The organism is Pseudomonas sp. NPDC087803 (assembly GCF_044742995.1).
GTDB lineage: Bacteria > Pseudomonadota > Gammaproteobacteria > Pseudomonadales > Pseudomonadaceae > Aquipseudomonas.
Genome location: NZ_JBIUVO010000008.1, coordinates 1 through 55,320, shown reverse-complemented (window position 1 = coordinate 55,320; position 55,320 = coordinate 1). Strand labels below are relative to the sequence as shown.

57 protein-coding genes (1 of these 57 only partly in view) are annotated in these 55,320 nt (G+C 60.4%); 29 read left to right on the top strand and 28 right to left on the bottom strand.

Annotated features, from left to right (window positions below; all coding sequences use genetic code 11):
- Both ACIOUG_RS08020 and ACIOUG_RS08015 read right to left on the bottom strand, forming a co-directional pair.
- A protein-coding gene (locus tag ACIOUG_RS08020; protein ID WP_401064129.1) for an MOSC domain-containing protein crosses the window boundary here: on the bottom strand, positions 1-43 show its 5' end (the start). It extends 764 nt beyond the left edge of the window; the window shows 43 of its 807 coding nt (coding positions 1-43); the start codon lies at positions 41-43; its stop codon lies beyond the left edge, outside the window.
- Between the two features lie 192 nt (positions 44-235).
- Positions 236-1,171 carry a chemotaxis protein CheV gene (locus ACIOUG_RS08015; protein WP_025113180.1) on the bottom strand — a complete coding sequence of 312 codons (936 nt, stop codon included), beginning with the start codon at positions 1,169-1,171 and terminating at the stop codon, positions 236-238.
- A gap of 456 nt (positions 1,172-1,627) precedes the next feature.
- Here ACIOUG_RS08015 and ACIOUG_RS08010 point away from each other — a divergent pair, with 456 nt between their 5' ends.
- The 3 genes from ACIOUG_RS08010 (at position 1,628) to ACIOUG_RS08000 (ending at position 4,140) form a co-directional block, all read left to right on the top strand.
- On the top strand, positions 1,628-2,098 hold the full coding sequence (locus ACIOUG_RS08010; protein ID WP_401064126.1) for a hypothetical protein: 471 nt from the start codon (positions 1,628-1,630) through the stop codon (positions 2,096-2,098).
- Positions 2,099-2,590: 492 nt separating this feature from the next.
- Complete coding sequence (locus ACIOUG_RS08005) at positions 2,591-3,484, top strand: sensor histidine kinase (RefSeq protein WP_401064220.1); 894 nt, start codon at positions 2,591-2,593, stop codon at positions 3,482-3,484.
- Entirely contained in the window at positions 3,481-4,140 is a 660-nt protein-coding gene (locus ACIOUG_RS08000) for a response regulator (RefSeq protein WP_401064124.1), read from the top strand. Before ACIOUG_RS08005 ends, ACIOUG_RS08000 begins: the two co-directional genes overlap by 4 nt.
- Here the strand turns inward: ACIOUG_RS08000 and yegS are convergent.
- Positions 4,124-5,041: a lipid kinase YegS gene (gene yegS / locus ACIOUG_RS07995; RefSeq protein ID WP_401064122.1), complete on the bottom strand. Its 918-nt coding sequence runs from the start codon at positions 5,039-5,041 to the stop codon at positions 4,124-4,126. The two genes, ACIOUG_RS08000 and yegS, sit on opposite strands and share 17 nt — an antisense overlap.
- Positions 5,042-5,358: 317 nt before the next feature.
- Between yegS and ACIOUG_RS07990 the strand changes: the two genes are divergently transcribed.
- Positions 5,359-5,667, top strand: coding sequence for a hypothetical protein (locus tag ACIOUG_RS07990; RefSeq protein ID WP_401064119.1), 309 nt, complete (start codon positions 5,359-5,361; stop codon positions 5,665-5,667).
- A 55-nt stretch (positions 5,668-5,722) separates the two neighbouring features.
- Here the strand turns inward: ACIOUG_RS07990 and glp are convergent, their stop codons facing one another.
- A complete protein-coding gene (gene glp / locus ACIOUG_RS07985; protein WP_401064218.1) occupies positions 5,723-6,910 on the bottom strand; it encodes a gephyrin-like molybdotransferase Glp in 1,188 nt (395 codons plus the stop codon).
- A 22-nt stretch (positions 6,911-6,932) separates the two neighbouring features.
- Positions 6,933-7,472, bottom strand: coding sequence for a molybdenum cofactor biosynthesis protein B (moaB, locus tag ACIOUG_RS07980; protein WP_047599869.1), 540 nt, complete (start codon positions 7,470-7,472; stop codon positions 6,933-6,935).
- Between the two features lie 82 nt (positions 7,473-7,554).
- Between moaB and mobA the strand changes: the two genes are divergently transcribed.
- Together mobA and ACIOUG_RS07970 are read left to right on the top strand one after the other, a co-directional pair.
- Positions 7,555-8,157: a molybdenum cofactor guanylyltransferase MobA gene (gene mobA, locus ACIOUG_RS07975; RefSeq protein ID WP_401064116.1), complete on the top strand. Its 603-nt coding sequence runs from the start codon at positions 7,555-7,557 to the stop codon at positions 8,155-8,157.
- A 78-nt stretch (positions 8,158-8,235) separates the two neighbouring features.
- Complete coding sequence (locus ACIOUG_RS07970) at positions 8,236-8,457, top strand: YgdI/YgdR family lipoprotein (RefSeq protein ID WP_064588511.1); 222 nt, start codon at positions 8,236-8,238, stop codon at positions 8,455-8,457.
- A gap of 76 nt (positions 8,458-8,533) precedes the next feature.
- Here ACIOUG_RS07970 and ACIOUG_RS07965 read toward each other — a convergent pair whose 3' ends face one another.
- The 3 genes from ACIOUG_RS07965 to ACIOUG_RS07955 form a co-directional block, all read right to left on the bottom strand.
- Positions 8,534-9,424, bottom strand: a complete 891-nt coding sequence (locus ACIOUG_RS07965) for a pseudouridine synthase (protein ID WP_401064112.1) — start codon at positions 9,422-9,424, stop codon at positions 8,534-8,536.
- 80 nt (positions 9,425-9,504) lie between these two features.
- Complete coding sequence (locus ACIOUG_RS07960) at positions 9,505-9,822, bottom strand: transcriptional regulator (RefSeq protein WP_003226726.1); 318 nt, start codon at positions 9,820-9,822, stop codon at positions 9,505-9,507.
- A gap of 145 nt (positions 9,823-9,967) precedes the next feature.
- Positions 9,968-10,204 (bottom strand): glutaredoxin family protein, encoded by a 237-nt coding sequence (locus ACIOUG_RS07955; RefSeq protein ID WP_401064109.1) that lies wholly within the window; start codon positions 10,202-10,204, stop codon positions 9,968-9,970.
- Between the two features lie 201 nt (positions 10,205-10,405).
- Between ACIOUG_RS07955 and ACIOUG_RS07950 the strand changes: the two genes are divergently transcribed.
- Positions 10,406-12,118 carry a cation:proton antiporter gene (locus ACIOUG_RS07950; protein ID WP_401064106.1) on the top strand — a complete coding sequence of 571 codons (1,713 nt, stop codon included), beginning with the start codon at positions 10,406-10,408 and terminating at the stop codon, positions 12,116-12,118.
- On the opposite strand, the gene ACIOUG_RS07945 is transcribed toward ACIOUG_RS07950, so the two are convergent.
- Complete coding sequence (locus tag ACIOUG_RS07945) at positions 12,115-13,323, bottom strand: ammonium transporter (protein WP_108592434.1); 1,209 nt, start codon at positions 13,321-13,323, stop codon at positions 12,115-12,117. The genes ACIOUG_RS07950 and ACIOUG_RS07945 overlap by 4 nt on opposite strands.
- Before the next feature lie 305 nt (positions 13,324-13,628).
- On the opposite strand from ACIOUG_RS07945, the gene ACIOUG_RS07940 reads away from it, so the two are divergent.
- The 8 genes from ACIOUG_RS07940 to ACIOUG_RS07905 all read left to right on the top strand — a co-directional run bounded on the left by ACIOUG_RS07940 (position 13,629) and on the right by ACIOUG_RS07905 (position 24,980).
- Positions 13,629-13,943 (top strand): YqjD family protein, encoded by a 315-nt coding sequence (locus ACIOUG_RS07940; RefSeq protein ID WP_401064103.1) that lies wholly within the window; start codon positions 13,629-13,631, stop codon positions 13,941-13,943.
- A 2-nt stretch (positions 13,944-13,945) separates the two neighbouring features.
- Positions 13,946-14,332: a phage holin family protein gene (locus tag ACIOUG_RS07935; RefSeq protein ID WP_401064100.1), complete on the top strand. Its 387-nt coding sequence runs from the start codon at positions 13,946-13,948 to the stop codon at positions 14,330-14,332.
- Entirely contained in the window at positions 14,329-14,667 is a 339-nt protein-coding gene (locus ACIOUG_RS07930) for a hypothetical protein (RefSeq protein WP_401064097.1), read from the top strand. The genes ACIOUG_RS07935 and ACIOUG_RS07930 overlap by 4 nt, the downstream gene beginning before the upstream one ends.
- 123 nt (positions 14,668-14,790) lie before the next feature.
- The gene (locus ACIOUG_RS07925; RefSeq protein ID WP_401064094.1) at positions 14,791-15,954 is read left to right on the top strand and encodes an EAL domain-containing protein; all 1,164 of its coding nucleotides are present in this window, start codon (positions 14,791-14,793) and stop codon (positions 15,952-15,954) included.
- A gap of 76 nt (positions 15,955-16,030) precedes the next feature.
- Complete coding sequence (locus tag ACIOUG_RS07920) at positions 16,031-17,359, top strand: deoxyguanosinetriphosphate triphosphohydrolase (protein WP_401064091.1); 1,329 nt, start codon at positions 16,031-16,033, stop codon at positions 17,357-17,359.
- A 347-nt stretch (positions 17,360-17,706) separates the two neighbouring features.
- Positions 17,707-18,333, top strand: a complete 627-nt coding sequence (locus tag ACIOUG_RS07915; protein ID WP_401064088.1) for a response regulator — start codon at positions 17,707-17,709, stop codon at positions 18,331-18,333.
- 8 nt (positions 18,334-18,341) lie between these two features.
- On the top strand, positions 18,342-21,986 hold the full coding sequence (locus ACIOUG_RS07910) for a transporter substrate-binding domain-containing protein (RefSeq protein ID WP_401064086.1): 3,645 nt from the start codon (positions 18,342-18,344) through the stop codon (positions 21,984-21,986).
- 48 nt (positions 21,987-22,034) lie between these two features.
- Positions 22,035-24,980, top strand: a complete 2,946-nt coding sequence (locus tag ACIOUG_RS07905; protein WP_401064084.1) for an HD domain-containing phosphohydrolase — start codon at positions 22,035-22,037, stop codon at positions 24,978-24,980.
- Here the strand turns inward: ACIOUG_RS07905 and ACIOUG_RS07900 are convergent, their stop codons facing one another.
- Both ACIOUG_RS07900 and ACIOUG_RS07895 read right to left on the bottom strand, forming a co-directional pair.
- Complete coding sequence (locus ACIOUG_RS07900; RefSeq protein ID WP_401064082.1) at positions 24,981-25,463, bottom strand: GAF domain-containing protein; 483 nt, start codon at positions 25,461-25,463, stop codon at positions 24,981-24,983.
- Positions 25,460-26,350, bottom strand: a complete 891-nt coding sequence (locus tag ACIOUG_RS07895; RefSeq protein WP_401064080.1) for an ATP-binding protein — start codon at positions 26,348-26,350, stop codon at positions 25,460-25,462. The genes ACIOUG_RS07900 and ACIOUG_RS07895 overlap by 4 nt, the downstream gene beginning before the upstream one ends.
- Positions 26,351-26,516: 166 nt before the next feature.
- Between ACIOUG_RS07895 and ACIOUG_RS07890 the strand changes: the two genes are divergently transcribed.
- Positions 26,517-28,838 carry a response regulator gene (locus ACIOUG_RS07890; protein WP_401064078.1) on the top strand — a complete coding sequence of 774 codons (2,322 nt, stop codon included), beginning with the start codon at positions 26,517-26,519 and terminating at the stop codon, positions 28,836-28,838.
- Here ACIOUG_RS07890 and ACIOUG_RS07885 read toward each other — a convergent pair.
- From ACIOUG_RS07885 to msrB, 3 genes are all read right to left on the bottom strand, one after another.
- Positions 28,822-29,283 (bottom strand): MarR family winged helix-turn-helix transcriptional regulator, encoded by a 462-nt coding sequence (locus ACIOUG_RS07885; protein ID WP_401064075.1) that lies wholly within the window; start codon positions 29,281-29,283, stop codon positions 28,822-28,824. The genes ACIOUG_RS07890 and ACIOUG_RS07885 overlap by 17 nt on opposite strands.
- Complete coding sequence (locus tag ACIOUG_RS07880) at positions 29,280-29,765, bottom strand: glutathione peroxidase (protein ID WP_003226757.1); 486 nt, start codon at positions 29,763-29,765, stop codon at positions 29,280-29,282. Before ACIOUG_RS07880 ends, ACIOUG_RS07885 begins: the two co-directional genes overlap by 4 nt.
- A 188-nt stretch (positions 29,766-29,953) precedes the next feature.
- Positions 29,954-30,349, bottom strand: a complete 396-nt coding sequence (msrB, locus tag ACIOUG_RS07875; protein WP_401064071.1) for a peptide-methionine (R)-S-oxide reductase MsrB — start codon at positions 30,347-30,349, stop codon at positions 29,954-29,956.
- A 223-nt stretch (positions 30,350-30,572) separates the two neighbouring features.
- On the opposite strand from msrB, the gene ACIOUG_RS07870 reads away from it, so the two are divergent.
- Both ACIOUG_RS07870 and htpX read left to right on the top strand, forming a co-directional pair.
- On the top strand, positions 30,573-31,784 hold the full coding sequence (locus tag ACIOUG_RS07870) for a pyridoxal phosphate-dependent aminotransferase (protein WP_003226761.1): 1,212 nt from the start codon (positions 30,573-30,575) through the stop codon (positions 31,782-31,784).
- A 303-nt stretch (positions 31,785-32,087) separates the two neighbouring features.
- Positions 32,088-32,975: a protease HtpX gene (gene htpX / locus ACIOUG_RS07865; RefSeq protein ID WP_007964827.1), complete on the top strand. Its 888-nt coding sequence runs from the start codon at positions 32,088-32,090 to the stop codon at positions 32,973-32,975.
- Between the two features lie 199 nt (positions 32,976-33,174).
- Here the strand turns inward: htpX and ACIOUG_RS07860 are convergent, their stop codons facing one another.
- Positions 33,175-33,831 carry a thiopurine S-methyltransferase gene (locus ACIOUG_RS07860; protein ID WP_401064068.1) on the bottom strand — a complete coding sequence of 219 codons (657 nt, stop codon included), beginning with the start codon at positions 33,829-33,831 and terminating at the stop codon, positions 33,175-33,177.
- 104 nt (positions 33,832-33,935) lie between these two features.
- On the opposite strand from ACIOUG_RS07860, the gene ACIOUG_RS07855 reads away from it, so the two are divergent.
- A complete protein-coding gene (locus ACIOUG_RS07855; protein ID WP_401064065.1) occupies positions 33,936-34,703 on the top strand; it encodes a DODA-type extradiol aromatic ring-opening family dioxygenase in 768 nt (255 codons plus the stop codon).
- Positions 34,704-34,885: 182 nt separating this feature from the next.
- Here ACIOUG_RS07855 and ACIOUG_RS07850 read toward each other — a convergent pair whose 3' ends face one another.
- Positions 34,886-36,559: a DEAD/DEAH box helicase gene (locus tag ACIOUG_RS07850; RefSeq protein ID WP_401064063.1), complete on the bottom strand. Its 1,674-nt coding sequence runs from the start codon at positions 36,557-36,559 to the stop codon at positions 34,886-34,888.
- Between the two features lie 423 nt (positions 36,560-36,982).
- On the opposite strand from ACIOUG_RS07850, the gene ACIOUG_RS07845 reads away from it, so the two are divergent.
- Positions 36,983-37,774, top strand: coding sequence for a crotonase/enoyl-CoA hydratase family protein (locus ACIOUG_RS07845; RefSeq protein WP_134787011.1), 792 nt, complete (start codon positions 36,983-36,985; stop codon positions 37,772-37,774).
- Positions 37,775-37,886: 112 nt separating this feature from the next.
- Here the strand turns inward: ACIOUG_RS07845 and ACIOUG_RS07840 are convergent, their stop codons facing one another.
- On the bottom strand, positions 37,887-38,642 hold the full coding sequence (locus ACIOUG_RS07840) for a spermidine synthase (RefSeq protein WP_401064060.1): 756 nt from the start codon (positions 38,640-38,642) through the stop codon (positions 37,887-37,889).
- Between the two features lie 152 nt (positions 38,643-38,794).
- Between ACIOUG_RS07840 and ACIOUG_RS07835 the strand changes: the two genes are divergently transcribed.
- Positions 38,795-40,141, top strand: a complete 1,347-nt coding sequence (locus tag ACIOUG_RS07835; RefSeq protein ID WP_007964815.1) for a class II 3-deoxy-7-phosphoheptulonate synthase — start codon at positions 38,795-38,797, stop codon at positions 40,139-40,141.
- 117 nt (positions 40,142-40,258) lie between these two features.
- Here the strand turns inward: ACIOUG_RS07835 and ACIOUG_RS07830 are convergent, their stop codons facing one another.
- Complete coding sequence (locus ACIOUG_RS07830) at positions 40,259-41,485, bottom strand: winged helix-turn-helix domain-containing protein (RefSeq protein WP_401064057.1); 1,227 nt, start codon at positions 41,483-41,485, stop codon at positions 40,259-40,261.
- Between the two features lie 64 nt (positions 41,486-41,549).
- Complete coding sequence (locus ACIOUG_RS07825) at positions 41,550-41,765, bottom strand: DUF1127 domain-containing protein (RefSeq protein ID WP_401064055.1); 216 nt, start codon at positions 41,763-41,765, stop codon at positions 41,550-41,552.
- Positions 41,766-41,862: 97 nt separating this feature from the next.
- Between ACIOUG_RS07825 and ACIOUG_RS07820 the strand changes: the two genes are divergently transcribed.
- Entirely contained in the window at positions 41,863-42,717 is an 855-nt protein-coding gene (locus ACIOUG_RS07820) for a LysR substrate-binding domain-containing protein (RefSeq protein ID WP_401064215.1), read from the top strand.
- On the opposite strand, the gene ACIOUG_RS07815 is transcribed toward ACIOUG_RS07820, so the two are convergent.
- Positions 42,707-43,456, bottom strand: coding sequence for a sulfite exporter TauE/SafE family protein (locus ACIOUG_RS07815; protein ID WP_401064214.1), 750 nt, complete (start codon positions 43,454-43,456; stop codon positions 42,707-42,709). The genes ACIOUG_RS07820 and ACIOUG_RS07815 overlap by 11 nt on opposite strands.
- 109 nt (positions 43,457-43,565) lie before the next feature.
- On the opposite strand from ACIOUG_RS07815, the gene ACIOUG_RS07810 reads away from it, so the two are divergent.
- From ACIOUG_RS07810 to ACIOUG_RS07800, 3 genes are all read left to right on the top strand, one after another.
- Complete coding sequence (locus ACIOUG_RS07810; protein WP_401064053.1) at positions 43,566-44,522, top strand: LysR family transcriptional regulator; 957 nt, start codon at positions 43,566-43,568, stop codon at positions 44,520-44,522.
- A gap of 73 nt (positions 44,523-44,595) precedes the next feature.
- Positions 44,596-45,063, top strand: coding sequence for a MarR family winged helix-turn-helix transcriptional regulator (locus ACIOUG_RS07805; protein ID WP_401064051.1), 468 nt, complete (start codon positions 44,596-44,598; stop codon positions 45,061-45,063).
- 328 nt (positions 45,064-45,391) lie between these two features.
- Positions 45,392-45,811: an organic hydroperoxide resistance protein gene (locus ACIOUG_RS07800; RefSeq protein WP_007964807.1), complete on the top strand. Its 420-nt coding sequence runs from the start codon at positions 45,392-45,394 to the stop codon at positions 45,809-45,811.
- 144 nt (positions 45,812-45,955) lie between these two features.
- On the opposite strand, the gene ACIOUG_RS07795 is transcribed toward ACIOUG_RS07800, so the two are convergent.
- Both ACIOUG_RS07795 and earP read right to left on the bottom strand, forming a co-directional pair.
- Positions 45,956-46,525: an elongation factor P gene (locus tag ACIOUG_RS07795; protein ID WP_003226785.1), complete on the bottom strand. Its 570-nt coding sequence runs from the start codon at positions 46,523-46,525 to the stop codon at positions 45,956-45,958.
- 48 nt (positions 46,526-46,573) lie between these two features.
- Positions 46,574-47,716, bottom strand: coding sequence for an elongation factor P maturation arginine rhamnosyltransferase EarP (earP, locus tag ACIOUG_RS07790; RefSeq protein WP_401064049.1), 1,143 nt, complete (start codon positions 47,714-47,716; stop codon positions 46,574-46,576).
- A 124-nt stretch (positions 47,717-47,840) separates the two neighbouring features.
- Here earP and ACIOUG_RS07785 point away from each other — a divergent pair, with 124 nt between their 5' ends.
- Both ACIOUG_RS07785 and ACIOUG_RS07780 read left to right on the top strand, forming a co-directional pair.
- A complete protein-coding gene (locus ACIOUG_RS07785; RefSeq protein ID WP_401064046.1) occupies positions 47,841-48,251 on the top strand; it encodes a hypothetical protein in 411 nt (136 codons plus the stop codon).
- A 2-nt stretch (positions 48,252-48,253) separates the two neighbouring features.
- On the top strand, positions 48,254-48,736 hold the full coding sequence (locus ACIOUG_RS07780) for a GreA/GreB family elongation factor (RefSeq protein WP_003226791.1): 483 nt from the start codon (positions 48,254-48,256) through the stop codon (positions 48,734-48,736).
- 9 nt (positions 48,737-48,745) lie between these two features.
- Here ACIOUG_RS07780 and cysB read toward each other — a convergent pair whose 3' ends face one another.
- The 5 genes from cysB to ACIOUG_RS07755 form a co-directional block, all read right to left on the bottom strand.
- On the bottom strand, positions 48,746-49,720 hold the full coding sequence (gene cysB / locus ACIOUG_RS07775; protein WP_007908591.1) for an HTH-type transcriptional regulator CysB: 975 nt from the start codon (positions 49,718-49,720) through the stop codon (positions 48,746-48,748).
- 113 nt (positions 49,721-49,833) lie between these two features.
- Positions 49,834-50,337 carry a universal stress protein gene (locus tag ACIOUG_RS07770; RefSeq protein WP_401064043.1) on the bottom strand — a complete coding sequence of 168 codons (504 nt, stop codon included), beginning with the start codon at positions 50,335-50,337 and terminating at the stop codon, positions 49,834-49,836.
- Positions 50,338-50,435: 98 nt separating this feature from the next.
- Positions 50,436-51,341, bottom strand: coding sequence for a 5'-nucleotidase (locus ACIOUG_RS07765; RefSeq protein WP_401064041.1), 906 nt, complete (start codon positions 51,339-51,341; stop codon positions 50,436-50,438).
- Positions 51,342-51,369: 28 nt separating this feature from the next.
- A complete protein-coding gene (locus tag ACIOUG_RS07760; RefSeq protein WP_401064039.1) occupies positions 51,370-52,326 on the bottom strand; it encodes a putative 2-dehydropantoate 2-reductase in 957 nt (318 codons plus the stop codon).
- Entirely contained in the window at positions 52,327-52,713 is a 387-nt protein-coding gene (locus tag ACIOUG_RS07755; RefSeq protein WP_401064036.1) for a thioredoxin family protein, read from the bottom strand.
- On the opposite strand from ACIOUG_RS07755, the gene ACIOUG_RS07750 reads away from it, so the two are divergent.
- Together ACIOUG_RS07750 and ACIOUG_RS07745 are read left to right on the top strand one after the other, a co-directional pair.
- Entirely contained in the window at positions 52,712-53,155 is a 444-nt protein-coding gene (locus tag ACIOUG_RS07750) for a PilZ domain-containing protein (protein ID WP_401064035.1), read from the top strand. The genes ACIOUG_RS07755 and ACIOUG_RS07750 overlap by 2 nt on opposite strands.
- A 129-nt stretch (positions 53,156-53,284) precedes the next feature.
- On the top strand, positions 53,285-54,361 hold the full coding sequence (locus ACIOUG_RS07745; RefSeq protein WP_003226802.1) for a 3-deoxy-7-phosphoheptulonate synthase: 1,077 nt from the start codon (positions 53,285-53,287) through the stop codon (positions 54,359-54,361).
- 63 nt (positions 54,362-54,424) lie between these two features.
- On the opposite strand, the gene ACIOUG_RS07740 is transcribed toward ACIOUG_RS07745, so the two are convergent.
- Complete coding sequence (locus tag ACIOUG_RS07740) at positions 54,425-54,706, bottom strand: GNAT family N-acetyltransferase (RefSeq protein ID WP_025113131.1); 282 nt, start codon at positions 54,704-54,706, stop codon at positions 54,425-54,427.
- Between the last annotated feature and the right edge of the window lie 614 nt (positions 54,707-55,320).

Here is a 55,320-nt window from a genome sequence, read left to right as displayed (position 1 = left end):
CGGATTTCAACGGGTAACGATAAAGCGCACTCAGACGCAGCATGGCCAGCTCCATGGTGGGCAAAAAATGCCACCCTATACGAGCTTTATCTGTGAATCAAAGGCAGAGTTCGGGCACTGCGCGACAAGGTAGGAGCTGCGGCACGCTGCGATCTTTTGACTTTGACTTTAAAGATCAAAAGATCGCAGCCTCGTTTCACTCGACAGCTCCTACAGGGGCGGTGTGGTTTTGTGGTCAGGCTGGCACTTCATCGAGCATCAGACGCTGACGCACCACATCGACCAGCTTGTCCGGCTGGAACTTGGAGAGGAAGTTGTCGCAACCGACCTTCTTCACCATCGAGTCGTTGAAGCTGCCGGACAGCGAGGTGTGCAGCACCACGTACAGGCCACGCAGGCGCGGGTCGTTGCGGATCTCGGTGGTCAGGCGATAGCCGTCCATTTCCGGCATTTCCGCGTCAGTGAAGACCATCAGCAGCTTGTCGGTCATGTTCACCCCGGTATCGGCCCAGGCCTTGAGCATGTTCAGCGCCTTGAGGCCATCGCTGGCAATGTGCATCTTCACCCCGAGCTGGCCGAGGGTGTCGCGCAATTGCGAAAGTGCCACGTTGGAGTCGTCCACCAGCAGCACTTCGCGGCCACGGGCACGTTCCAGCACCGGATCATCGAGCTTGTCGCGCGAAACCTTGGCGTTGTACGGGACGATTTCGGCGAGGACTTTCTCGACGTCGATGATTTCCACCAGTTGCTCGTCGACCTTGCTGATCGCGGTCAGGTAATGCTGGCGTCCGGCGCTGGTCGGCGGCGGCAGGATGGCTTCCCAGTTCATGTTGACGATGCGGTCCACGCCACCGACGAGGAAAGCCTGCACCGAACGGTTGTACTCGGTGACGATGATGGTGCTGTTCGGGCCCGGTACCAGCGGGCGCATGCCGATCGCCTGGGACAGGTCGATCACCGGCAGCGTCTGGCCGCGCAGGTTGACCACGCCGCAGACAAACGGGTGGCGCTGCGGCATCAGGGTCAGCTTCGGCAGTTGCAGCACTTCCTGAACCTTGAACACGTTGATCGCGAACAATTGGCGTCCGGCCAGTCGAAACATGAGAATTTCCAGGCGATTCTCACCCACCAGTTGCGTGCGTTGGTCTACCGTGTCGAGAATGCCGGCCATCAATGACTCCTGGGCTTGTTCTGATGAATTCACTACTAAGTGGGGTTATCGGCTGTACATAGCGATTCTTGATCCCCGGAAAAATCACTATCAAAATGCCATACATGGCCATTGATGTCACATTAACATCATGGTTTACTGGCCCGGTGTTTTCATCTGCTACATTCTCTTCTGGCGCGACCACGGTTTGCGTCACAGGTTCCCGCGTGTAAGGGAATCCCCTAGTAACAATCAGGCCCAACCTGATGTTCGCAATATCCAATAGCCATTAATGTGACGCCATTCTCATTGCATGAACGGAGTCAGGCTATTGTGTGCGATCGCAGGTCAGTGGAACCCCACCCTCTGGAAAACCTCAGCCAGTGCACTTGCACGGTGGGGCGCGATCTCCCGACGGTTCATGATCGTCGACACACACGGCATTCCCTCATCAGACATGACGCTGTGGAGATAAGCATGCCAATCGACCGCAAAGACTGGGCGCAACGTTTTCCCGAATTTCTCGTCGAGGCTGAAACGCTCCTGGCCAAGTCCGAAGAATGCCTGAGCCACCTGCAACTGATCAGCAACGACAAGGACGCCATCGACTGCATGCGCAGCACCCTGCTCAAGCTGGCGAGCCGGGCTGAAGCATTGGCACTGAAGGCGATCTCTGAGTTTTCCCTGCATATTCACAGCCTGCTCGACCACGCGCCGGATCCTGTCGATCTGCACGCACAGGCCCTGGATGCGCTCAAGGACTGCTTCACCCTGATGGCCTGGCAGATCGAACTGGTCGATCAGCGCACCGGCCAATTGACCCTGGATGCCAGCGAACAGACTTCGCTGATTGAAGCCTTTGCGTTCCAGGTCAGTCAGAGCCCGTTCCAGCATGCGCTGCCGATCCAACCGCTGCCACGGACGTCCTACTCGGAGCGTCAGGCCTGATCAAGTGCAGACAATGCACCAATCAAGGCTGCTGATCCGCATCGCTGAATGTCGCAATTGAATAGTTCATACCTGCCAGCGACAAGTCGAATTAAATAATCTCACCTGACACCAGCAGATATTGTCCTGCGGCCTCAGGGTTTACCTGTGTCCGTGTAACCAGCAACTTTGAGCAACATGGATATCTATCGAACACAATAAAGCGACTTTTTCCATTATGGAACTCGCGTCCAATATGGCGTCTTTCCTGACCCGTTGGACATATATGGCAAACGCGACCAACGGTATCTTAAGTGGTATTATGCCGGCCATTAGTTGCTTTCAATTTAATGGCACAGTGATTCAGTGACAGTCATCCACCTAAGTTGACCGTCCAATATCGGTCACTGAACCTCGTTAAAATCAATAACATAATTGACAGTATTTTCAGACAGAGATCCGCCAGCCACCGGCCGGTCTACCCGCAGCGAACATCCATTGGCTCCATCCGTTATGTACGCCAGCCTCAAGTCAATCACCACATGGCCACCGTCCCGGGAAAATGCACGCCGGTTCACACTCATATTGTGTGTCATCGCCACCGTCGGCAGCCTGCTGACCTATGGTTTGTCGGCGCCGCTCTCACTGGGCCTGCTGTTGCTGAACATCGCCGCCACCACGTGTGTCTGGGTGCAATATCGTCTGTCACGCAAGTCGATCAAGTTCCAGCCCCAGGAACTCGCCGACCGTTTGCTGGAAGTCCAGGAAAACGAACGCCACCGGCTCAGCCGCGAGCTGCACGACGATATCGGTCAATTGCTCACAGCGGCCAAGCTGCAAAGCGAGTGGCTGAAAAAACGCCTGCCGCAAGAATTGCAGGAGCAATGCTCGACACTTTGCGAGACCCTTGAAGAAACCCTGAACAAGGTGCGCGACGTTTCAGCCATTCTCAATCCGCGCCAACTGACCAGCCTCGGGCTGGAGGCCAGTCTGCGTGCGCACTTGCTCAAGACCCTGGCCAATACGCCGGTGCACTGGAGCCTCGATTGCCAGCAGCGGCTCAACGGGATTCCCGAAGAAATGGCGGTCGCCGCTTTTCGCATTGCTCAGGAAGCGGTCACCAACATTCTGCGTCACGCGCAAGCCAGCAACCTGCTGATCCGCGTGCAACGCCTGCCAAAAGGCCTGACGCTGTTGATCAGCGACGACGGCCAAGGGTTCGCACCGGCTGCAGATCCGGGCCGTGAAGGACAACGTGGCATGGCCGGGATGGCCGAAAGGATCGAACAATTGGGCGGCACGTTGAATGTCATCAGCGAGCCGGGCAAAGGCACTCAAATCGAAGCACTATTCCCCTGGGCGCCCCGTGCACTCGAGCGGGCCAGTACGAATAAGGTTATGCGTTGACTTGTAACTTACTCCTGGTGGATGACCACTCGCTGATCAGGGCCGGCGTGCGCGCTCTGGTGCTCGACATTCCCGGTTACGCGGTCGTTGGCGAAGCCAGTGATGGCTCGCAGCTGCTCGAAATGGTCGAGCAACTGACGCCCGACATCGTCTTGCTGGATATCTCGATGAAGGAAACCGGCGGCCTCGAAGCCCTGCAACGGCTCAAGCGCGTCCGCCCGCAAAGCAAGGTGCTGATCCTGTCGATGCATACCGATCCGGCGCTGATCATGCAGGCCCTGGAATCCGGGGCGCACGGCTATCTGCTCAAGGACACCACGGCCACCGAGCTGGAACATGCCCTCGAAGCCTTGCGCAACAACGAGCGGTACCTGAGCCCGGCAATCGCCCACACCGTGATCAATCAGGCTCTGACCCGTACGCAGAAAAACCAGCCGGAAGTGGCCGACTCGCACAACCTGACGGCACGCCAGCTGGAAATCCTGCGGCTGATCGTGCGCGGCAAGTCCACCCGGGAAATCGCCAACGGCCTGGGCCTGAGCATCAAGACCGTCGAAACCCACCGCTCGCAGATCATGAAACGCCTGCAGATCTACGATGTGGCAGGCCTGGTGCTGTTCGCGGTGCGGGAACAGATCATCAGTCTGGACGACTGATCGGGCGGTTACCCCCCAACAACGGCGAATGCTCGGGCAAGTGCACCCGCAAGGCTCCCGGGAGCGCCTCGAAGCGCAGGCTGTCGCCGGCCAGCGGCTCGCCGTCAAGATTGATGCTCAGGCCCTCGGCGACCTTGATCTCGACCCAGGGCAAGCGCGCTCGGACAAACATATTGTCGAGGCCGAACCCATCGCTGAGCAGCGTCTTCAGTGTGCCCACCAGCTCCTGCGGTGCCGGCAGAATGCTGATGTCCAGCAGACCATCATCGACTAGCGCCTGCGGACACAACTCATGTCCGCCTCCCGCCTGACGGCCGTTGCCGATACCCAGCGCCAGCAACTCGCCGCGCCAGTGAAAGTCCGGCCCCTGCAGTTCACCGTACGCCGCGTGCAACTCGCTGAAGCGCGACAAACCGGTAAACAGATAGGCAGCTCCACCCAGCACTTTTTTCAGATCCTCGGACGTATTGGCCGTGACCTGGCTACCGAAACCGCCGGTCGCCATATTGAGGAAAATCTGCCCGCCGACTTCGCCCAGATCAATGTCACGCGGCGGCACATCAAGAAGCTCAAGCGCCTCGGCCGGCTCCAGCGGAATCCCCGCCGCACGGGAAAAATCGTTGGCCGTGCCCAGCGGCAACAGCACCAGACTGGCTTTGTGCGAATGCGCGGCCAAGGCTTCAGCGATATCCCGCAACGTACCATCACCGCCCCCGGCGATGATCTGCCGATAGCCACCTGCCAGCGCCTCCTCCACCAGACGCTGAGCGTCACCCGCCTCCCAGGTCAGACGCACCACCAGCTCCCAGCCTTGCTTGCGCTTTGCTTCGACGGCGGCGCGAACCGCCTCATTGAGTGCCTGCTTGCCATGCAGAATCAACAGCGCCCTGCGTTCACTCATAACGGTACTCCCCACAGTTGAATCGGTATGAAACATCTGGACCACTGGCATACGCAAAAAAGCCATCGCAATCCCATTTAATTCAAGCGATTGCCTTGTGCGGTCCTACACAGCGGTATTTTTTCTTACGATATGTGAGGAATCGGCTCAATTGACCAGGCTCAATCATTGGCTCACCTTGTGCAGGTGGTATCAACCTTCGATTTAACAACACAAGGATGTGCAGGTAATGAGTGGATACACCCTCGGAGCTGGTGACAGTTTGAATGACGGGAAGGCCAGCGAGCTTACATTTGAAACAGCCGATGGACATTTCCATGCCAAGCCATGAAGCCCGAATTGCAAATAGTCCGCTTGCTCCTCTCGACGACAGTCGTGCCAGTCACACAGCCGATTTCAGAAAGAGCAACAGAACCGCTGGAGAAGTTGATATGGAACCGCGAGTGACCGAACTGGAAACCCACCTCAAATACATTCGCCGTGATATGGACGAAGTCCGCGGGGATGTAAAGACCATCAAGCATCGTCTCGCCTATTCGGCGGGTGCGACGGCAGTGGTCCTCGGACTGCTGGGATGGGTTGCCAACAGCCGGTTCGATCATCTGGTCACACTGATGAGCCATTGACCGGGAATGCAGGCCTCGACGCGGTATCGGTCGAGCCTGCAGTTCCAGAGCAGGCTCAATCGAGCAGATCGCTCAGTGGAATGAACCCGACCTCATCGCCCTCTGCCAGCGTCCGGCCCTCCAGCACTTCTACCAGGCCATCCGCCCAGGCCGCGCTGCGCAGTACACCGGAGCTTTGATTGCGGTAGATGATCGCCCGCCCTTGTTCGAGTCGACCGCGCAGGTATTCGCGACGATTGCCGGCCACAGGCCAGGCAAAACCTGCAGGAACGGTAAACTTCAGCGGTTCGACATCTTGTACACCCTGACGCCGCAACAGATAGGGTCGCGTGAGCAGAGCAAAGGTCACCAGCGTCGAAGCGGGGTTGCCCGGCAGGCCGATCACCGGCACCTTGCGAAAATGACCGAACGTCAGCGGTTTACCCGGTTTGATTGCCAGCTTCCACAATGCCAGCTCGCCCTCTTCTCTCAGTGCGATGCCAAGAAAATCCGCTTCGCCGACCGATACGCCGCCGGTGGAGAGAATCAGGTCGACACCCTGCAACTCGCCCAGACGTTCGCGGGTGGTGGCCAGATCGTCCGGGAGAATGCCGGCATCAATCACTTCACAACCCAGACGCTGCAGCCAACTGCACAACACCACCCGGTTACTGTTGTAAATCTGCCCCGGCCCCAACGGCTGGCCCGGTTCGACCAGCTCATCGCCGGTGGACAACACCGCCACTCGAACCTTGCGCACCACGTTCAACCCGGAACAACCCAGCGACGCCGCCAGACCTTGCTCGATCGGCCCCAGTCGGGTACCTGCGGTCAGGATCAACTCACCGACGGTAGTTTCCTGCCCTTGCGGGCGAATGTTCTGCCCGACGCTCATGGTTTCGAGGAAACACACGCGGCCGTCGGCTTGAACCTCGGCATTTTCCTGCATTTCCACGCAATCAGCCCCGGCCGGTACTGGCGCACCGGTGAAGATTCGCGCACAGGTGCCGGGCGTCAAAGGCTCAGGCGCCTGTCCGGCAAAGACTTTTTGACTGACCGGCAGCGGTTCGCCGGTCCAGTCCGCCAGAGTCAGGGCATAACCATCCATGGCACTGTTTGGCCAGGGCGGCAGGTCGAGGGTCGAAACCAGGTCTTCGGCCAACACCCGACCCTCGACCTCAGCCAAGGGCAGGAATTCGCGCTCGACAATCGGCGAGGCCGCGGCCATTTCCAGCAGACGGCCCAGCGCTTCCTCGACAGGCATCAGGCTGCCGGTTTTGCCCGGCTTACCCACGGGATTCACAAGGCGCAGCCTGTTTCAGGTGCGGAACGAAGTTGCACGGACGATGCCGCGAGTCCAGCTGTTCAGCGAGAATGCCGTCCCAACCGGTGCGCACTGCATTGGTCGAACCGGGCAGGCAGCACACCAGCGTGCCATTGGCCAGGCCGGCCAGTGCCCGCGACTGCACGGTCGACGTACCGATATCAGCCACCGAGATCTGGCGGAACAGTTCGCCGAAACCGTCAACCTGCTTGTCGAGCAGACAGGCCACGGCTTCAGGCGTGCTGTCACGCCCGGTAAAACCAGTGCCGCCGGTAATCAACACAACCTGCACCACGTCCTCGGCAATCCAGTGGGCAACTTGCGCGCGGATCTTGTACAGGTCATCTTTGAGCAGGACCCGTTCGGCCAGGTAGTGACCGGCAGCAGTCAGACGGTCGACGAAGACCTGGCCTGAGGTATCGGTTTCCAGGGTACGGGTATCGCTGACAGTCAGCACCGCAATGTTCAGCGGTGCAAAAGGTACATCGGCCTTGGCTTTCATTAGGCTCGTCCAGTTGTAGGAGAAACAGCCCGGTGTTATATCACAGCGCCTGAATTTTTCGCCGCCCTGCTGGAGAGCTGCCATGACCTCGAACACGCCATTGCCCCCCTGCTCCATTCTGCTCCTGGCGGGCGGACGCGGCCAGCGCATGGGCGGCCAGGACAAAGGGCTGGTCGAATGGCAGGGTGAGCCGCTGATTGCGCATTTGCAGCGCAAGGTACGGCCGCTGACCGACGATTTGATCATCTCCTGCAATCGCAATCGCGAGCGCTATGCCGCCTATGCCGATCAATTGGTCAGCGATGAAGAAGGCGACTTTCCCGGTCCGCTGGCCGGCATCCTCGCCGGGCTCAAGGCCGCCCGCCTCTCGCACCTGCTGGTTTTGCCCTGCGATGTGCCGCGAATCGACGCAACGCTATTGCAGGGCATGCGTGAAACCGCCAGCCAGTTCCCTGACAAACCTTTAATGTTGCGTCACGACGACCACTGGGAACCCCTGCTGTGCGTGATTCCGACAGCCCTTTTGGCCGAGTTCGAAACCGCCTGGAACGCCGGTGAACGCAGTCCCGGCCGGGTCATGCGCAACCTCGGCGCGACGGCCCTGCAATGCCCGGACAATGACCCGCGGCTGGCCAACCTGAACACCCCCGAACTGTTAAATGCGCATAACACTGTGTCAGACTGATAGCCTTCAAGGAACTCTCACGCCTTGTATACGTCTCAAGCTCAGTAACCAAAAGTATTCCCATTCGGAGACACACCCATGACTCAACGGACCCTCGCCACTTTCATGCTCGCACTGGGCCTGGCAACTCTCGCTGGTTGCTCGTCGCCGACAGTGATCACCTTGAATGACGGTCGCGAAATCCAGGCCGTCGACACCCCTAAATATGACGAAGATTCGGGTTTCTACGAGTTCAAGCAACTGGACGGTAAAGAGACCCGCCTCAACAAGGATCAGGTTCGTACCGTTAAAGAGCTGTAAGCTTTACGTCGACACCGGATACAGAAAAGCCCGCATTGATGCGGGCTTTTTCATGGGCGCTGGAAAGTGTGTGGCGTTACCACTGCAGAGTGATCTGACTCTCGAACTCGCGCTCTTCACCGGTCACCGGGTCAATAAAACGCAGCCCCTGTGCCAGCAATTTCAGCGGATTGGCATAGTCATCTTCAATGTCCTTCAACACCTGCGGGTAAAAAGGATCGTTACAGATACTCGCCCCCAGCGCGGTCATGTGCACCCGCAACTGATGCTTCTTGCCGGTCACCGGGTACAGCCCGTAGCGCCACAGATCACCATGCTTTTCCCTGACTTCCACCGCCGTTTCGGTATTGGCGACACCCGGCCCCTCCTGCATGCGGAAGAACGGTTCACCGTCGACCAGCCTACTTTTGTGCACCAGTGGAAATTCCAGGTCCGGCAGCGCACGGGCGATCGCTTCATAGCGTTTATCAATCTGCCGCGTCGGGAACAACGACTGATACGCCGAGCGGGTTTGCGGGTTGGCCGAAAAGATCACCAGTCCTGCCGTGTGCCGATCAATGCGGTGCAGCGGCACCAGATGCGGGTTATCCAGACGACGGATCAGACGGCGCAGCAACGTCTGCTCGACGTATTCACCGGCCGGTGTCACCGGCAGAAAGTGCGGTTTGTCCGCCACCACCAGATGCTCGTCCGCATACAGGATCGACTCGACTACCGGAATCGGCTTTTCATCCGGCACTTCACGGAAGTAGTGAATGCGCAGGCCTTCCTTGTACGGCAGATCCAGCGCGATCGGCTGACCCTGACCGTCCAGCACCCGGCCCCGGGCGATTCTGTCCAGCCACTGCTCGCGGCTGATCGCACTGAAATGCTCACACAGGCAATCCAACACGGTAAGCCACGCACCCGGAGGCAGGTAAAGGGTGCTGGCCTGATTCTGCGCAGCGGAAAAGGTTGGTGTGGACATACGGAAATTCGAACCCTCAATGCAGGCCGGCATTATCCAACACTGAGCGCAACGAACCTAGTGCAGAATCTGCGGCCCGCTCAGGCCGGTATCGACTTGAGCGCCGCCGCTTCGGTGAACTCCTTGAGCCAGCGCAGCACATCGACCGCCTCCCAGCGCCCCGGGTCATACAAGGCGTACAGCAAGCCCTGATAACCGACCACATCCAGTTGCTTGTGATAACCGGCACGCTGGAACAACGCTTCGATTTCGGCAAAACAGGTATTGAAATGCAGTTTGTTGAACGGCGTCTTGCCCTCCGTGACCAGCCCGTCCAGGCGCAGTTCGAGAACCGCCTCGCGCACCACGTCAACCGACATCCGGTTCACGCTGTTCTTCAACTGTTCGACATTGACCACGGTTCGTCCCTCTGACTGCCGGATTCACCTGCTCAAGTCATCAAAAGCAGCAGGCCAACCCAATTACTGTATGCGCATACAGTAAACGAATAATCCGCCGAGTGCCAATGGGAGGATGGTCGGTCGCGACCAGCGGATGACCAACTCAGCGCAGAAATGCCACGACCTGATCGGCATTGAACGGCCAGCTCAATTCCGCGCCGGTATCAACCCGGCGCAGCACCGGAATCCGCAGGCTGTAAGCCTCGTACCAGGATTCATCGTCGGCAATGTCCACCAGTTCGACCAGCAGACCGTGCTCGACGAAAGGCATCAACTCGGCTTCTGCCAACTCACACAAATGGCATCCCAAGGTGCCGAACAACTGACATTCAGGAGGCATGATCGCTCAACCGGAAAAGTGAGCGTTCATTCTAGGCCTGCCTCGAAAACCCGTCGAGCGACTGCTGCCCGATGACCCGAACACGGCGGGAAGCACGTAAAACCCTGACGCAAATCAGTCCACGAAAAAGCCAATCAGGCGATGCTCCCGGGCTTTTTGCCTCTACGCTTGAAAAGCCTGAGCCTGACATCGGAGTGTCTTGTGTTTGCCAACCTGTTGATCATCCTCGCCTCATCCCTGGTGATGATTGCCCTGTTCCGCCGCCTGCGTTTGCCGCCGGTGCTGGGCTATCTCTGCGTGGGCCTGATGGTCGGGCCGACCGCGTTCAACTGGGTCAACGAGAGCGAACACCTGCCGGACGTGGCCGAGCTGGGTGTGGTGTTCCTGCTGTTCTCACTGGGCCTGGAGTTTTCTCTGTCGAAAATGATCGCACTGCGCAAAGTGGTGTTTCGCCTGGGCAGTCAGCAGGTATTGCTCAGCACCGGGGTGCTCGGACTGGTGCTGATCCTGCTGGGAATGCCGCTGGCCCCGGCCCTGTTGCTCGGTGCCGGGCTGTCATTGTCGTCGACGGCGATAGTCACCAAGGAGTTGAGCAGCCTGGGCGAAGTGTTCAGCAGTCACGGGCAGATCGCCGTCGGGGTCTTGCTGTTTCAGGATGTGGTCGCGGTGTTGCTGCTGACCCTGGTGCCGGTGTTCGCCGGAAGCAGTACGCAAGCCTGGTACTGGGCCTTGCCATTGACGCTGGTGAAGACCGTGGTGCTGTTTTTCGGTCTGTTGCTGGCCAGCCGCTGGTTGCTGCCACGACTGTTCCACGAGGTGGCCGCGTCGCGTTCGGCGGAATTGTTCGTGCTGCTGGCGCTGGTGATTGTGCTGTTGACCGCCTGGTTGACACACCTGCTGGGCCTGTCCCCTGCCCTCGGCGCATTTCTGGCCGGGATGCTGCTGGGCGAGAGTCACTACCGCCATCAGATCGAGGCCGACATCCGGCCGTTTCGCGACATTCTGCTCGGGGTGTTTTTCGTCAGCATCGGCATGCTGATCGACCTGCAACTGTTCGTCAGTCACAGCGTGCTGATTCTCGGCCTGACCCTCGGCCTGATGCTGATCAAAGGCACGGTCGTGGCGCTGTTGGTGAAGTGGCGCGGCAGCGATCACGAGACTGCGTGGCGCAGCGGCCTGGCCCTGGCGCAGGGCGGGGAATTCTGCTTCGCCTTGATGGCGCAGATGCAACAGAACCAACTGCTGCCTGCCGAGTTGGGCGCCCTGCTGCTCGCGGCAACATTCTGCTCGATGCTGCTGACGCCGCTGCTGTTGCGCGCTGCGCCGAAAATCGCCGCGCGGCTGCACCGCAAACCGAACCAGGCGGCGCAAATCGAGGAAATCAGCGCCCTCAACGCCGACCTGGATCAACACGTGGTGATCTGTGGCTACGGACGAGTCGGCCAATCCATCGGCCGCTTCATGCGCAATGCCGGTCAACCTTACATCGCTCTGGACAACGACCCGGTGCGGGTGCAGGAAGCCGCATCCGGCGAAAGCGACGTGCATTACGGTGACTCGTCGCGCGGCGACCTGCTGACCGCGGTCGGACTGTTGCGCGCCCGGTTGCTGGTAATCGCCGTGGATCAGAGCGATGTCAGCCTGCGGATTCTCAAAGAGGCCCGCAGGCTCAACGCGCAGATCCCGATTCTGGTACGCACCCGCGACGACAGCCAGTGGGCCGAACTCAAGGCGGCCGGCGCCAGCGAAGTGGTGCCGGAGCTATTGGAATCGAGCCTGATGCTCGCCTCCCACGCCTTGATCATGCTCGGCCTGCCGGCACATCAGGTGCAGGAGCAAGTCGATCAGGTGCGTATTGATCGCTATCGCCTGCTGCACGGTTTCTATCCCGGCGCCGAAGACCAGGAAGCCTAGTCCTGACTCACCGCGCCGATCTTGTGCAGCGACAGGTCGGCGCCGTAATACTCTTGCTCCTGACTCAGGCGCAGACCATGCAACGCCTTGATCACCCCGTACACGGCGAATCCGCCGAGCAGTGCGACCAGCACGCCGAGCGCGGTGCCGATCAACTGACTGATCAGGCTGACACCGCCGAGGCCACCCAGCGCAGTCTGGCCAAAGATGCCGCAGGCAATTCCGCCCCACACCCCGCACAAACCGTGCAACGGCCAGACACCGAGCACATCGTCGATGCGCCATTTGACTTGTGCGGCGGTAAAGCACCAGACAAACAGCGCACCGGCAATCGCGCCGGTGACCAAGGCACCCACCGGATGCATCAGGTCGGAACCGGCGCAGATCGCTACCAGTCCGGCCAACGGGCCGTTGTGCAGAAAGCCCGGGTCGTTGCGCCCGACGATCAGCGCCGCCACCGTGCCGCCGACCATCGCCATCAGCGAGTTGACCGCCACCAGACCGCTGACGCCTTGCAAGGTCTGCGCGCTCATCACGTTGAAGCCGAACCAGCCGACAATCAGGATCCACGAGCCCAGCGCCAGAAACGGAATGCTCGACGGCGCGAACGCCACCAGACGCCCGTCGCGATAACGCCCGTTGCGCGGGCCGAGCAGCAATACCGCCGCCAGCGCCAGCCACCCGCCCATGGCGTGGACCACCACCGATCCGGCGAAATCATGGAACGCCGCGCCAAAGCGCGCGGTCAGCCAGGCTTGCAGACCGAAGTTGCCGTTCCAGATCATGCCCTCGAAAAACGGATAGATGAACGCCACGATCAACGCCGTCGCGCACAGCTGCGGAACGAATCGCGCACGCTCGGCAATCCCGCCGGAAATGATCGCCGGGATCGCCGCAGCAAAGGTCAGCAGGAAGAAAAACTTCACCAGGCCATAACCGTGATCGGCACTCAGCACCGCCGCCGGTTGCATGAAGGTCACCCCGTAGGAGATCCAATAGCCTATAAAGAAATAGGCCAGGGTCGAGACCGCAAAGTCGCTGAGAATTTTCGACAGCGCGTTGACCTGGTTTTTCTGGCGCACTGTGCCGACTTCCAGGAAGGCGAACCCGGCGTGCATCGCCAGCACCATCACCGCACCGATCAGAATGAACAACGTGTTGGAACTGTGAACCAATGTGTCCACAGCGCTTTGCAGATTTTCCATAAAGAGGCAGACCTGAAGGCTAAAAAGGCACCAAAGCGGTTCGCGCGGACAATTCATGCACCAAGTTGCGTCCTGTCGGGCACTGCACTGAAGCAGCAGTGAACCGCTTTGGCGCACAAGGTTGATGTCCTGACACGAACCAGGAATATTTGAGTTAAGGTTTTGCTGCATGCACGCCCGGCAACGGCGCACGAAGGCAGCAGGACGCACCACGACATAGCAAAAGCTGTACCAGTCATTTGTACTGAACCTTCGCGCAAGGCTCATACTCGAACGCTTCAGACGTCACTTACGGAGATCCACCCATGGCCAGCATCAAGGCAAAGACCGCTCAAGAAATCCTGATGAACGACTTCCAGACTCTGGTCGCCGATACCGAGCGTTTGCTCGAGCACACCGCGTCTTTGGCGGGCGATCAGGCCGATGAGCTGCGCGATCAGATCCACGACAGCCTGCTGCGCGCCCGGGAAACCCTGAAGCTGACCGAAGACAGCCTGCGTGATCGTGGCCAGGCGGCAGTCACAGCCACCGAAGATTACGTGTCGGCCAACCCTTGGCAGTCGGTGGGCATCGCCGCCGGGGTGGGCTTTCTGATTGGCCTGTTGGCCACTCGGCGCTGATCATGTCGATCGGCGAATCCGGCCCGGGGTCGGGCACCTCCTCCTCCACGCGGCGCCTGGGCGCCGCTGTTCTCGGCTTGCTGCACAGCCATGTCGAACTGTTCGGCATCGAGCTGCAGGAGCAGAAATCACGCACCGTCAGCCTGTTGCTGTTCGCAGGGCTGGCGCTGGTGTTTGCCCTGCTGTTGCTGGTCGGCCTGTCAGCCCTGGTGTTGATCCTGCTGTGGGACACTTATCGCTTGCCCGGGATCATTGGCCTGTGCGTGTTCTACACCCTGGCGGCGGGCTTCTGTGGTTTGCGCCTGAAGGCAGCGGTCTTCGATGAATCCTCGCCCTTCCACGGCACTCTGGAAGAATTGGCCAATGATCGGGAGCGCCTGCTGCCATGAGCCTGCCTGAACTGCCACACAACAGCTCGCGCCGGGAAATGCGCAAGGCGCTGATTCGCCTGCGCATGGAAATGCATCGTCAGGAAATCCGCCACGAAGCCGGGCAAGTGCTGCAACCCTTGCAGCGCATGCGCGGCATGACGCAAAACCTGCAGGGCGGTTTCGGCATCAAGCACGCGCCGCTTTGGGGCGTGGCTGCGGTCACCCTGCTGGGATTCATCACTGGCAAAGGCGCAAAAAGCGGCGGCGTCGGCGGCCTGACCCGGTTGATTCGTCTGGGCACCACTCTTGGCCCGCTGGTCAAACTGGTGATGCAGAGTTCGCGTAAACGCTAAGACCGGCCATCTGGCTGCATTCTTGCAATGCCCGGGATTGAACCTCCCTACCCCGAGGTTCAATCCCGCGTGCCTACCCGGCCGGCAGGGTTTACCCCGAACAAGAACAACTAAGGAGGCCCCGTGATCGACGGGCAACCGCTCGCCTGCTTTCAACCTTTCATTGATACCGCAACCGGACGTATTGCAGGCGTCGAAGCATTAGGGCGCCTGCGTCAGCCCGACGGCCAACTGACCTCGGTCGGGCCGTTGTTCGCCGACCCGCGCACACCTGCCATCGCCCTGCGCCGCCTCGACCGCCAGATCCGTGACCACGCCCTGAGCCGACTGCATGAAGCCCCTGCCGAGTGGTTTCTCAGCCTCAACATGTCGCCGCGCTGGATCAGTCGCCTGCGCGCCGATCAGCCGCTGCCCAGTCTCAAGCAAATGCTGCGACATGGCGTCGATCCGCAACGCATCGTCTTCGAGATCACTGAACTGGGCGGCAACGGTCAGCGTCTGGCCGACGTGGTCGGCCGTTATCGTGACGCCGGCGCGCGGATTGCCATTGATGATTTCGGTGCCGGTTACTCGCAGCTTGATCGGGTGCTGGCGTTGCAACCGGACATTCTCAAACTCGACATGCGCCTGTTTCAGGCGGCGGCGCTGGGCGGGCCAAGCAGCGAGGTGGTCAAGGCCCTGGCGCAAATGGCTGAGAAAACCGGCTGCTGGATCATTGCCGAAGGCGTGGAGACCGAAGCGCAGCTGAATTTCGCGCTGGAATGCGGATCACGTTACGTTCAGGGTTTCCTGTTCGCCCGGGCGCAGGAAGCCTTCTATCCGACCGACGCCTTCGTGCCGCGCTTCGCCGAACTGCGTCAGCGGTACGTGCGGCAGAAGCTGGCCGAACGCGGGCGCCTGATGCAGATGCGCCAGCAGCTCGGCGAACTGATGGCGATCCTGCAAGCCTGGGCGCAGGCCCACGCACCGCTCAGTGCGCTGCCACAACTGGAGGCCTTTCCGTGGTTGCTGCGGTTCTACCAATGCGACCGGCATGGCACACAACTCACGCCCAACCTTGAATGGCGGCACAATCGCTGGGTCGCCGACAACCGCTACCTGGGGCACAACTGGTCATGGCGTCCGTACTTCTATCATTTGCTCGCTGAAGGCTGGGAGGAGCGGCGTCTGACCCTGTCCAGCACCTACCGCGATGCCACCAGCAACCAGTATTGCCTGACCGCCGGCCAGTTCTTCGACAACGGCGAACGCCTGCTGCTGATCGACATTGATGCAGCCGGCTTGTAGTTCCGCTTGCAGGGGCGTGGCCGAACCGGGAAGCTAGGGCATTGATCATTCCAGTCACCGACGGAGAGAACCAGCCTTGGATTGGCAGACCCTGCTCAACCGCGAACGCCTTGGAAAACCGCTGCACAGCCCGCAAGAACTGGGGCGCAGCCCGTTCCACAAAGACCACGACCGTATCATTTTCTCCGGCGCCTTCCGCCGTCTGGGCCGCAAGACCCAGGTGCATCCGGTGACGAGTAACGACCACATCCACACCCGCCTGACCCACTCGCTGGAAGTCAGTTGCGTGGGCCGTTCGCTGGGCATGCGCGTCGGTGAAACCTTGCGCAGCGCCCTGCCCGACTGGTGCGAACCGAGCGATCTGGGCATGGTGGTGCAGTCGGCCTGCCTCGCGCATGACATCGGCAACCCGCCGTTTGGCCACTCCGGTGAGGACGCGATTCGTCACTGGTTCCAGCAGGCAGCCGGGCGCGGCTGGCTCGATGGCATGAGCGAAGCCGAACGCGGTGACTTCCTCAATTTCGAAGGCAATGCGCAAGGTTTCCGCGTACTGACGCAACTTGAGTATCACCAGTTCGACGGCGGCACCCGCCTCACCTACGCCACCCTCGGCACCTACCTGAAGTACCCGTGGACCGCACGTCACGCCGATTCGCTGGGCTACAAGAAACACAAGTTCGGCTGCTATCAGAGTGAACTGCCGCTGCTCGAGCAGATCGCTCACAAGCTCGGCCTGCCGCAGATGGAAGACCAGCGCTGGGCGCGGCATCCGTTGGTGTATCTGATGGAGGCGGCTGACGACATCTGCTACGCGCTGATCGACCTCGAAGACGGCCTGGAAATGGACCTGCTGGAGTATGCGGAAGTCGAGTCGCTGCTGCTCGGTCTGGTCGGCGACGACCTGCCGGAAACCTATCGCCAGCTCGGCCCGCAGGATTCGCGCCGACGCAAACTGGCGATCCTGCGCGGCAAGGCCATCGAACACCTGACCAACGCCGCCGCCCGAGCATTCGTCGAACAACAGGACACACTGCTGGCCGGCACTCTGCACGGCGACCTGGTGGAACACATGCACGGTCCGGCCAAGCGCTGCGTGCTGAACGCCAAGGACATCGCCCGCAAGAAGATCTTCCAGGACAAGCGCAAGACGCTGCATGAAATCGGCGCTTACACCACGCTGGAAATCCTCCTCAATGCATTCTGCGGTGCGGCACTCGAACAACACGGCGGCCGCACGCCGTCATTCAAGAGCCGGCGCATCCTCGACCTGCTGGGTAACAATGCACCCGATCCCCACGGGCCGCTGCACGCCTCGTTCCTGCGCATGATCGACTTCATCGCCGGGATGACCGACAGCTACGCCAGTGACATGGCGCTGGAAATGACCGGACGCTCCAGTCACTGACAGGAGCCGCTCCTCAACCGGGTCAGGGCGACTTGCCCGGTTGAGCGGGTTAGCCAATGAACCGTTTCGTTACTGTTCGATAATTGCTCAAACATGGCGTAATCCGTTTAACGCCAAACAAACTCATAACAACGCTGTTTATTCAACACTCCCCAAGCAACTTAAACATTCAGATAAACAAATAAACTCAACACTTCCTTACGCGGCATTGAGTTTGATCGTAGTCGGTTTCTCTTTAGTGTGTAGGACTTATCCTATATTGCTGCTGGAGCCCTGTGAGTTCATGCGGCAGCTCATTTATCTGAGCTAAGGTGCGCGCTTTATTCGCGCACGTATGGGATTTGATTATGAACTCCGTTTTTATTGTCGATGATCACCCCGTCATCCGACTTGCCGTTCGAATGCTCCTGGAGCATGAAGGTTACAAGGTCGTCGGCGAAACCGATAATGGGGTCGATGCCATGCAAATGGTCCGCGAATGCATGCCCGACCTGATCATCCTCGATATCAGCATCCCCAAGCTCGACGGCCTGGAAGTCCTCGCCCGCTTCAACGCCATGGGCACCCCGCTCAAGACCCTGGTACTGACGGCACAATGCCCGACGCTGTTCGGTATTCGCTGCATGCAGTCCGGCGCATCCGGTTATGTGTGCAAGGAAGAAGACTTGAGCGAACTGGTCAGTGCCATCAAGGCGGTACTTTCCGGTTACAACTATTTCCCCAGCCAGGCGTTGAATCCGGTACGCACTGACGATGTACGCTACGCCGAACTTGAACTGTTCAAATCCGTCAATGACCGCGAACTCATGGTTCTGCAGTTATTTGCCCAAGGGCGCACCAACAAGGAAATCGCCAAGGGCATGTTTCTCAGCAACAAGACAGTCAGTACCTACAAAAAACGCCTGATGCAAAAACTCAAAGCCAGATCGCTGGTGGAACTTATCGAGATGGCCAAACGCAACGCGCTAGTGTGAGAGCCCGAATGCCCAGTCGTTTAATGATCTATCTCGCTCTATGGTGTGCGAGCCTGTGTGTGACGACTCAGGCATCTGCCGACTTCCTCACTGCGCAGGATTATGTGCTGCGCAGCCGTTCGAGCCACGATGCGCCGGCCCTGTCTCTGCAACCTGCGCAACGGCAATGGCTACAGGCTCGCGGCGAACTGGTACTGGGCACTTCCGCCCCCGACTATCCGCCGTTCGACATGACTGTCAGCGGCCGCGATTACGAAGGTTTCACCGCCGACTACGCCGGCCTCCTCGGCCAGGCTGTCGGCTTGCCCATCCGGGTCAAGCGCTTTGCCTCACGGGATGCCGCCTTGCGCGCACTGATAACCGGTCAGGTCGATATGCTCGGTACCGCCAACGGTTTCGAAGCCAGCAACCCGGACATCCGCCTGTCGACGCCCTACGCCATCGACCAGCCGGTACTGGTCACCCGTGAAGGCGAAACCCGTGCACTGACCGACGGCCTCGCCGGCCTGCGGCTGAGCATGGTTTATCACTACCTGCCACAGGACGAAGTCCGGGCGATGTACCCCAACGCCATCCTGACCTCGTACCCCTCCTATCAAAACGCGATCAACGCGGTGGCTTTCGATCAGGCCGACGTGTTTCTCGGCGATACCCTCTCCACCCACTACATGATCAACAAGGGCTATCTGAACAACATTCGCATGGCCAATTTCGGCAAGCAGGAAGCCGACGGTTTCAGCTTCGCCGTACATGCCGACAACCCGCAACTACTGGCCATCATCAACAGCGCACTGCAGGCCATTCCGGCCGGTGAACGGGACAGCATCGCCAAGCGCTGGAGCGCCGGCAGCGACATCCTGCTGACCGACCAGAAGCTGCAATTGACCGACCATGAAGAGCAGTGGCTCAAACAGCATCCAGTGCTGCGTGTCGTGGTGAATGAGGCGTTCGCGCCGATGACATTCTTCGACAGCGACGGCAATCTGCGCGGCATCACCGCAGACCTGCTCGAACTGCTGCGCCTGCGCACCGGCATGCGCTTCGAACTGGTACGCAGCCGCAGCGACGGCGACATGATCGAGCAGATCAACCAGCATCGCGCCGATCTGATCGCGGCGCTGCTGCCCAGCCCGCAACGGGAAAAGACCCTGCAATTCAGCCGTCCCTATCTGGAAAACTCCTTCGTCCTGCTGACCCGCAAATCCTCTGACAGCCCGACCCATCCGACGCAGCTAAAAAACAAGTACCTGGCCATTGCCCAAGGCAATCCCATGGCCGATTACCTGCGCCGCGAATTCCCCGATATCCACCTGACCGAAACCTCCGACACCTTCGGTGCCGCGACCCTGCTGGCCGAAGGCAAGGTCGATGGCGCCGTGGCCTCGCTGGTGATTGCCAACTATCTGATTTCGTCGCGGATCTTCGAGCATCAGTTGCAGATCACCACCACCCTGGGCACCCGCCAGGCCGCTTTTTCGCTGGCCACGGCGCGGGACAACAACGAACTGGGGTCGATCCTCGACAAGGCGCTGCTGAGCATCAGTCCCGAAGAGCTGGGGGTGATCAACAGTCGCTGGCGAGGGTTTTCCAATGCGGCGCAAAGCAACTGGCATCACTATCAGCGTCTGTTCTACCAATTGATCGGCGCGGCATGCCTGCTGCTGTTGCTGTCGTTGCTGTGGAACGCCTACATGCGTCGCCAGATCAAGCAACGCCAGGCGGCCGAGCGGGCACTCAACGATCAGTTCGAATTCATGCGCTCATTGGTCAACGGCACACCGCATCCGATCTACGTGCGTGACCGCCAGGGACTGCTGCAAAGCTGCAACGACAGTTACCTGGAAGCGTTCAACGCCAAACGCGAGGACGTGATCGGCAAAAGCGTCATGCAAGGCACGTTGAGCAATGCCTTCGAAGCGCAGGCCTATCAGGCCGACTATCAGCGCGTCGTGGCCGAAGGCACGCCGCTATTGCTCGACCGCCCGCTGCACATCGGTGGCCGGCGCCTGACCATCTACCACTGGATCCTGCCGTACCGCGACTCCAGCGGCGATGTGCAAGGGATCATCGGTGGCTGGATCGACATCAGTGAACGCCGGCAATTGTTCGATGAACTGCGCGCGGCCAAGGAACAGGCGGACAACGCCAACCGTGCCAAAAGCACCTTTCTGGCCACCATGAGCCACGAAATCCGCACACCGATGAATGCGATCATCGGCATGCTCGAACTGACCCTCGAACGCATGACCGCGCAGCACCCGGATCGCTCATCGATCGAAACCGCCTACTGCTCGGCCAAGGATCTGCTGGGCCTGATCGGCGACATTCTCGATATCGCGCGCATCGAGTCCGGACATCTGAGCCTGAGCCCTGAACGGGTCAATCTGGTCGAGACAGTGGCCTCGGTGGTCAGAATCTTCGACGGTCTGGCCCGGCAGAAAAACCTCGCCCTGCCCCTGACCCTCAATCCCCCGGGTCTCGCTGTCGACGTGCAGCTCGATCCATTGCGCTTCAAGCAGATCCTGTCGAACCTGATCAGCAATGCCATCAAATTCACCGAGTCCGGGTCAGTCCGGGTCAGCCTCGACGTGCTTCCCGATGACGCGGGACAGTGTTCGCTGATTCAATTGACGATCCAGGACACCGGGGTCGGCATCAGCATCGAGGATCAGCAACGCCTGTTCAAACCGTTCGCCCAGGCCGACAGCGGCCGCCAGCCCGCGCGCAGTGGCGCAGGTCTGGGGCTGGTGATCAGTCGCAACCTTTGTGAAATGATGGGCGGCCAGCTGCAGCTGAGCAGTCAACCGGGGATCGGCACCCAAGTTTGCCTGTCGCTGCCGCTGCAAACGCTGCCGTGCAAGGTCGCCACGGTGAAAACCGCGCTGCCGATTCGCGCCGCCGGTACGCCGTTGAACATTCTGGTGGTCGATGACCATCCCGCCAATCGTCTGCTGATGTGCCAGCAACTGGAATTCCTCGGGCACCACTTCAGCCTTGCCGAGGACGGGCGAAGCGGCTTCGAGAAGTGGCAGAGCGGCGCATTCGACCTGGTCATCGCCGACTGCAACATGCCGATCATGAACGGTTACGAACTGACCGCGGCGATCCGCCAGCAGGAATCACGCACGGGGCGCACTCCGTGTACCGTGCTCGGCTTCACGGCCAACGCGCAGCCCGAGGAAGTGCAGCGCTGCAAACAGGCCGGCATGAACGACTGCCTGTTCAAGCCTTTGAGCCTCAGTGCCCTGAGTCACTGGGTCAACGGCATGCAGGCCGCAATGCCGCAACCGGCGTTCAATCTTCAGGGCCTGGATCAACTGACTGGCGGCAATCCGCTTCAAGCCCGACGCCTGCTCACGCAACTGCTCAAGAGCAGCCGCCTCGATCGCCAGGAGTTGCTGGCCCTGGCCGCGAACAACGATCGTGAGGCCCTGGCGGTGGTGGCGCACAAAATCAAAGGTGCCGCGCGGATCGCTCAGGCTTCGCGGCTGATCGCCTGTTGCGATGAACTGGAGCAAGCCTGCCTGCAGAACGCCCCCGCGCCGGGCATCGAGCGCTGCATCGAGGCCACCGACGCGGCAATCGTCGAACTGGAGCAGGCCTTGCTGCAACAATTGGAACCGTTCGGGGAAAGCACAATGACCGAGCCTTAACTATGCTTTGGCGCTGAGCAGTGTGTTTACTTCAATGGAGAGTCAGCAATGCCCAGCCCACTGCGCCCGGATCCACGCCGGTTCCCGTTGCACGTGCACATCAGCGTCATGTTCACCTTTCTGCTGTTGCTGACAGGCGTTGTGCTCGGACTGTTCAACTATCGCCAGACCACCCGGATCATCCTGTCGAGCAGCGAAAACCTGTTCAATCGCATCGAACAGGATGTGCGCCTGGACCTGCATTCGACCTACGAACCGATCCGTCATCTGCTGAGCCTGCTGGCCGTCGACCAGGCGGCCGGGGCCTCGAACCTGCAACAGCGGCTGGCGCTGCTCAAGCCGTTCAGTCAGTCACTCAAGGACAACGCGGACCTCGCTTCGCTGTATCTGGGGTACGGCAATGGCGACTTTTTCATGGTCCGGCCGTTGCGCAACAGCGCCCTGCAGACCCTGCTCAAGGCCCCGCCGAACGCGGCCTACCAAGTCTGGAGCATCGAGCACGACGCCAGCGGCAACGCGTCATCGCAGTCACTGTTCTACGATCAGGCACTGAATCCGGTCGGGCGCCAGGACAACCCCGACGACCGTTACGATCCGCGCACCCGCAACTGGTACACCAACGCCCTGCAACAGGGCGACCAGATCACCACCGAACCCTATGTGTTTTTCTCCACGCACAACGTGGGCACCACCCTGGCCCGCCGCAGCAGTGAAACCGCTGTCATCGGTGCCGACCTGACCCTTGAAGCCCTCTCGGCCACCTTGATCAAGCATGTGGTCACCCCGTCCACCGAAATCGTCCTGTTCGATGCCGATGGCAATGCCGTGGCCTATCCCGACAGCAAACGACTGATTGTCGACGACAGCAGCGCACGCCTGGCCAAGGCCGCCGACCTCAGTCCGAATCTGCACGCGCTGCTGTCCACCGCTCATCAGGGCAAGCGGCTGAATGTCGACGGACGCCACTGGATCGTCGCCCGCAGTAATCTGCAGGAAGGCGGGCCGAGAGGTTTGCAGATGGCCCTGTTGGTGCCGGAGGACGAATTGCTCGCCGACGCCTACCGCCTGCGCTGGCAAGGTGCGCTGATCACTCTGGCGACCTTGCTGCTGTGCCTTCCGCTGGGCTGGCTGATTTCGCGGATTCTGGTCAAGCCGCTGCATGCGCTGGTCAAGGAGGCCGACGCGATTCGTAGTTTTGACTTCAACTTTCCGGTCACCCGCCGCTCGCCGGTGCTGGAGGTTGACCAGTTGAGCCTGTCGATGGCCCGCATGAAGGACACACTCGCCAGTTTTTTCCGCATCACCGACAGCCTGTGTGCCGAAACCCGTTTCGCGCCGCTGCTGCAACGGGTGCTGTTTGAAACGGTGCAGATCGCCCAGGCCCAGGCGGGATTGATCTATCTGCGCGAAAACGAAGGCAACCGGATGGAACCCTATGGGCTGGTGGTCGATGGCGTCTCGCAGGCGCCGGACGAGTTCGCTGTGCAGGGCCGGGATCTTCTGGCAGATCAGGGGTCGGCGTGGTTCCAGCAACTGGCGAATGCGGACAACGTGGTCACCAGCCTTGGCTTCGAACAGGCCGGGGACTTGCAGAAAGTCCTGTTGGCCATGCAGTCGCCGCGCATCCACCTGATCGGTATCCGCCTGCGCAACCGCCACAATGAAACCATCGGCCTGCTGATACTGCTGATCAACGACAGTGGCAGCCCTCAGGACCTGGAGAAACTGCGCCCGGACCGCATCGCTTTCCTGCAAGCCGTGTCCGGCGCGGCGGCAGTGAGTATCGAAAGCCAGCGCCTGCAAGCGAAGCAGAAGCAATTGCTCGATGCGTTCATCCAGTTGCTGGCCGGCGCCATCGACGCCAAGAGCCCGTACACCGGCGGCCACTGTCAGCGCGTGCCGGAACTGACCCTGATGCTCGCGCAGGCCGCTGCCGCGAGTCAGGCGCCGGCGTTTCAGAACTATCAGCCCAGCGAAGACGAATGGGAGGCCCTGCACATCGCGGCCTGGCTGCACGATTGCGGCAAGGTCACGACCCCGGAATATGTCGTCGACAAGGCGACCAAACTGGAAACCCTCAACGATCGCATCCACGAAATCCGCACCCGTTTCGAAGTGCTCAAGCGCGATGCCTGGATCAGTTACTGGCAGGCACTGGCCGGGGGTGGCAACGAGGCGCAACTGGCGGCCGTGCGCGATGCTGCCCTGGCCGAACTGGATGATGACTTTGCGTTTGTCGCGCGTTGCAATCTGGGCGGCGAGGCCATGGCCCAGGACGATCTGCAATGCCTTGAGCGCATCGCCGGGCGCCGCTGGACGCGCACCCTCGATGATCGACTGGGGGTGTCATGGGAGGAAAACCGCCGCCAGGCGCAAACGCCGGCACCGCTGTTGCCGGTCAGCGAACCGTTATTGGCGGACAAGCCCGAACACCTGATCGAACGCGCCGACAGCGAACTGATTCCGGACGACAATCCGTGGGGGTTCAAACTGGACGTGCCGCGCTACAAATACAATCGTGGCGAGCACTACAACCTGAGCATCGCCCGGGGCACGCTGACCCGCGAAGAGCGCTACATCATCAATCACCACATGGTGCAGACGATCCTGATGCTCAGCCACCTGCCCTTCCCCGGGCACCTGGACAGCGTTGCGGAAATTGCCGGTGGGCATCACGAAAAAATGGACGGCAGCGGCTACCCCAAACGCCTGAAGCGCGACGACATGAGCCTGCCGGCGCGAATGATGGCGATCGCCGATATTTTCGAGGCCCTGACGGCGGCGGATCGACCGTACAAGAAGGCCAAATCCTTGAGCGAAGCACTGGGGATCATGGCCACCATGTGTCGCGAGGCGCACATCGACGCCGAATTGTTTGGGTTGTTTATCAACGACGGGGTGTATTTGCAGTACGCCGCGCGGTTTCTCGATCCGCGCCAGATCGACGCGGTCGAACCGGCCAGCCTGCTGCGCAAGGCTGGCCTGGGCGCCTGATCAGCAGTCGGTCAGACGCAGGAAGATCGCCGCCATCTGCTCGATGCCGGCCTGATCGGCGCTGGCGAAACGCGCCAGTTTCGGGCTGTCGAGATCGAGCACGCCGATCAGTCGACCGTCCTTGACCAGCGGCACCACCAGTTCGCTGTTCGAAGCGCTGTCGCAGGCGATATGGCCGGGGAATGCATGCACGTCTTCCACGCGCTGGGTCTGCCGACTGGCCGCCGCCGCGCCGCACACGCCGCGCCCGAACGGAATACGCACGCAGGCAATCTGGCCCTGAAACGGGCCAAGCACCAGTTCTTCGTTGCGATTGAGGTAGAAACCGGCCCAGTTCAAGTCATCGAGCTGGTTGAACAGGAACGCCGAAAACTGCGCGGCGTTGGCGATGAAATCGCGCTCGTCCGCCAGCAGCGATTCCAGTTGTGCGGCCAACATGCCATAGCCTTCGAGGCCCTGGCCGCTTTGTTGCAAATCAATCATGCCTTGTGCTCCAGCAATTTCAGTCCCACCCAGTAACGGGCGAATTGGTACGCGCAACGTCCGTTGCGATTGCCGCGCCCGGTAGCCCAGCGCACGGCGAGGATGTCCAGCTCTTCGTCGCGCTGCCAGCTCAGGCCGGCCTTGGCGGCCAACTGGCCGATCCAGTGTTCGACGACGTTGAGGAAGTGTTCCTGGGTAAACGGATAAAACGACAGCCACAGGCCGAAACGGTCCGACAGCGCGATCTTGTCTTCCACCGCTTCACTCGGATGCAGTTCGCCGTCGACGCGCTTCCAGTTTTCGTTGTCGCTTTCCTTTTCCGGCACCAAGTGGCGACGGTTGGATGTGGCGTACAGCAAGACGTTGTCCGGGGCCTGTTCCAGTGAGCCGTCGAGTACGCTTTTCAGCACGCGGTAATCACCTTCACCGGATTCGAACGACAGGTCATCGCAAAACAGCACGAAGCGCTGCGGCAGTTTGCCAATCTGCTCGACCACGCGTGGCAGGTCGGCCAGGTGATCGCGCTCGATTTCGATCAAACGCAGGCCGGCCTTGGCGTGTTCGGCCAGCAGCGCGCGCACCAGCGACGATTTACCGGTGCCACGCGAGCCCCAGAGCAGCGCATGGTTGGCCGGCATGCCGTCGAGAAACTGTTGGGTGTTACGGCCCAGCTGTTCCAGCTGACGGTCGACGCCGATCAGGTCGGACAGACGCATGTCGAGGCTGACTTCCAGCGGCAACAAGTAGCCGCTGCGCCCGTCGCGCTGCCAGCGCGCCGCCAGGCAGGTTTCCCAGTCGATGACCGGGCGCGGCGCCGGCAGCAAGGGTTCGATCCGCGCCAGAACCGACTCGGCGCGTTCAAGAAAAGCATTCAATCGGGAATCCACGTCTTCTCCTCGGACACGTTCAAAGTAATGATGGTGCTTCAGCGACGACAATCAGATCAACAACCCCCGCTCGGGCCTTGTTACAAGGCGATTCGGGAACCTCGGTATCCATACATGATCGACTATGCTTGAGCAGCGAAGGGAAACGGAAGTGGTTCAACACCCTATGGATATCAAATTCACCCACCGGCTGTCTTACAAGCAAGCCAGATTCACTGTGCTGGTCGGGTTCATTCTGGGCACGCTGCTCAGCCTGCTGCAAATCGGTATCGATTATGCCAGCGAAGATGCCTCCATCAACCGTGAAATCCTGTCGTTGCTGGAAATCAGCCACAACCCGGCGTCGCGGATCGCCTACAACATCGACGCGGAACTGGCGCAGGAACTGACCCTGGGCCTGTTGCGTTCGCCGGCGATTATTTCTGCGCAATTGACCGACAACAACGGCAACGTCCTGGCCAACGTCAAACGCCCGGAACTGCAAAGCGGTTATCGGGTGATCAGCGACTTCCTGTTCGGCGCCAAGCGCCAGTTCGAAGACCGCCTGTACCTCGACCACCTGCCCAACGAATCGCTGGGCACGCTGAATCTGGAAGTTGACACCTATGCGTTCGGCAGCCGCTTCCTGCGTCGTGCGGAAATCACCCTGCTCAATGGTTTTGCCCGCAGCCTGATCCTCACCGGGATCCTCCTGGCGCTGTTCTACGTAATGCTGACCAAACCGCTGGTGCGCCTGATCCGTGAACTCAGCGGGCGCGATGCGCGCAGTGCAGAACCGACGACCCTGGAATGTCCGGCCGGACACGCCAACGACGAGATCGGCGTGCTGGTCAAGGTTGCCAACCAGCAGTTCGACAACATCGCCACGGAAATCCAGCAACGGCGCAACGCGGAAAACCGCCTGACCGATTACCTCGGGCAACTGGAGCACATCGTCTCGGCCCGCACCGCCGAGCTCAAGGCCATCAACACCCGGCTCAGCCAGTCCAATCAGGAACTGGAAGTGGCGCGCAGCACCGCACTGGACATGGCCGAAGCGCGCTCGGCGTTTCTCGCCAACATGAGCCACGAGATTCGCACCCCGCTCAATGGCCTGCTGGGGATGATCGCCCTGTCCCTCGACGGACCGCTGAATGCCGAACAGCAACAGCAGCTGTCGATTGCCCACGACTCGGGCAAGGTCCTGGTGGAGCTGCTCAACGATATTCTCGATCTGTCCAAGTTCGACGCAGGGCAACTGGAGCTCGAGCACATCCCGTTCGATCTCGGTTCGCTGATCGAGGACACCGCCAACCTGCTGTCGCAGAACGCCGCGCCGAGCGTCGAACTGACCTGCCTGATCGATCCGCATTTCCCGGCGCTGGTGCTGGGAGACCCGACCCGGGTGCGGCAGATCGTCAGCAACCTGCTGTCCAATGCCCTGAAGTTCACCCGCTTCGGCCGCGTCGATGTGCGGCTGTCAGCGCATAACGACGGGGCGCGCATCGAGGTCTGCGACACCGGCATCGGCATCGCCCAGGACGCTCAGGTGAAAATCTTCCAGCCATTCACCCAGGCCGGTGCGGGTATCACCCGCCAGTACGGCGGCACCGGCCTCGGCCTGGCGTTGACCTACAACCTGTGCGAAGCCATGCAGGGCCGGCTGAGCATCAGTTCCGAGGCCGGTTTCGGCAGTCAGTTCTGCGCCGACCTGCCGCTGCCCTGCCACACCCGCGCGGTCATGCCGCCACCGCTGCACGGCAAGGTGCTGGCGATCACGTCCTCCAGCAGCGGGCTGGCAGAGTTGCTCAAGACGTTATTGCCGGTGTGGGGCGTAAGTTATGAACAGCGCAGCATGGACGACCCGTTGCTGGGCCTGTCACCCGACCTGCTGATCACCGATTGCCCGGAATGCCTGTTCAGCCTGCGCCCGACCCTCAGCGCGCCGATCCTGGTGGTGACGGCTTATGGCAGCTTCATGCCCAGCGAAGAAGCCGCAGCGCTGGCGCCGTTGCAGCAACAGGCCCGACCGCTGGCGCGTAATGCGCTGTATCAGATCCTGCGGCGCATCCTGCTGGCCGATATCACCACGATCAACGATGCACGGCTCGAGAGCCTGCCGGTTCGGCGACGCGGAAAGGTGCTGCTGGTGGAGGACAATCCGGTCAACCAACTGGTGGCCAAAGGCATGCTCGGCAAGCTCGGCTGCGATGTGGTGGTCGCCGCCCACGGCGCCGAGGCGCTGGATCAACTGGAGCACAATGAGTTCGATCTGGTGCTGATGGACTGCAACATGCCGGTGATGGACGGCTATGAAGCGAGCCGACAGATTCGCCAGAGCGGGCGCTGGCCGCACCTGCCGATCGTCGCGCTGACCGCCAACGCCATGTCCGAAGAACGCGAGCGCTGCCGTGCGGCGGGCATGAGCGATTACCTGGCCAAGCCGTTCCGCCGCGAAGAGCTGGCGGCCCTGCTCGACCAGTGGATTCCGACTACGTCAGCGCTTTGATCTGCCCCAGCAGGTGATCGAGGCCGTTGCGCAAATCGTTGAGTCGATCCAGGTCCACCCCGCTGTCGCACAGCAACCGGGCTTTGAGCGGCCCGACCTGCTCGCGCAGCGCCTGACCTTGGGTGGTCAGGCTCAAGTGCACTTCACGCTCGTCGCGCGCCGAACGCTGGCGCTGCACCAGCTGCAATTGCTCAAGGCGCTTGAGCAGCGGCGTCAGGGTGCCGGAATCCAGCGCCAGACGCTCGCCCAGGGCCTTGACCGTCGGTTGCTCCGGCGCACTGTCCTGCCACTCCCACAGCACCAGCATCGCCAGGTACTGCGGATAGGTCAGGCCGAGCTGGTCGAGCATCGGTTTGTAAGCGCGAATCACCGCCCGGGACGCGGCATACAACTTGAAGCACAATTGACTGTCGAGCTTCAGCGAATCGTCGGGCAGGCTGTTCATTTGAGCAGGGCTTCGATCTCGCCGCTCATGTCCTGCGGCTTGGTGGTCGGGGCAAAACGCTTGACCAGTTGCCCATCCTTGCCGATCAGGAACTTGGTGAAGTTCCACTTGATGCCCTCGGAGCCAAGCAGACCCGGGGCGCGCTTTTTCAACTGCACGAACAGTGGATGCGCGTCAGAACCGTTAACGTCGATCTTCTTGAACAGCGGAAAACTCACGCCGTAGTTCAGCTCACAGAACTCGCTGATCGCACCCTCGTTGCCCGGCTCCTGCTTGCCGAATTGATTGCACGGAAACCCCAGCACCACCAGACCCTGATCCTTGTAGGTCTGCCACAGCTCCTCCAAGCCTTTGTATTGCGGGGTAAAACCGCATTTGCTGGCGGTGTTGACCACCAGAACGGCCTTGCCGGCGAAATCGGCCAGGGTCTTTTGCTCACCCTTGATGGTGGTGACGGGGATATTCAGCAGGTTGTCGCTCATGATCCGCACTCTGAATTCTGGAAGAAGGCGTAAACATAGCGAGCAATTAAATTGCGTGCAATTTAATTAATTGCACACCTCCGTGTAGGAGCTGCCGAAGGCTGCGATCTGTTGATTTTAAGATCAACAGATCGCAGCCTTCGGCAGCTCCTACACGGTGGATCAAACCAGCCGGTCGAGCGCGCAGTTCAATCGCGCGGCTCGAGATTCAGGCACACCGAGTTGATGCAATAACGCAGGCCGGTCGGCGGCGGGCCATCAGGGAACACGTGCCCCAGGTGCGCATCGCAGCGGGCGCATTTGACTTCGGTGCGGATCATGCCGTGGCTGATATCGCGGATTTCGGTCATGGCGCTTTCGCCGATCGGCGCGTAGAAGCTCGGCCAGCCGCAGCCGGAATCGAATTTGGTCTTGGAGTCGAACAGCGGCTCATTGCAGCAGACGCAGTGATAGACGCCATCGGTCTTGGTGTCGTTGTATTTGCCAGAGAACGGTCGCTCGGTGGCGCTCAGGCGACATACGTTGTACTGCTCGGGGTCGAGCATCGCCCGCCATTCTTCCAGGGTTTTTTCCAACTTTTCCATCATCACACCTCAGCGGCTGAAAAAGCCCGATCTGTACCTTTTCCACGGATCGGGTGGCACGTATGATTGCGCCTCGTCACACGCCAGTCTGGCAGCCAGATCGGGCGCATTCAAACGGATTCTCGGCGCCATGGCGCCAGACTCCGCCTGTGCGAAGACGCAGGAATCCCAGTACGGTTGTCCATTCGCCGTCTGGATCGTTCATTTTCGGGATCACATCGCCATGCAGTTCAGCAAATCGAACAAGCTCGCCAACGTCTGCTACGACATTCGCGGCCCGGTGCTCAAGCACGCCAAACGTCTGGAAGAGGAAGGCCAGCGCATCCTCAAGCTGAACATCGGCAACCCGGCGCCGTTTGGTTTCGAAGCGCCGGACGAAATTCTCCAGGATGTGATCCGCAACCTGCCGACGGCCCAGGGCTACAGCGATTCCAAAGGCCTGTTCAGCGCACGTAAAGCGGTGATGCAGTACTACCAGCAGAAAAATGTCGAAGGTGTCGGCATCGAAGACATCTACCTGGGCAACGGCGTGTCCGAGCTGATCGTGATGTCGCTGCAGGCGCTGCTCAACAATGGCGACGAAGTGCTGGTGCCGGCCCCGGACTATCCGCTGTGGACTGCCGCCGTCAGCCTGGCCGGCGGTAACGCCGTGCACTACCTGTGCGACGAGGGCGCCGACTGGTTCCCTGATCTGGCCGACATCAAGGCCAAGATCACCCCAAACACCAAGGCCATGGTGATCATCAACCCGAACAACCCGACTGGCGCGGTGTATTCGAAGGAAGTGCTGCTGGGCATGCTGGAAATCGCCCGCGCGCACAACCTGGTGGTGTTCTCCGACGAAATCTACGACAAGATCCTCTACGACGATGCCGTGCACATCTGCACCGCTTCGCTGGCGCCGGACCTGCTGTGCCTGACCTTCAACGGTCTGTCGAAATCCTACCGCGTGGCGGGTTTCCGCTCCGGCTGGATCGCCATCTCCGGGCCGAAACACAATGCCCAGAGCTACATCGAAGGCATCGATATGCTGGCCAACATGCGCCTGTGTGCCAACGTCCCGAGCCAGCATGCGATCCAGACTGCCCTCGGCGGTTATCAGAGCATCAATGACCTGGTGCTGCCGCAAGGCCGTCTGCTGGAGCAGCGCAACCGTACCTGGGAATTGCTCAACGACATTCCCGGCGTCAGTTGCGTCAAGCCGATGGGCGCGCTGTATGCGTTCCCGCGGATCGACCCGAAAGTCTGCCCGATCCACAACGACGAGAAATTCGTCCTCGACCTGCTGCTCTCCGAGAAGCTGCTGGTGGTGCAAGGCACGGCCTTCAACTGGCCGTGGCCGGACCACTTCCGCGTGGTGACCCTGCCCCGTGTCGACGATCTGGAAATGGCCATCGGCCGCATCGGCAACTTCCTCAAGTCCTACCGCCAGTAACCGGTCGACAGTGCGCAGCGTGTCCTGCGTTGCGCGCTGTCTGATTCAGCAACACTTCTGCCCGCCCCGCCGCGCTGCGCCTTCTACACTTGCGACTCGTATGACCCACACGCCTCTGACGCCGGGGCGGCGGGTGGCGGCTGCCTGTCAAGCCTGCGGTTCTGCTCGCAGAAAATGACCTGCGGACCTCGGAATCCGCTGTAGGACACAGTTTGAAATAGTCACTCGGTTGAATCACCCGGTGCCGCACCTTATATACCCCGCAGTACGCTACATCTTTAGCTTGAGGAGATTTCTACAACCATGATGCGCATCCTGCTGTTTTTGGCCACTAACCTGGCGGTCGTGCTGATAGCCAGCATCACCCTGAGCCTGTTCGGCTTCAACGGGTTCATGGCGGCCAACGGGGTTGATCTCAACCTCAGTCAGCTGCTGGTTTTCTGTGCGGTCTTTGGTTTCGCCGGTTCGCTGTTCTCGCTGTTCATCTCCAAGTGGATGGCGAAGATGAGCACCAGCACCCAGATCATCAGCCAGCCACGTACCCGGCATGAGCAATGGCTGCTGCAAACCGTCGAGCAACTGTCCCGCGAAGCCGGGATCAAGATGCCCGAAGTCGGTATTTTCCCGGCCTACGAGGCCAACGCCTTTGCTACCGGCTGGAACAAGAACGACGCGCTGGTCGCGGTCAGCCAGGGCCTGCTCGAACGCTTTTCGCCAGATGAAGTGAAGGCCGTGCTGGCCCACGAAATCGGTCACGTGGCCAACGGTGACATGGTCACCCTGGCGCTGATCCAGGGCGTGGTGAACACCTTTGTGATGTTCTTTGCGCGGATCATCGGCAACTTCGTCGACAAGGTGATCTTCAAGAACGAAGAAGGCCAGGGCATCGCCTACTACGTGGCGACGATCTTCGCCGAACTGGTCCTGGGCATCCTCGCCAGCGCCATCGTCATGTGGTTCTCGCGCAAGCGCGAATTCCGTGCCGACGAAGCCGGCGCACGTCTGGCGGGGACCAACGCGATGATCGGTGCGCTGCAACGCCTGCGCGCCGAACAGGGCCTGCCGGTGCACATGCCGGACACCCTGAACGCCTTTGGCATCAACGGTGGCATCAAACAGGGCTTTGCCCGCATGTTCATGAGCCACCCGCCACTGGAAGAGCGTATCGACGCGCTGCGTCGTCGCGGTTGATCGGTTTGACGCAATAACGAAAAGGCCCGCAGTGATGCGGGCCTTTTTTGTGCTCGGGATTATGGATTGCCTGTTCTGGCCTCATCGCTGGCAAGCCAGCTCCCACAGGGTTTTGTGGTGTTCTCTGGATTTCTGATACGACACGGATCACTGTGGGAGCTGGCTCGCCAGCGATGAGGCCGGCCCTACCAAAAAAAACCTATCGGCCAGAAACCCGATACACCCGCTCCTCCAACCGCGTCACTCCCGCCTGCAGAAACTTCCAGCTCTCCCCCAGCACATCCTGCTCTTCCAGCATGCGCACCTGCCAGGCGTCAGCCAGCAAACGCTGCACCTCATCATCGCCCACTGCAAACGGTGGCCCGGACATCTGCGCCTGATCGTAATCCAGTGTGATCAACAACCCTTGTACAACCGGTGGCAGGATCTGCTGCAGATGCGCCGCATAGCGCTCACGCATGGCTGGCGGCAAGGCAATCAGCGCTGCCCGGTCGTACAACGCAGCACAGTCCGCTACATCGTCTGCCGTCAGCGCAAAGAAATCACCGCACCACAACTCGATGGAATCCGCGCGATAGACCTTGAACGGCCCTTTGTCGCTGACCTGCGGCGTTACCTGATGCTCGCTGAAAAAGTCCTCGATGGCCTTCTGCGACAACTCGACCCCGAGCACCTGATGGCCGCGCCCTGCCAGCCACAGCAGATCCAGGCTTTTGCCGCACAACGGCACCAGCACCCGCGCGCGGGCCGGGATGGCCAGCGGCGGCCAGTGACGCTGCAGATACGGGTTCACCTCAGGCAGATGAAAGCCGATCTGATTGGATTCCCACTTCTTGTGCCAAAACTCAGGCTGCATGCATCCCTCCAACAAATTCGATCAAAAGGCGTTAAAACTTATATTAGATTTAGATCAATGATCTGACTGAAGATGAGGCCATCTTACCGCTCAGGAACCTTTCCATGTTTCCCAGCCTGTTTATCTCCCACGGCTCGCCCATGCTGGCCCTGGAACCCGGTGCCAGCGGCCCGGCCCTGGCGCGGCTGGCGGCCGAACTGCCGCGGCCGAGAGCCATCGTGATTGTCTCCGCACATTGGGAAAGCCAGGAACTGCTGGTCAGCAGTAATCCGCAACCCGAGACCTGGCACGACTTCGGCGGTTTTCCCCGCGCCCTGTTTGAAGTGCAATATCCGGCACCTGGGAACCCGCAACTGGCAGCCGAAGTTGCCCAATTGCTGAACGCTGCGCATCTGCCGGCACGCCTCGATCCGCAGCGACCGTTTGATCACGGTGTCTGGGTGCCGCTGTCGCTGATGTACCCGCAGGCGGATATCCCGGTGGTACAGGTGTCGTTGCCGAGCCGCAGCGGCCCGGCGCTGCAAACCCGTGTCGGACGTGCGTTGGCAAGCCTGCGCGATCAGGGCATTTTGCTGATCGGCTCCGGCAGCATCACCCACAACCTGCGCGAACTGGACTGGCATGCCGGGCCGGAAAGCGTCGAGCCATGGGCACGGGACTTCCGTGACTGGATGATCGACAAGCTGGCGGCGAACGATGAGGCGGCGCTGCACGATTACCGTCAGCAGGCACCGAACGCCGTACGCAGCCATCCGAGCGATGAGCATTTGCTGCCGTTGTATTTCGCCCGGGGTGCGGGGGGCGAGTTCAGTGTGGCGCACCGGGGGTTCACGATGGGTGCGTTAGGCATGGATATCTATCGCTTCGGATAAACGCAGAATCAAAAGATCGCAGCCTTCGGCAGCTCCTACAGTGGGGAATCAGTACACCCTGTGTAGAAGCTGTCGCAGGCTGCGATCTTTTGATCTTCGATCTTTGCTCTTTCTGACAAGCAAAAAAAATCCCCGAACCAGTCGGGGATTTTTTATGTTCGATCAATCAGCCCAAGGGCGGATCAATCTTCGCGGTAGCGACGCAGTTTCAGCTGCTTGCCAGCGACGCGAGTGTCCTTCAGTTTGGTCAGGAGTTTGTCCAGACCATCTTCCGGCAGCTCGACGAGGCTGAAGCTGTCACGCACCTGGATGCGACCGATCGCTTCGCGGGCCAGGCCACCCTCGTTGAGGATAGCGCCCAGCAGGTTCTTGGCGGCGATACCGTCACGCGCACCCAGCGCGGTACGGCAACGGGCACGACCTTCGCCCAGAGGCATTGGCGCACGACGCTCGCGGTCACCACGATCAGGACGATCACCGGAACGCTCAGGACGGTCGCCACGCGGTGCGTTGTTCGGCACCAGTGGACGTTCCTTCTCGATCGCGGCCAGGTTCAGCGCTTGACCGTTGGTAGCCTTGCGCAGCAGGGCTGCAGCCAGGGCACGCGGGGTGCAACCGATGTCGGCGGTCAGACGATCGAGCAGATCACCGTGAGTCGACTCGGCATCAGCGACCAGCGGCGACAGGCTGTTGGTCAGTTTCTTGATGCGGGCATCGAGAACAGCCTGAGCGTCCGGCAGACGCACTTCGGCAACCTTCTGACCGGTTACACGCTCGATCACTTGCAGCATGCGGCGCTCACGCGGAGTCACCAGCAGCAGCGCACGACCTTCGCGACCGGCACGGCCGGTACGGCCGATACGGTGCACGTAGGACTCTGGGTCGTACGGCATGTCCACGTTGAATACGTGGGTGATGCGCGGAACGTCCAGACCACGGGCAGCCACGTCGGTCGCGACAACGATGTCCAGACGGCCATCTTTGAGCGAGTCGATGACGCGCTCACGCTGGTTCTGGGCGATATCACCATTCAGCGCAGCGGCTTTGTAGCCTTTGGCGTCGAGGGCACTGGCCAGATCCAGGGTCGCTTGCTTGGTGCGCACGAACATGATCAGCGCGTCGAAGTCTTCCACTTCCAGCAAGCTGAGAACGGCAGATGTCTTCTGGTCAGCGTGAACCAACAGGTGAGCCTGTTCGATCGCGGTAACGGTTTGGGTCTTGGTCTGGATCTTGACGTGTTGCGGATCGCGCAGATGGCGTTCGGCAATGGCGCGGATCGACTGCGGCAGGGTAGCCGAGAACAAAACGGTCTGACGGGTCGATGGCAGAGCCTTGAAGATGACTTCCAGGTCATCCATGAAGCCCAGTTTCAACATTTCGTCAGCTTCGTCGAGAACCAGGTGGTTCACGGTCGACAGCACTTTCTCGTCGCGACGCAGGTGGTCACACAGACGACCCGGGGTGGCGACAACAATCTGTGCGCCATTACGGATAGCCTTGAGTTGCGGGCCCATCGGCGCGCCGCCGTAAACGGCGACAACGGTGACGCCTGGCATTTGCTTGGCGTAGGTTTCAAAAGCGGTTGCTACTTGCAGCGCCAACTCTCGAGTTGGCGCCAGGATCAGGGCTTGCGGTTCGCGCTTGGCAGGATCGATGCGGTGCAGAATAGGCAGTGCGAACGCGGCGGTTTTACCGGTACCGGTTTGCGCCTGGCCAATCATGTCCTGGCCGGCGATTAGGATCGGGAGCGCTGTGTTTTGATTCGCCGCCGGCGGTTCGTAGCCGGTCGCTGCGACTGCTGCAAGAATATTCGGGTTAAGATTAAAAGCGGCGAATCCGCCGGTTTCCTGGGTCATGGGTCTGCCTCTAAGTGCATCCGCAAAGACCCATGCTCCAAAGCTGCGCATGCCGTGTTGAGACTCAAGAGTCGCCCTGGCAGCTTTGTCGGCGGGGATTTGCGAAAACGAATGAATGAAAAAAAGAATCGTCCGGGAAGAGCCCGCAATGCGGACGTGCAGCCGAAGCTGACTTCGGGAAATTGCGCTACCTAAACGCGGCCCGGTTAAAGGCCGGCGCGCACTATACCGGATTTTGCCCAAAAAGGGAGCTTTTTTTATCGCCCGAATCCGTGTGTCAGCGCTGTGTAACGGGGTTTTGCGGATCATCGAGCGAAGGTCTATTTTTCAAAGGCCCGGCCCTGCGGGCGATGACGCTTAAACGATTCACCGATGTGCGGCATACCGTCGCTGCACCCGCCCTTCCCGCCCGAGGATCTACCCATGAATCAGCCCTGCCCCGGCCGCGTCAGCCGTGAACGTCGTGGTCATGTCCACCTGATCGGCCTCGACCGAGCGGCCAAACGCAACGCATTCGACCTCGACCTGCTCAATGACCTGAGTCTGGCCTACGGTGAGTTCGAGGCCGACAGTGAGGCGCGGGTGGCGGTGGTGTTCGGGCATGGCGAGCACTTTACCGCCGGTCTGGATCTGCTCAACGCCAGCGCCGCCCTCGCCGAAGGCTGGCAGGTCCCGACCGGCGGTTGCGATCCATGGGGTGTTTTCGTCGGGCCGCGGGTCAGCAAACCGGTGATTGTGGCTGCGCAGGGCTACTGCCTGACCATCGGCATCGAGTTGATGCTGGCTGCCGACATCAACCTGTGTGCGAGCAATACGCGCTTTGCACAAATGGAAGTGCAGCGTGGGATCTTTCCTTTTGGTGGCGCGACTTTACGTTTTCATCAAGTCGCCGGCTGGGGCAATGCCATGCGCTGGCTGCTGACCGGCGATGAGTTCGATGCGCATGATGCATTACGGCTGGGTCTGGTGCAGGAGGTGATGGCCAGCGAAGACCTGTTACCGCGGGCGATCGAACTGGCCGAGCGGATTGCCCGACAGGCACCGTTGGGGGTACAGGCGACGCTGATGTCGGCGCGCCAGGCGCGGTATGAAGGTGAGACAGCGGCAGCGCAGGGGTTGCCGGCGCTGGTGAAGAAGTTGCTGGGGAGTGAGGATGCCAAGGAGGGCGTGAGGTCGCTGGTGGAGCGGCGGCCGGGCATCTTCAAAGGGATCTGATGAACTGCGCCCTGTAGGAGCTGCCGAAGGCTGCGATCTTTTGATCTTGTTTTAAAATCAAAGTCAAAAGATCGCAGCCTTCGGCAGCTCCTACAGTTGACCGCGTCGCTACTCAGGTGGCTGGGCGAATACTGTTGATCAACGACTGCAACGAATACCCCAACTGCGGCGCCAGCGCTTCGGCCCGGGCGGTCAGCGCCTGCATGTCCAGCTCCTGATCAAGGTCCGCCGGCACAATCAGAATCACATTGCCCTCCTTCACCGGCAGCTCCCAGTAATGCCGGTGATAGAGCCCGCGCAACAACGCCGCGCCCAACGGTTTGCCATCATCGGTGGCCCACTGGTTGATCACCAGCCAGCCGCCCGGATTCAGACGCTTCTGACAGTCGCCGAGGAAACTCCAGGCCAGGTGCCCGACACCCGGCCCCACGTCGGTGTAGAGGTCGACAAAGATCAGGTCCGCAGGCTCGGCTGTCGGCAGCAATTCCAGCGCATCGCCGACCCGAATGTACAACCGTGGATCGTCATCCAGCCCGAGGTATTCGATGGCCAGGCGCGGCACGTCCGGGCGCAGCTCGATGGCTTCGACGTCTTCCAGCGGCAGGAACTTCAGGCAGGCCTGGGTCAGCGTGCCGGCGCCGAGGCCGAGAAACAGCGCGCTCTCCGGTTGCTCATGGCACAGCGCGCCAATCAGCATCGCTCGGGTGTAGTCGTATTCGAGCCAGCTCGGATCGGCGGTGAACACGCAGCTCTGTTCGATGGCATCGCCGAATTCCAGAAAGCGGTAATCGGCCACTTCCAGCACGCGAATCACGCCGAACTCATCCTGTACCTCGGCGAGCAACAGCTCGACGCGCTCCTCAGTCATTTCGTCTCCTGATGGTCACCGGGCGCGGTGACGCGATGGCACCGCTCAGGTGCCGTGGCAAAGCGGCGATTGTCGACGAGGCGCGGGAGCAGGTCACGCACTAATTGCTGCTACCATGGGCTTCCCGTGCGTAGAACCAATTAGAGACCGTGATGAGCCAACCCTGGAGCCCTGACAGCTGGCGCGCCCTGCCGATCCAGCAACAACCCCAATACCCCGACGCCGCGCATCTGCGCCAGGTCGAACAGACGCTGGCCAGCTATCCGCCGCTGGTGTTTGCCGGTGAAGCACGCGAGCTGCGTCGCCAGTTCGCCGAGGTGACTCAGGGTCGGGCGTTCCTGTTGCAGGGTGGCGATTGCGCGGAAAGCTTTGCCGAGTTCTCGGCGGCGAAGATCCGCGACACCTTCAAAGTGTTGCTGCAGATGGCGATCGTCATGACCTTCGCCGCCGGTTGCCCGGTGGTCAAGGTCGGGCGCATGGCCGGTCAGTTCGCCAAGCCACGCTCGGCCAACGACGAAACCATCGACGGCGTGACCCTGCCCGCCTACCGTGGCGACATCGTCAACGGCATCGGTTTCGACGAAAAGAGCCGCGTACCGGATCCGGAGCGCCTGCTGCAGTCGTATCACCAGTCCACCGCCACCCTGAACCTGTTGCGCGCCTTCGCCCAAGGCGGTTTTGCCGACCTGCATCAGGTGCACAAGTGGAACCTGGATTTCATCGCCAACTCGGCGCTGGCCGAGAAATACAGCCACCTCGCCGACCGCATCGATGAGACCCTGGCATTCATGCGCGCCTGCGGCATGGACAGCTCGCCGCAACTGCGTGAAACCAGTTTCTTCACCGCCCACGAGGCGCTGCTGCTGAATTACGAAGAAGCCTTCGTGCGTCGCGACAGCCTGACCAACGATTACTACGATTGCTCGGCGCACATGCTGTGGATCGGCGACCGCACCCGTCAGCTCGACGGCGCCCACGTCGAATTCCTGCGCGGGGTGAACAACCCGATTGGCGTCAAAGTCGGCCCGAGCATGAACCCGGACGACCTGATCCGCCTGATCGACGTGCTCAACCCGGACAACGACCCGGGCCGTCTGAACCTGATTGCGCGCATGGGCGCAAACAAGGTCGGCGACCACCTGCCGGCGCTGATCCGCGCAGTGCAGCGTGAAGGCAAGCAAGTGCTGTGGAGCTCGGACCCGATGCACGGCAACACCATCAAGGCCAGCAGCGGCTACAAGACCCGCGACTTCGCGCAGATCCTTGGTGAGGTGAAGCAGTTCTTCCAGGTGCACGAAGCCGAGGGCACTTATGCCGGCGGGATACACATCGAGATGACCGGGCAGAACGTCACCGAGTGCATCGGTGGGGCGCGGCCGATCACGGAAGACGGGCTGTCGGATCGCTACCACACCCACTGCGATCCGCGGATGAATGCTGATCAGTCGCTTGAGTTGGCGTTTTTGATTGCCGAGACCCTGAAGCAGGTCCGTCGTTGAGTCAGTCGGTTCTCTAGCGTCTGACAGGCTGTCTTCGCGAGCAAGCCCGCTCCCACACTGGATTTGTGAACGACGCACAACCAATGTAGGAGCGGGCTTGCTCGCGAAGAGGCCGCCTCAGTCACAGCCGATCTGTGCCAATGCCACCCGCAATCGCCCCGCACTCTCGCGCTGACAATTCAACTGCACCCGCGCAAGCCCCAGCCAATCGGCCATCTGCCGCAGATTCAGCGCCAGCGCCAGCATCCCCTGATCATCCAGCCCCGGCTCTTCCTCGTGCACCGCATGCACCGCCAACCGCCCCGACGCCCGCTCCGCCCGCAGATCGACCCGCGCGGCAATCCGCTCGTTGTGCAGGAACGGCAACACGTAATAGCCGTAGACCCGCTTGTCTTGCGGCGTATAGATCTCCAGCCGATAGCGAAAATCGAACAGCCGCTCGGTGCGACTGCGTTCCCAGATCAATGAGTCGAACGGTGATAACAGCGCACTGGCGACGACTGTGCGCGGGACCTTCGGCTCCGGCAGGCAGTAGGCGATCTGCCGCCAGCCGGCGACTTCGCAGGTCTGCAACTGCCCGTCCTCGACCAGCTCTGCCAGGCGCGGTCGCGCATCGCCCGGGTTCAGACGGAAATAATCGCGCAGATCCTTTTCCGTACCGACGCCGAGTGCCTGAGCCGCGTGCAGCAGCAAGCCACGTTGCGCCTGGGCTTCATCCGGCAACGGTTGCTGAAGGATCTGCGTTGGGATGACCCGCTCCGGCAAATCATACAAACGCTCAAAACCGCGGCGGCCGGCCACGGTCACTTCACCGGCGGCGAACAACCATTCCAGCGCATGCTTTTCCGCGCTCCAGTCCCACCACTGCCCGGCCTTGTCCTCGCGGGTCGACAGGCTGCCGGCGCCTAATGCACCGCGCTCCTCAACCGCGCTCAAAACCCGGCGTACAACGTCCTGCTGCTCAAGACCAAACTTCGCCAGTTGCTGATAAATGTCCCGGCCATTTCTGGCCCGCTGCATGCGCCAGCCCAGCAACGGATACATCGCCAGCGGCAACAACGACGCTTCATGCCCCCAGTATTCGAACAGCGTGCGCCGGCGCCCCGAACTCCAGGCAGCCTGGTCGAGCAAAGAGGAAGAATAGGAACCGAGACGGGAAAACAGCGGCAGGTAGTGCGAGCGCACCACGGCGTTGACGGAGTCGATCTGCAACAGCCCCAGCCGTTCGATCAGCCGGTTGAGGTGCGGCGCCTTGACGGTCGGCGGCTGGCGCCCGTTGAACCCTTGGGCAGCCAGTGCCAGACGTCGCGCCTGTTTAAGGGAAAAGGCCAGAGTCGCGGGCATGAACATCTCCTTGTCTGCTCGCAACCTACCTCAGTTAAAAGGGGTTTGTGTAGCGATGCCCTCATCATTTATGCATCGGATCGTCCCAGAACGGCCGGATCGCCTCGTGTTCAACATCGGCACGGCTGACTCCGATGTCTTTCAACGCTTCGTCACTCAGACTGGCGAGCAACTCGCGCTCACGGTGCAGTTCGTACCAGCGGCTAAACTTGTGCAGCAAATCCGCGATCAGGTGGACCGGCACTCTTTCATCACTGACATAGACTTTTTGACCTTTCATCGTGTTGCCCTCCATGTGGGATGACTAAAGTCTCGCCCCGGAGCTAAGATCAATCCAACGAATGTTTCTTATGTCATGCATCTCGGAGATTGATGAATTGTCGGCCTATCCCAGTATCGATACCGATGTCCTGCGCACCTTCGTCGCGATTGCCGACCAAGGCGGATTCACCCGCGCCGGCGAGATGGTCAACCGCACGCAATCGGCCGTGAGCATGCAGATGAAGCGCCTGGAAGAAGACGTGCTGCAACGCCAGTTGTTCGAGCGCGACGGCCGCCAGGTACGCCTGACCGCCGAAGGCCAGGTGCTGCTGGGTTACGCGCGGCGCATCCTGAAATTGCACAGCGAAGTATTCAACACCCTGCGCGAGCCGCACATGGTCGGCACCGTGCGCATCGGTACGCCGGATGATTATGTGATGCGGTTTCTGCCGGGGATCTTGTCGCGGTTCGCGCAGTTCTATCCGCTGATCCAGATCGAAGTGCATTGCGAATCGAGCAAGCAACTGTTGCAGCGCACCGATCTCGACCTGTCGATCGTCACCCGCGAGCCCGGCAACGAGATCGGCCAATTGCTGCGCAAGGAGCGTTTCGTCTGGGCCGAGGCGCAAAACTTCAGCGCCCACGAGCAGACGCCGCTGCCACTGGCGATGTTCAACAGCGATTGTTTCTGCCGCTTGTGGGCGTGCAATGCGCTGGACGCTATGGGTCGCGACTACCGCATCGCTTACAACAGCACCAGCCTGTCAGCGCTGATGGCGGTGGTGAGTGCGGGTCTGGCGATCACTGCGCAACTGGAGAGCCTGATCACCCCGGACATGCGCATTCTCGGCGCCGCCGAGGATCTGCCGTTGCTGCCCGAGGCCAGCATCATGCTGATCCACAACCTGAACAATCCGTCGCCGATCACCGAATGCCTGGCCGAGCACATCGTCGAAGGCTTCAAACTTTAAAGGCGAGCATCACCGCACACAGCACCAGAAAACCGCAGAACAGCCCACGCAAGAGCTTTTCCGGCATTGCGTGGGCGACTTTCACCCCCCAACTGATGCTTGCCAGACCGCCGATGGCCAGCGGCAGACCAATCATCCAGTCCACCTCGTGATGCACCGCGTAGGTCACCAGTGTCACTCCGGTGCTGGGTAACGCCAGCGCCAGCGACAGGCCTTGGGCAACCACTTGCGTGGTGCCGAACAGGCTGGTCAACACTGGCGTCGCCACCACGGCCCCGCCGACGCCGAACAAGCCACCCATGGTCCCCGACGCTGCGCCGAGCACACCCAGCCATGGCCATGAGTAACGCATCTCGGAGGTCGTCGCTGGCCGCGCGCCGAACATGCGCACCAGGTTGTAAGTCGACAACGCGACAAGGAACGCAACAAAGCCGATGCGCATGGTTTGCGCATCGATGCCCACCGCCCAGATCGAGCCGATCCAGGCAAAGCAGAAACCCATGATCGCCAACGGCAGTGCGTGACGCAGTTCGATGCGGTTGCGCTGGTGATAGCGCCACAGCGCCAGCATCACATTCGGCACCACCATCACCAGCGCCGTACCTTGGGCGATCTGTTGATCCAGGCCACACCACACGCCCAGCAGCGGAATCGCGATCAACCCACCACCAATGCCGAATATGCCGCCCAAGGTGCCAAGGGCCGCGCCAAACAACAGGTACAACAAAAACTCGATCACAGCGATTTCCTCATCCGTCAGGCGAGTCATCCTACGCAGTCGAGGCTAGCGCGGAAACGCACAGCAACGCACAATGGCTACGCCAATCTCGCACAAGCATTGAATTTTCATGAACCCCAATCAGTTGACCGACCAGCTCGGACTGTTTCTCGACGTTCTGGAAAGCGGCAGTTTTTCCGCAGCCTCGCGCCGCTATCCACTGACTCCCTCGGCGGTGGCCCGGCGCATCGACAGCCTGGAAAGCGCGGTCGGCAGTCAACTGTTCATCCGCAGCACTCACGCGGTGCGAGCGACCCCGGCCGGGTTGGCGTTTGCCGAACGGGCACGGCGCATCGTCAGTGAGCTGCAACTGGCGCGTGCCGAGGCGGTTTCGCTGAGCAGTGCACCGGAAGGCTTGATCCGCATTGATGCCCCGGCCGCGTTCGGTCGCCGGCATCTCGCGCCGGTCATCGCCGACTTTCTGGTGCTGTATCCGGGCCTTGATGTGCAGTTGCATCTGATCGACAGCTTCATCGATATGCAGGGTTCCAATCTGGGCAAGGTCGATCTGGTGCTGCGCGCCGGGCAAATGGCCGATACGCGACTGGTCGCCACGCCGCTGGCGAGCATGGTGCGCATTGCCTGTGCCAGTCCCGACTACCTCAAGCGGCGTGGCACGCCGAACTATCCCGCGCAATTGAGTGAACATGACGGCCTCGATTGGGAAGGTCTCGCCCCGCCCTTCGCCTGGCGCTTCGAACAGGACGGGCACCTGCAACTGCACCGCCCCTCCCGCATCCGCATGAGTGCCAACAACGCCGAGGCGCTGGTCTGCGGTGCACTGGCCGGGCTGGGCATCGCGCATTTGCCGACGTGGCTGGCCAGCGAATACCTGTTGCGCGGTGAACTGCTGCCACTGTTTTGCGCAAACGGTCTGCCGAAACCGGAGAGCACCGGCATTTATGCGCTGCGCATGGAGCAGCAAACCAACCCGCGCAGCCGCTTGCTTCTGGAATACCTCAAGACCCGCTTCAGCCCTGTACCGCCATGGGATCTGGCGCTGCAAAGCGATCTGGGCCGGCACTAGATTCTGGATAATTATCTGGCGCATTAAACATTCGGGCGCTAGATTCAAGCCCATCATCGAACAAGGCTTTGCCATGACCACCGAACGCGACACCTCCGACAACTGCGATCACCTGCTGCTGGACTATCAGGCCTGCTTCGCCCTGCATTCCACTTCGCTGATGATGACCAAGGTCTACAAGCCGCTGCTGCAAGCGCTGGGCCTGACCTATCCGCAATACCTGGCGATGATGGTGCTGTGGGAGAAGGATGGACTGACCGTGGGAGAAATCAGCACGCGCTTGCTGACAGATCCGGGGTCGCTGACGCCGTTGCTCAAGCGCCTGGAAGGTGAAGGTCTGCTCAGCCGTACCCGCAGCCGTGAAGATGAACGGGTGGTGATCGTCGAGCTGACGCCGCAGGGCCGCGCCCTTCGTGAGCAAGCCAAAGGCATTCCGCAATGCATCCTTGGCGCCAGTGGTTTTACCGTCGAGCGCCTGCAAAATTTGCAAGCGGAACTGCAAGTCCTGCGCAGCCACCTGCAAGACAGCCTGACCGGATAACAGCGCTGCCCCCTTGTAGGAGTGAGCCTGCTCGCGATAGCGGTGGTTCAGTCGGCCTCCGTATTGCCTGTCCCACCGCTATCGCGAGCAGGCTCACTCCTACAAAGGATCGGTTCTCCAGGAAAAATATTCTTCAGCCCCCGCCGCCCCCCACCATCCGCTCTAAATCTTCACTTTCAAGCAGATCGACAGTGCCTTAAAAGGGATGAGATACAGCTTTCTCAAAAATTTATATTGCGCACTAAACATTAGCGAGCTACATTCATTTCGCACTTACTTAGCGCGCAAACAATTAGCGCAAAGACACACACTCGACGAGGCTCACACCATGCAAACGCTCTACACCGCAATCGCAACCTCCACTGGCGGCCGTGATGGTCGTGCGATCTCCAGCGACAACATCCTCGACGTCAAACTCGCTACTCCGAAAGAACTCGGCGGTGCCGGCGGCGCAGCGACCAACCCGGAGCAACTGTTCGCTGCCGGTTACTCGGCCTGCTTCATCGGCGCACTGAAATTCGTTGCCAGCCAGACCAAACGCAAAATCCCCGACGACGCCTCGATCACCGCGCACGTCGGCATCGGCCAGATCCCTGGCGGTTTCGGTCTGGACATCGACCTGCACATCAGCCTGCCAGGTCTGGAGCAAGCGGATGCACAGAGCCTGGTCGAAGCGGCGCACCAGGTTTGCCCGTACTCCAACGCCACTCGCGGCAATGTTGACGTACGCCTGCACACCACCGTGTAACTCAAGCAAAAGATCGCAGCCTGCGGCAGCTCCTACACTGATCCCTGTAGGAGCTGCCGCAGGCTGCGATCTTTTGATCTTTCTTGCAGGCACAAAAAAGCCCGACTCAATGGTCGGGCTTTTTCTTTCCGCGAAAAGCAGTGCTTATTTGGCACGGCCTTTGTAGGAACCGCCTTCGCGGGTATCGATCTCGATCATGTCGCCGATTTCGATGAAGTCAGCAACCGACAGCTCGGTACCGTTCTTCAGTTTGGCAGGCTTCATCACCTTGCCGGAAGTGTCACCGCGAGCGGAACCTTCGGTGTAGTCAACCTGACGCACGATGGTGGTCGGCAGTTCTACGGAAACCAGACGCTCTTCGAAGAACACGGCTTCGCAAACGTCGGTCATGCCTTCTTCAACGAAAGGCAGAACGCTTTCGATGTCTTCGGCGTTCAGTTCGTACATGGTGTAGTCAGTGGTGTCCATGAACGTGTAGGTGTCGCCGCTGATGAAGGACAGGGTCGCTTCTTTGCGGTCGAGGATCACGTCGTCCAGCTTGTCGTCCGCACCGTAAACGGTTTCGGTCTTGTAACCGGTCAGCAGGTTCTTCAGCTTGGTCTTCATGATCGCGCTGTTACGGCCCGACTTGGTGAATTCAGCTTTCTGAACCAGCCAAGGATCGTTGTCGATACGGATCACGGTACCGGGTTTGAGTTCTTTACCAGTTTTCATTGCGAATATCCGAATTTGGATGGGATTTACAAAAATCTAGGCCGCGTATCATATCCAATTTAAGTAAAACCTTACCAGCGCCGTGGCAAGATCCGCCTGCAAACCCTGTTCCAGACACCACGCCTCGGCGTTTTCCTGCAGCTGCGGCCAGTGTTTGCGGGCCTTCAGCCAGTGCTCGCCGATCGGTTGTCCGGCACTCCAGGCCCGCCACAGACCGTTCATCGCTTCGGCTGCGACGGGCGAAAGCCCCTTCGTATACAACGCAAGGAAGGCGTCAAGCTTGTCGAGATGGATGTCTTCGTCCTGCTGATAGATGTGCCAGAGCATCGGCCGCCCGGCCCACTGTGCGCGGACGAACGAGTCTTCTCCGCGCACCGCGTTGAAATCACAGCACCACAGCAACTGATCGTATTGATCCTGGCGGACGAACGGCAGCACCTGTACCGTCAGCGCCTGGCGCACGTTCAGATCGCCCACCGCCAGCGAGTCGACCCCGAGCCAACGCGCAACATCACCAAGAATCCGCCCCTCCGGCACCAGCAGATGAGTCGGCGTGCTATCGGCGGCCAGCACATCCAGCCAACTGGCCAGACCGGCGTTTTCGTAGGCAAACAACGAGATCAACTGTGCATCCGCGGCGCGATCTATTCCCAGGCCGTGCAGGAATTGTCGCTGCGCAGCCGCGTCATGCTGAAATTGCCGACGCCGCTCCAGCAGACGGCTTTCACGCAGCAAGCCGCCCGTCCCCGGCTGGAATCCGGGAAAGAAAAAGAACTTCTGTACCGACTTGTATTTCACCGACGGCAAACCGTGGCAGCCGATCACCCAGTCTTCGGCGCTGAGGTAATCGAGGTTCATCCACAGTGGCGGCTGTTGCCGCTCGGCCATGGCGTCCATGTACGCCGCTGGCAGCTGGCAGGCAAATGCGGCAATCACCACATCGGCGGCCTCGGTCTGCGGCCAGTCACTCGGCCAGTGCCGCACCTCGACGCCCTGCTGCGATTGCTGCGCCAGGTTGATGTCGATCTCGGGGCAGATACGCTCGAAAGCGCGCAGGTCATCGACCCACAGGCGCACCGCCAGCGCATGCTCGGCCACCAGTTGCCGGGCCAGACGCCAGGTCACGCCGATGTCGCCATAGTTGTCGACCACGGTGCAAAAAATATCCCAGCGGGTTTTCGGTAGCGACATGCAAGACTCCCGTTGGCAAAAGCGCTGATTGTCCGCATAAATGACCTCGCGCAGAAGAGCCGACGGCGATTAATCTTCGTGCGACAATCGCGACTTGTCCGCAATCATCCGCCAGGAGGCAGCCATGCCCTACCGCCCCAACCCGCGTCGTCCCTTGCCTGTCCAGCTTAGCGCGCTGCAACTGACCGGCAGCATTGCCCTGGGCATGTGGCTGGGCTTTCTGGCCATCGCCCTGACTTGCTGGCTGATTTCGCGGTTCGTGCTGACCGAGCAACTGGCGCCGGTTGCCCAGGCGGTGCAGCAATTGGCCAAGCCGCCAGCGGCTGTCCAGGTGCAACCGGACATCCCGCCACAGAGCCCGCTGTTCGAGCAGTACGAAGAAAACCTGCGCAGGAATGAGCAGCAGGCACGCCTGGATCAGGCACGCGGCAGCAGCCGCAACCAGTCGAATCCGAAATGCCAGTTCTGGCTGCAACAGGACCAGACCGCGCCGAGCGAAAAGAGCCGCGCCAACGTTTTGCAATTCTGCGATTGATCATGAACAAGCACACCGTCCACCAACTGATCCTCGACAAACTGCGCGTCGACCTCGACATCGCCGAGCGCGCCGCGCAGACCGCTTACGAAACCGCGACCCACGAAGAGAATATCGCCGAGAACAAGTACGACACCCTCGGGCTTGAAGCGTCTTATCTGGCGGCGGGTCAGGCGAAACGGGTCGAGGAAATCCGCCAGTCACTGGCGCTCTGCCAGAACCTGACACTGCGCGCCTATGACGAAAATCGCGGCATCGAGATCGGCGCCCTGCTCGGTCTGGAAGACGAAAAGGGTCGCGAACAATGGCTGTTTCTGGCCCCGGATGCAGCGGGCCTGAAAGTCGATGTGGTGGGTCAGCCGATTACCGTCATCACCCCGCGCTCGCCGCTGGGCAAAAGCCTGCTGGGCAAGTTCGAAGGCGATGAGGTGGAGATTCTGGTGGCGGGCACCCGGCAACAGTTCGCTGTCACCGAGGTGCTTTGAGGCAGGGTCTTAGTGGACCGGCAGTTCGACGCCGTCGAACAGCTCTTCCAGTTCCTGCTTGTTGTGGCACTGAATGGCTTTGGCCATCACTTCGCGGGTCAGGTGCGGGGCGAACTTCTCGATGAAGTCGCACATGAAACCACGCAGGAAAGTGCCGCGACGGAAACCGATCTTGGTGATGCTCGACTCGAACAGCTCGCTGGCATCCAGCACCACCAGGTCGTTGTCGAGTTTGGTGTCGACCGCCATTTTCGCGACGATGCCCACACCCAGACCCAGGCGTACGTAGGTTTTGATCACGTCGGCGTCGGCCGCGGTGAACACCACTTTCGGCGTCAGGCCGCGATGACTGAAAGCTTCGTCGAGTTTCGAACGGCCGGTGAAACCGAACACGTAAGTCACGATCGGGTACTCGGCCAGCGCTTCGAGGGTCAGCTTCGGCAGCTTGGTCAGCGGGTGGCCCTGGGGCACGACCACGCAGCGGTTCCAGCGATAGCACGGCATCATCACCAGATCACCGAACAGTTCCAGCGCTTCGGTGGCGATGGCGAAATCGACGGTGCCGTCAGCGGCCATCTCGGCGATCTGCATCGGCGAACCCTGGTGCATGTGCAGCGCCACGTCCGGGTATTGCTTGATGAAATTGCTGATCACCGGCGGCAATGCATAACGCGCCTGGGTGTGGGTGGTGGCGATCGACAGGGTACCTTTCTTCTCGTTGGAGAATTCCTGGGCAATCTGCTTGATGCTTTCGACCTTGCGCAGGATTTCACCCGCGGTGGTGATGATGCGCTCGCCGGCCGGGGTGACGCGGGTCAGGTGCTTGCCGCTGCGGGCAAACACTTCAACGCCGAGTTCGTCTTCCAGCAGGCGGATCTGTTTACTGATACCCGGTTGCGAGGTGTAAAGGCTTTGGGCGGTAGCGGAAACGTTGAGGTCGTGGTGCGCCACTTCCCAGATGTAGCGCAATTGTTGAAGCTTCATATGTATCCCTCAAAGCAGGTAGACGCCACGGGCATCAGCGACGGTATATAACTATATTAATGGTTTGATGAATAAATCTAGAACTTTTTTATCAAAAGGCCATTATTCCCGCCTCAGCGATCCTCCCGACGCCGACGCTCCACCAACGGCACCAGATAAACCGGCACCTTGGCCAATTGCAGGACCCGGGTCGCCGTACGCCCCAAAGGTGTTTCCGCTCCGACACCGTGGCTGTGAGTGCCTACGATCAGCAAATCCACGGAGAGTTTCTGCACCTGCTCGAGAATCACCTGCGACGGATCGCCCTGCAGCACCCGTACCGCCCGAATCCGCTGCAGATCCTGCTCCCCGTCATCCCCCAATTCTTCGCGAAAACTGTCCAGCACCCGTTGCTCGATATTGGCGATGACAGTTTTCAGACCCTGACTGTGAAATTCGTTCAATGCCTGTTCGTCGAGATAGCTTTGCAACACCGACTCGGCAAACAGCCCCATGGGCTCCACCGCATGCACCACATACAAGTCGGCATTGAATGTCCGCGCCAGTGCCAGGGCATGCTGCATCACTAATGGTGCGTACAGACCGAGGTCAGTGGCATACAGCATCGAACGAATCATATGACCTCCTCGCGTGCCAACATGGCGGAGATTTGATTCAGCTTAGCAGTGCCTTGGCGAGTACGACGTGCGACGCAACGTCTTGAAGCACAGGGGCTTTAGATCGAAGGTTCGTTGCTGATGCCATGCGGTACGTGACCGGTGGCGACCACTTCGCGGGCGGCCTCGCAGTGACCGGCCTGATCGTCGAAAAACACATCGGCGGCGAAGGCTTCGAGAAACGCCGATTTGGTCAGCCCGCCGAGAAACAGCGACTCGTCGAGGCGGATATCCCACTCGCGCAACGTGCGGATCACCCGCTCATGCGCCGGTGCCGAGCGCGCGGTGACCAGCGCCGTGCGGATCGGGCAGTCGTGCTCGGGAAACTCGCGTTGCAGCGCATTGAGTGCCGCCAGAAACCCTTTGAACGGCCCACCGCGCAATGGCTCGCGCGCCGACTCACGTTCCTTGGCCTGAAACGCCAGCAGCCCGCCGGACTGATAAACGCGTTCGGACTCATCGGAAAACAGCACCGCGTCGCCGTCGAAGGCGATGCGCAGCTCATCACTGGCCGCACGACTGGCGCCACCGGAGAGAATGGTCGCGGCAGCAAAACCGGCGTCCAGCGCGGCGCGCACATCCTCGGCATGCGTGGAGAGAAACAGGTCACAGCCGAAGGCTTTCAGGTAGGGATACGGACTGCGCCCGCCGACGAACGCCGCCCGCGAGATATCCAGACCGTAGTGATCAATCGAATTGAAGGCGCGCAGGCCGGTGTCGGCGCTGTTGCGCGAGACCAGAATCACCTCGACCCGGGCGCGGTCGAGGCGACTGTTGAGGCTCAGAAGTTTTTCCACCAGAGGAAAGGCATCGCCGGGCGCGAGAATTTCGTCTTCGTGCTCGATCTGGTATTGCCGATAGGCCTCGACGCCGCTCGCCAGGTAGACCTTGTGACTCTCGCTCAGGTCGAACAGCGCGCGAGATGAAATCGCCAGCACCAGTTTGTCATCGATGTTCTTGGCCATGCTTGCCCCCAATTGCGCAAAAACCGACTCAGGTGTTGCGTCGGTCGATAAAACTCAATGTGCGATACAGCGCTTCGATCCGCGGCAGCTCACACCCGGCCGCTTTGGCTGCGGCCAATGGCCGGGCATAAATCGCCTCCAGCTCCAGCGGCCGCTTGTGCAGGAAATCGTGGTACATGCTCGGCCAATAGTCGGGCATTTTCTCGGTCATCATGAACAGGTATTCGGCGTAACCGGGCGGTATTTCATGACCACAGGCCGTGGCGCCCTGCACCACTTCGGCCATCAGCGCCTGGATCAGTGCGCGGCTGTCAGCGTCGGCCATCAGCGGTGTGGTGCCGGCCCCGAGCAATACCGAGAGACCGTTATAGGGAATATTCCACACCAGTTTCTGCCAGCGTGCCTGATGCAGATTGGGCATCGCCTGCGAATCGATCGCGGCCGCACGGAACAGACCGGCGCCCTCTTCGACCAGCACCATGCGCGCCGCATCGTCTGCCGCCGGGCCACTGTGATAGCCGATGTTCACCGCCCCCAGCGCCTGATGGGTGATGTGCCCGGGACCTTCGCGATGCACGCAGATCAGGCACAGACCACCGAGCAGATGCAGGGAAGCGGGCAGTAACTCGCGCAGGCTGTCTTCGACGTCCAGACCGTTTTGCAGCACCAGCACTTTCGCGCCGGGCCTGGCCGCAGCCATGATCGCCGGGGCCAGACCCGCGCTGCTGGTGGTCTTGGCGCCGACTAGCAACCAATCGCAGGCCGGCATGTCCTCGGCCTTGGCATACGCTTGCACCGGGTTCAGCGTCAGCGGGCCATGCACGGCACTGTCGACCTGCAAACCACGTTCGGCCACTGCGGCGAATTCACTGCGCAGTAAAAAGTGCACATCGAAACCGGCCCGCGCCAGCATCAAACCGTAAAACCCGCCAATGGCCCCGGTGCCGATAATCCCGATCACCGGTTTGCTCTCTGCTCCCACCATCTATGGCAACTCCTCTGCAATTCGACCCAGTGCCTGCGCCACTGCTGCGTTCAGCGCATCGGCGGTCAGGCGCGTGTGCAATGCCCCAAAGAACTCGCCGTCGCGCACCACAAACAGCGCCGGCAAATGAAAGACCTGATAGCGCTCCACCAACCCGCCGTTGTTGCCGGCATCGATCCAGCACAGGCGATCAATCGCCAGCTCGAACCCGGGCAAAACCTCTCTGGCATAGCGGCAGCTGGAACAGCCGACACTGGTGAAAATCACCAGCGAAACGCCGCTCATCGCCAGCAACCGCTGGTCGGCGTCGAAATCGGTCAGCTCGGATTCGACCACTATACTGGGGGAAACAATGTCAAATGGCCGACACAGGGAGTCTGTGCTCATGGGACGTTTCATTCCTCATCCGGACGAAGTGCCGGTTGAATTAACCTTGCTCAAGCCCGAGTGTATTACCAGGCAACAGCTGCACACTATCAGCCTCGGCGGGATCGCTTGCAATTATCACCGCGCGTGGCGCCACGGCACGGCGCTGCAAGTGCGCATGCCGACGCTCAATGCCGACATCTGTTATCCGGGCTATGTCGCGTGGTGCCTGCGGCGCAAAAAAGGCTATCTGGTGGGGATCGCGTTCACCGATGAGCAGACGCTGTTCAGCGCGCGAATGGGTGAGCAGGTGTGCCAGATCGAACGCTATTGCCGCATGAACGACGCCCACGACGACCTGCAGGATATTCAGGCGCTGGCCCTGCAATGGGTCGAACAACACGCCGACGAGTTCTCCCACGACAGCGTGCGCAAGGCTTTTGCCCAGCCAGTGCTGGATTAAAGCGGCGTTTGCCCATTGTCGAGCCGCGTCTGACGCGCTAAGGTTCGGCTCCCCGACGCGCTTAAATCTGCTGTGCTCCGCCGCGCGGGGATCGCTGGCGGCCGGCACCCGTGACCTGACGAGTAAACGATGGCTGATTTACCGATCAACGACCTAAACGTCGCCTCTAACGAGACCCTGATCACTCCCGATCAGCTCAAGCGTGATATCCCTCTGAGCGATGCTGCGCTGCGCACCGTCACCAAGGGCCGCGAAGTCATTCGCAACATTCTTGATGGCACCGACCACCGTCTGTTCGTAGTGATCGGCCCGTGCTCGATCCACGATATCAAGGCTGCCCACGAATACGCCGATCGCCTCAAGGTGCTGGCGGAGGAAGTCTCCGACACCCTGTATCTGGTGATGCGCGTGTATTTCGAGAAGCCACGGACCACCGTCGGCTGGAAAGGCCTGATCAACGATCCGTACCTCGACGACTCGTTCAAGATTCAGGACGGCCTGCACATCGGTCGCCAGTTGTTGCTGGACCTGGCCGAGAAAGGCCTGCCGACCGCTACCGAAGCCCTCGACCCGATCTCCCCGCAGTACCTGCAGGACCTGATCAGCTGGTCGGCCATCGGCGCGCGTACCACCGAATCGCAGACCCACCGTGAAATGGCTTCCGGGCTGTCCTCGGCCGTCGGCTTCAAGAACGGCACCGATGGCGGCCTGACCGTAGCGATCAATGCCCTGCAGTCGGTTTCCAGCCCGCACCGTTTCCTCGGGATCAACCAGGAAGGTGGCGTGTCGATCGTCACCACCAAGGGCAACGCCTACGGTCACGTGGTGCTGCGTGGCGGCAACGGCAAGCCGAACTACGATTCGGTCAGCGTCGCCCTGTGCGAGCAGGCGCTGAACAAGGCGAAGATCAAGCCGAACATCATGGTCGATTGCAGCCACGCCAACTCCAACAAGGACCCGGCCCTGCAACCGCTGGTGATGGAGAACGTCGCCAACCAGATCCTCGAAGGCAACCAGTCGATCATCGGCCTGATGGTCGAGAGTCATCTGAACTGGGGCTGCCAGGCGATCCCGAAAGACCTCGCCGACCTGCAATACGGCGTGTCGATCACCGATGCCTGCATCGACTGGTCCGCCACCGAGAACACCCTGCGCAGCATGCACGCCAAGCTCAAGGATGTTCTGCCGAAACGCCAGCGCAGCTGATCAGCGTTTCACAGGCATAAAAAAACGCCGGGCATTGCCCGGCGTTTTTGTGTGTAGGGGGTTTCAGATTTTCGCGGCGCGCTTCTGGTGGCGCTCCATGTAACGCTCGACGTAGGAGCACGACGGAATCACCGTGTAGCCCATTTCTTCAGCGTACTGCAGCGCGCTTTCGGTCAACGCGGCGGCGATGCCTCGACCACGCAGGGCGTTGGGCACGAAGGTGCGATAGATATCCAGGGTCTGTTTCCCCAGATCCATATAGGTCAGGTAGGCACGATGACCGTCCACATTGGTCTCGAACTGATGACCAGCCTGGTCATGGTGGATGGACAACGCCTCGCTCATCACTACTCCTCGCGGGTCTTGAATTCTGACCCCTACCTTACCGATGTTTTTCCGGCGAAGGAACATCTACGCCACCCCGTGCCTGATGGACACCGAGAAAAATCACACCGATCTCGCGCAACCGAGCACGTGATAAATAGTAGGCACCATTGGCGAAAATGCTCAAGGTGCGCTCGTCATCATGCTCGTTGACCGGGTGACTCCGATGGACGCAGCGGCGGGCACGGGGAAGATCTTCCCGAAGCGCTCGCCGGAACATTGCCGAATGTCGAGACTTAAGACGCAGCCTCTTCTTTAAAGTCACCTCAAGAGGGACAAAGATATGTGCGCTGTCATGCAAAATCGGAACAAAAGTGTAGACGAATTCATCTAGGCAGACTTGGTGCAAGACGCAAAAAACAGCATCAGACAACGGGAACTTTTTCTCATTAACTCGCTCAGGCCGGGGCTTGCAGCTGGATATTTTTTATACAGCCCAGTTAAAAGTTGCTCGAAAAAGAATCAACGCCTACAATTTTTTTTGCTTCTTGCGCTACGTCAGTTTACTTACTACAAGTAATGGGTAGTATGTACGCCGGATATTTCCTCTATGGTAGGAGATTGGCACTTAATTG

What these genes read in the sequence shown, in the direction of transcription:
- ACIOUG_RS07760 (WP_401064039.1), bottom strand. Translation starts at nt 52,326, where the DNA reads ATGGTGGGAGCAGAGAGCAAACCGGTGATCGGGATTATCGGCACCGGG.
- ACIOUG_RS07845 (WP_134787011.1), top strand. Translation starts at nt 36,983, where the DNA reads ATGAATCAGCCCTGCCCCGGCCGCGTCAGCCGTGAACGTCGTGGTCAT.
- ACIOUG_RS07955 (WP_401064109.1), bottom strand. Translation starts at nt 10,204, where the DNA reads ATGCCTCCTGAATGTCAGTTGTTCGGCACCTTGGGATGCCATTTGTGT.
- htpX (WP_007964827.1), top strand. Translation starts at nt 32,088, where the DNA reads ATGATGCGCATCCTGCTGTTTTTGGCCACTAACCTGGCGGTCGTGCTG.
- ACIOUG_RS07990 (WP_401064119.1), top strand. Translation starts at nt 5,359, where the DNA reads ATGCCAAGCCATGAAGCCCGAATTGCAAATAGTCCGCTTGCTCCTCTC.
- ACIOUG_RS07770 (WP_401064043.1), bottom strand. Translation starts at nt 50,337, where the DNA reads ATGATTCGTTCGATGCTGTATGCCACTGACCTCGGTCTGTACGCACCA.
- glp (WP_401064218.1), bottom strand. Translation starts at nt 6,910, where the DNA reads ATGCCTGTCGAGGAAGCGCTGGGCCGTCTGCTGGAAATGGCCGCGGCC.
- earP (WP_401064049.1), bottom strand. Translation starts at nt 47,716, where the DNA reads ATGTCGCTACCGAAAACCCGCTGGGATATTTTTTGCACCGTGGTCGAC.
- ACIOUG_RS07935 (WP_401064100.1), top strand. Translation starts at nt 13,946, where the DNA reads ATGTCGATCGGCGAATCCGGCCCGGGGTCGGGCACCTCCTCCTCCACG.
- yegS (WP_401064122.1), bottom strand. Translation starts at nt 5,041, where the DNA reads ATGAGTGAACGCAGGGCGCTGTTGATTCTGCATGGCAAGCAGGCACTC.
- ACIOUG_RS07855 (WP_401064065.1), top strand. Translation starts at nt 33,936, where the DNA reads ATGTTTCCCAGCCTGTTTATCTCCCACGGCTCGCCCATGCTGGCCCTG.
- ACIOUG_RS07880 (WP_003226757.1), bottom strand. Translation starts at nt 29,765, where the DNA reads ATGAGCGACAACCTGCTGAATATCCCCGTCACCACCATCAAGGGTGAG.
- ACIOUG_RS07755 (WP_401064036.1), bottom strand. Translation starts at nt 52,713, where the DNA reads ATGAGCACAGACTCCCTGTGTCGGCCATTTGACATTGTTTCCCCCAGT.
- ACIOUG_RS07750 (WP_401064035.1), top strand. Translation starts at nt 52,712, where the DNA reads ATGGGACGTTTCATTCCTCATCCGGACGAAGTGCCGGTTGAATTAACC.
- ACIOUG_RS07885 (WP_401064075.1), bottom strand. Translation starts at nt 29,283, where the DNA reads ATGAACAGCCTGCCCGACGATTCGCTGAAGCTCGACAGTCAATTGTGC.
- ACIOUG_RS07835 (WP_007964815.1), top strand. Translation starts at nt 38,795, where the DNA reads ATGAGCCAACCCTGGAGCCCTGACAGCTGGCGCGCCCTGCCGATCCAG.
- ACIOUG_RS07910 (WP_401064086.1), top strand. Translation starts at nt 18,342, where the DNA reads ATGCCCAGTCGTTTAATGATCTATCTCGCTCTATGGTGTGCGAGCCTG.
- ACIOUG_RS08015 (WP_025113180.1), bottom strand. Translation starts at nt 1,171, where the DNA reads ATGGCCGGCATTCTCGACACGGTAGACCAACGCACGCAACTGGTGGGT.
- ACIOUG_RS07780 (WP_003226791.1), top strand. Translation starts at nt 48,254, where the DNA reads ATGAACAAGCACACCGTCCACCAACTGATCCTCGACAAACTGCGCGTC.
- ACIOUG_RS07740 (WP_025113131.1), bottom strand. Translation starts at nt 54,706, where the DNA reads ATGAGCGAGGCGTTGTCCATCCACCATGACCAGGCTGGTCATCAGTTC.
- ACIOUG_RS08005 (WP_401064220.1), top strand. Translation starts at nt 2,591, where the DNA reads ATGTACGCCAGCCTCAAGTCAATCACCACATGGCCACCGTCCCGGGAA.
- ACIOUG_RS07825 (WP_401064055.1), bottom strand. Translation starts at nt 41,765, where the DNA reads ATGAAAGGTCAAAAAGTCTATGTCAGTGATGAAAGAGTGCCGGTCCAC.
- ACIOUG_RS07870 (WP_003226761.1), top strand. Translation starts at nt 30,573, where the DNA reads ATGCAGTTCAGCAAATCGAACAAGCTCGCCAACGTCTGCTACGACATT.
- ACIOUG_RS07810 (WP_401064053.1), top strand. Translation starts at nt 43,566, where the DNA reads ATGAACCCCAATCAGTTGACCGACCAGCTCGGACTGTTTCTCGACGTT.
- ACIOUG_RS07900 (WP_401064082.1), bottom strand. Translation starts at nt 25,463, where the DNA reads ATGATTGATTTGCAACAAAGCGGCCAGGGCCTCGAAGGCTATGGCATG.
- ACIOUG_RS07840 (WP_401064060.1), bottom strand. Translation starts at nt 38,642, where the DNA reads ATGACTGAGGAGCGCGTCGAGCTGTTGCTCGCCGAGGTACAGGATGAG.
- ACIOUG_RS07945 (WP_108592434.1), bottom strand. Translation starts at nt 13,323, where the DNA reads ATGGAAAATCTGCAAAGCGCTGTGGACACATTGGTTCACAGTTCCAAC.
- ACIOUG_RS07940 (WP_401064103.1), top strand. Translation starts at nt 13,629, where the DNA reads ATGGCCAGCATCAAGGCAAAGACCGCTCAAGAAATCCTGATGAACGAC.
- msrB (WP_401064071.1), bottom strand. Translation starts at nt 30,349, where the DNA reads ATGGAAAAGTTGGAAAAAACCCTGGAAGAATGGCGGGCGATGCTCGAC.
- moaB (WP_047599869.1), bottom strand. Translation starts at nt 7,472, where the DNA reads ATGAAAGCCAAGGCCGATGTACCTTTTGCACCGCTGAACATTGCGGTG.
- cysB (WP_007908591.1), bottom strand. Translation starts at nt 49,720, where the DNA reads ATGAAGCTTCAACAATTGCGCTACATCTGGGAAGTGGCGCACCACGAC.
- mobA (WP_401064116.1), top strand. Translation starts at nt 7,555, where the DNA reads ATGACCTCGAACACGCCATTGCCCCCCTGCTCCATTCTGCTCCTGGCG.
- ACIOUG_RS07830 (WP_401064057.1), bottom strand. Translation starts at nt 41,485, where the DNA reads ATGCCCGCGACTCTGGCCTTTTCCCTTAAACAGGCGCGACGTCTGGCA.
- ACIOUG_RS07795 (WP_003226785.1), bottom strand. Translation starts at nt 46,525, where the DNA reads ATGAAAACTGGTAAAGAACTCAAACCCGGTACCGTGATCCGTATCGAC.
- ACIOUG_RS07785 (WP_401064046.1), top strand. Translation starts at nt 47,841, where the DNA reads ATGCCCTACCGCCCCAACCCGCGTCGTCCCTTGCCTGTCCAGCTTAGC.
- ACIOUG_RS07915 (WP_401064088.1), top strand. Translation starts at nt 17,707, where the DNA reads ATGAACTCCGTTTTTATTGTCGATGATCACCCCGTCATCCGACTTGCC.
- ACIOUG_RS07850 (WP_401064063.1), bottom strand. Translation starts at nt 36,559, where the DNA reads ATGACCCAGGAAACCGGCGGATTCGCCGCTTTTAATCTTAACCCGAAT.
- ACIOUG_RS08010 (WP_401064126.1), top strand. Translation starts at nt 1,628, where the DNA reads ATGCCAATCGACCGCAAAGACTGGGCGCAACGTTTTCCCGAATTTCTC.
- ACIOUG_RS07890 (WP_401064078.1), top strand. Translation starts at nt 26,517, where the DNA reads ATGGATATCAAATTCACCCACCGGCTGTCTTACAAGCAAGCCAGATTC.
- ACIOUG_RS07905 (WP_401064084.1), top strand. Translation starts at nt 22,035, where the DNA reads ATGCCCAGCCCACTGCGCCCGGATCCACGCCGGTTCCCGTTGCACGTG.
- ACIOUG_RS07930 (WP_401064097.1), top strand. Translation starts at nt 14,329, where the DNA reads ATGAGCCTGCCTGAACTGCCACACAACAGCTCGCGCCGGGAAATGCGC.
- ACIOUG_RS07800 (WP_007964807.1), top strand. Translation starts at nt 45,392, where the DNA reads ATGCAAACGCTCTACACCGCAATCGCAACCTCCACTGGCGGCCGTGAT.
- ACIOUG_RS07765 (WP_401064041.1), bottom strand. Translation starts at nt 51,341, where the DNA reads ATGGCCAAGAACATCGATGACAAACTGGTGCTGGCGATTTCATCTCGC.
- ACIOUG_RS07805 (WP_401064051.1), top strand. Translation starts at nt 44,596, where the DNA reads ATGACCACCGAACGCGACACCTCCGACAACTGCGATCACCTGCTGCTG.
- ACIOUG_RS07970 (WP_064588511.1), top strand. Translation starts at nt 8,236, where the DNA reads ATGACTCAACGGACCCTCGCCACTTTCATGCTCGCACTGGGCCTGGCA.
- ACIOUG_RS07965 (WP_401064112.1), bottom strand. Translation starts at nt 9,424, where the DNA reads ATGTCCACACCAACCTTTTCCGCTGCGCAGAATCAGGCCAGCACCCTT.
- ACIOUG_RS07745 (WP_003226802.1), top strand. Translation starts at nt 53,285, where the DNA reads ATGGCTGATTTACCGATCAACGACCTAAACGTCGCCTCTAACGAGACC.
- ACIOUG_RS07860 (WP_401064068.1), bottom strand. Translation starts at nt 33,831, where the DNA reads ATGCAGCCTGAGTTTTGGCACAAGAAGTGGGAATCCAATCAGATCGGC.